We start from the raw sequence: 55769 nt of genomic DNA on the forward strand, positions 1-55769 counted from the left end.
CAGGGCGCCGACGATGACGGGCCGGTCGATATCGTTTTCCAGGAATTGCACCAGCACTTCCTGGCCGATGCGCGGCAAAAACTGGCTGCCCATGCCGCCGCCGGCCGCGCGCTGCGCCACCCGCACCCAGCAGGTTGCGCCAGTCTCTTGCTGCCAGTGAAAGCGGATGCGCACCCGGCCCAGCTTGTCGCAGTAAATCTCATCGGCGCCGCTGGCCACGTCATTGCCGTCGGCGCCGACGACGATGGCGCTCTGGCTGCCCAGGGCCGTCGGCGTGGCGTGCTGGCGCGCCTCGCCGTCATCGTGCGCCGGACGCCACGGAATCGCCGCACTGATCATGTCGATGCAGTTGGCGTAACCGCTGGCTTGCGCCTGGGCAATCGCGGCGGCGAAATCGGGAAACCCTGCACCCCACGCTGCCACGGTTTCCTCCAGCAATTCCGGTATCGGGCCGAACAGTTCCGCCAGTCCTTGCCAAGCCGGCAGCGGCAGGTTGTTGACGCCGATGCTGGCCACGCGCAGCACGACATACTCGGGCGCGGCGCCGTCGGCTGGCTGCAACGGGCCTTGCGTCAGGCTAAAGCGCGTGCCGGCGCGCAGGGTGCGCACGGTCGAACGGGCTTGCCACAGCTGGGCGCGCGCTTCGTGCGACTGCATCTGCAAGCGGGCGTAGCGCTGCGCCTGGGCGCCATTCGCATACCAGTACTGGCCCGGTGTGTCGTAGCTTTCCAGCACCGGCGCGTTCTTGCCGCCAAGAATCATATTCGTCGGTACGCTGGCGGCGACCGCCTTTTTCGCCTTGTAATCGTAGCTGAGCACGCTACTCAGCCCCACCTGCAGGCTGCGCTGCGCGCGCAAGGCTTGCACGCTGTCACCCGGCTCGCCCACGCGCGCGCCATGAAAGCGCAAGCCGCCGCCTTGCGCGCTGCTGGCGTCCTCGGGCGTGGCGCAAGCCTGGCTGCTATCGGCAAAAACGATCAGGGTCTGACCGTCAAACCGCCAGGCCAGCCCCTCTTCCGTCAGCAGGCGACGAATAAAATCGAAATCTGACTCACGGTACTGGCAACAATAGCTGCGTTCGCCCGCTTCCTGCATGAACGACACGACCTCGTCGCTCCAGCGCCACAGTGCATGCGGCGCATACGCCTGCAAGACTTCGTCGACGATGGCCGTCACGCTCCGATCTTGCCAGACGCGGCTGTTTCGCGCCTGCGTCAGCAGCCACAGCCACGGCGTGATGCGCAGCCGGTAGCGCGCCAGTCCGCCATTGCTGCCCAGCATGGCGGCGGCGCTGATGTAGCCGGAAAAGGACGTGCGCGTGCCGTCGGCCAGGCTGACATGCAGGCTGGCAGGCTGGCCCAGCAGGGACGCCAGCGCGACATGGGCGCTGGTGGACAGGGCGATGATGTCGCGCGCGCCGACTTCCTGCAGCCGATCATCGCTGGCAAAGGCCTCGACCAGCAGGCCGCTGTCCTGGTCATCCTTGCCGATGGACAATGCATACAGGCGTGTCGCGCCGTTGAAGGCGGCCAATGCGCTAACGATATCTTGTGTCAAAAGGATGCTCTTCATCTGAATGGTGGCATCGCATATTGCTTATAAAAACAATGTGCAAAATAAACAAGTTCAGGCAATTATGCGCGAGTTCTTAAAAAAGCAAGATTCAATTGAACAAGTAATGCACAGACAAGACAATAGTGGGTCCCACCTGCGATGGATTCGGTACAATACTTCGGCAAGCCCCTTCACTCTTTCCCGTGCAGCCATGAACCAACTCGAACAACTGAAGCAATTTACTACCGTGGTGGCCGACACCGGCGACTTCCAATCGATCCAGGCCTACACGCCGCGCGACGCGACGACCAATCCTTCGCTGATCCTGAAGGCCGTGCAGAAGGATGAATACAAGCCGCTGCTGGAAAAGGCCGTGCGCGACCATCCGAACGCCTCGACCGCCGAGATCATCGACCGCCTGCTGATCGCGTTTGGCGTGGAAATCCTGCAAACCATCCCCGGCCGCGTCTCCACCGAAGTCGATGCGCGCCTGTCGTTCGACACGGAAGGTACTGTCGCCAAGGGCCGCGACCTGATCGCCCTGTATTCGAACGCCGGCATTGCCCGCGAACGCGTGCTGATCAAGATCGCCTCCACCTGGGAAGGCATCCGCGCCGCCGCCATCCTGGAAAAGGAAGGCATCCGCTGCAACATGACCCTGCTGTTCTCGCTGGCCCAGGCCATCGCCTGCGCCGAAGCGGGCGCGCAGCTGATTTCGCCCTTCGTCGGCCGCATCTACGACTGGTACAAGAAATCGACGGGCATCGACTACGTGGGCGCGGAAGACCCGGGCGTGCAATCGGTTCGCCGCATCTACAATTACTACCGCAAGTTCGGCTACAAGACCGAGGTGATGGGCGCGAGCTTCCGCAATACCTCGCAAATCCTCGAACTGGCCGGCTGCGACCTGCTCACCATCAGCCCCGACCTGCTGCAAAAGCTGGCCGACAGCGATGCGCCGGTGGAGCGCAAGCTGAGCGCCGAAGCGGCGCCATCGACCAACATCGTGCAAATGTCGCTGAACGAGGAAGCCTTCCGCTTCATGATGAATGAAGACGCGATGGCGACGGAAAAACTGGCCGAAGGCATCCGCGCCTTCTGCGTCGATTCCGGCAAGCTGAAGCAGATGATCGCGGCGCTGCGTTAATCGCCGGCTCTCCCCGCAGAAAAGCGGCGTCCGTGCAGTGCACGGCGCCGCTTTTTGCATGGCAGCGCCCTCGGGCGCAATGGCGCTACAATAAACGACCGCCACCAGCCACCCACGCATGTTGCTTAATTCGTCCGCCATCACCATCCGCCTGGGCCGCCGCGCCCGCGCCCGCATTGCCGACAACGGCTTGCGCGCGCTCGACGTCGCCATCGTGCCAGCCGCCGCGGGCGGACCGAAAGGCTTGATCCTGCACCAGCTCGACTGCTGGCTGTTCGGCGATTTTCTGGCGCAGGCGCCGCGTCCGCGCCACTTCGTCGGCGCCTCGATCGGCGCCTGGCGCATGGCCGCCGCCGTGTTCCCCGACCCGGTCGCCGCGCAGCGCCGCCTGGTGCGCGCATACGTGGGCCAGCGCTATCCCGACAAGCCCGGGGCGGCGCACGTCAGCCGCACCTGCCGCGCCCTGCTCGACGCCGTGCTCGATGGTCAGGATGCGCAGCTGCTGCAGCATGCGCAGCACAGCCTGTCGGTACTGGCCGTGCGCGGCATCGGCGCGCTGGCGCAGCCGGGCAAGTGGCGCGACCGGCGCGGCTTCCTGCTGGCCGCCGCCGGCAATGCTGTGGCGCGCGCGCGTCTGGCCGCTTCGCTCGAACGCGCGGTATTCCATGCCGGGCCGGATGGCGCCAGCTGGCTGCGTTCGCGCTTCGACGCCTTTCATTCGCATTTCGTGCCGCTGGCGCAAGACAACCTGCGCGACGCCTTGCTGGCCTCCGGTTCCATCCCGCTGGTGCTCGATGCGGTGACGGACATCGCCGGCGCGCCACCCGGGCGCTACTGGGACGGCGGCCTGGTCGACTACCATCTGCACCTGCCCTACCAGCGCGAACCGGACCTGGTGCTGTACCCGCATTTTGCCGACCATATCGTGCCGGGCTGGCTGGACAAGGCCATGCCCTGGCGCCGCGCGCGCAGCGGCGATAGCGCATTCGACAACATGATCCTCGTCTCGCCCTCGCCCGCCTTCGTGGCCAGCCTGCCGAACGGCAAACTGCCGGACCGGCGCGACTTCCCCCATTACGGGCAAGACCACGCGGCGCGCATGCGCGACTGGCGCCGCGCCATCGCGGAAAGCGAGCGCATGGCGGCCGCCTTCGCCCGCTGGGCCGAGCAGCCGGACCTGCGCCAGGCGCTCGACCTGTAGCACGGGCGAGACTGCAACAGGCGCAAAAACAAGCGCGCTTTTCCCTCGCCTATTGGTCACTTATCAGTGCATACTATGTCGCACAGGCAACTTAAATCCCCTCTGCGACAGGAGTTACGACCATGCACGCCCTCTCCCACCTCCGTATCGGCACGCGCCTCGCTGCAGGCTTCGCGCTGGTGCTGCTGCTGTCCGTGATCTCTACCTCGTACGCGCTGTACAGCGCCAGCGTGAATGCCGAAGCGACGCGGCAAATGATGGAAAAGCCGCTGGCCAAGGAACGCCTCGTATCGGACTGGTACGTGTTGATTTACTCGGCCATCGCGCGCACTTCGATGATCGCCAGGAGCACGGATGAAACCCTGTCGAGCGTGTTTGCCGACACCATCGCCGACAGCACCAAGCAGGGCGGCGAACTGCTGAAGCAAATCGAAACCCTGCTCGTCAGCGACGAGGAAAAGGCCATCTTCAAGGCGTCCATTGCCGAGCGCGTCAAATATCAGGATGCCAAGACCCTGGTGATGAATGCGCGCAAGAGCGGCAACGCGGCGCAGGCGGAAAGCACTTACCGCGACAGCTTCGCGCCTGCCGCCACCAAGTACCAGAACAACGTCAAGGCCCTGCTGTCGCAGCAGCGCCAGGCCATCGACGCCACGGCGCATGCGATCGAGGCGGCCAATGGACGCAGCTTTACGCTGCTGCTGACCTTGTGCGCGCTGGTGGTGGCGCTGGGCAGCGTCTGCGCCTGGCTGATCACGCGTTCGATCACGCAGCCGTTGAAGGCCGCCGTGAAAGTGGCTGAAACAGTCGCCAACGGCGACTTGCGCACGCATTTCGGCACGCCTGCCAGCGATGAAATCGGCGACCTGATGCGCGCGCTGCACGGCATGAACGAGGCGCTGCGCAAGGTGGTGTCGGAAGTACAGACGGGCACCAATGCGATTGCCACGGCATCGGGCGAAATCGCCGCCGGCAACCAGGATCTGTCGGCGCGCACGGAACAGCAGGCCAGTTCGCTGGAAGAGACGGCATCTTCGATGGAAGAATTGACCAGCACCGTGAAGCAGAATGCGGACAATGCGCGCCAGGCCAACCAGATGGCGGTCGCCGCGTCCGGCGTGGCCGAACGGGGCGGCAGCATCGTCAGCCAGGTGGTCGACACCATGGGCGCCATCGATACGGCGTCGACGAAAATCGTCGACATCATCGGCGTCATCGACGGCATCGCCTTCCAGACGAATATCCTGGCCCTGAACGCGGCCGTCGAAGCGGCCAGGGCCGGCGAGCAGGGGCGCGGCTTTGCCGTCGTCGCCACGGAAGTGCGCAGCCTGGCGCAACGTTCTGCCGCCGCGGCGCGCGAAATCAAGACCCTGATCGGCGACTCGGTGGAGCAGGTCAACAACGGCACGCGGCTGGTGCAGCAGGCCGGCAGCACCATGGGCGAAGTGGTCGACAGCGTGCGCCGCGTCACCGACATCATGGCCGAGATCACGGCCGCCAGCGCCGAGCAAAGCATGGGCATCGACCAGGTCAACCAGGCCATCGCGCAGATGGACCAGGTGACGCAGCAAAATGCGGCCCTGGTGGAAGAAGCGGCGGCGGCGGCCGAAAGCATGCAGGACCAGGCGGCGCGCCTGGCGCAGGTGGCGGCGGGCTTCCAGCTCGAACACATGGTCGCCGCGCCACCGGTACGCGCCGCGCGGCCGGCGGCTGCCCAGTTGGCCAAGCCGGCAGCCAGGAGCGCCACCGCCCGGCAGCCAGGCATCGCTGCCCGGAGCGCGCCTCCTGCGCGCAAACCCCAGGCGCACGTGGCTGGCGAGCAGGATTGGGAAGAGTTCTAAGGCTGGCGGCGCCGTCGGCTGAAAGGGTTTGACAGCGCCATGGCGCGCGAGGATACTTGCTTCAGGTGGCATGGCGCTCCACCGGCAGCAATACGTGTTGCGCCTGATATCGTTCTGCGGGAGCACGAACATGAAATGTATCAGCGGCATCAGCCAACACCTGCGCCGGGGCTTCCTGCCCCCTTTGCTGCTGTGCGCAGCCCTTGCCGGCTGCGCCACGGCGCCCACCACTGCGCCGCCACCCGACCTTTTCAACGATGCCAGCTTTGCCGCGCCGACCGTACCGGTCGACCCGCGGCAGGCGTTTGCCATGAGCGAGGCCATGCGCCACTACGTGCGTGTCGATATCGCGCGCGAGGCGCGCAGCAAGAATCCCCGCCGCGCCCTCGCCGATGCCCTGCGCAACAGGGCCGGGTTGCAGCTGGAATATGATGCCGCCATGACGCGCACGGCGGCGCAGGCGTTCGACGCGCGCAGCGGCAATTGCCTGTCGCTGGTGCTGATGACGGCCGCTCTGGCCAAGGAAATGGGACTCGACGTCCACTACCAGGCGGTCCTGGGAGAAGAAAGCTGGAGCCGCAGCGGCGGCATGTATTTCGTTGCCGGCCACGTCAATCTCGCACTGGAACGCCGTGCTGCCAGCAATACGGTCGGCTATGACGCCGATGCCATCCTGCTCATCGACTTCCTGCCTGGCGAAGACCTCGCCGGCCAGCGCACGCTGCAAATCAGCGAGGCGACCATCCTCGCCATGTACCTCAACAATCGCGCCGCCGAAACCATGGCCAGCGGCGAGCTCGATCAAGCCTACTGGTATGCCCGCGCCGCCATCCGGCAAGACCCCACGTTTGCGGGCGCCTTCAATACCCTGGGCATCATCCAGCTGCGCCACGGCGACATTGAGCCGGCCCGGCGCACGCTCGCTTACGCACTGGAACGCTCGCCATCGAATACCGTGCTGCTGTCCAACCTGGCGCAGGCACTCGACGGCCTGGGACGCGCGGACGAAGCGCAGCTGCTGCGGCGCAAATTGCTGGCCCTGCAGCCAGAGCCCCCCTTCCACTTCTTCAACCTGGGCCAGCGCGCCATGGAAACCGCCGACTACCAGGAAGCGGCACGCCTGTTCAAGCGCGAAATCGCGCGCGACCCCTACTACCATGAATTCCATTTCTGGCTGGCGCAGGCGTATGCCCGCATGGGCCAGCTGGCGCAGGCGGGCAGGCAGCTGGAACTGGCGATGGACAACAGCACCACGCGCAGCGAACACGGGCTGTACGCGGCCAAGCTGCAACGGCTGCGCGGCGCCACCGCGCACTAGGCAGCGTCAGTCTTCCAGGAACATCTGCTGCAGGTCATTCAGGAAGCACAATCCCCGTTCCGTCGGGCGGATGACCTGATGGTCGCGGTACAGCAAGCCTTTCGCTTCGGCCGCATTCAGCGGCTGCTCGATGGCGTTGAGGGCCACGCCTGTGCGCTCGGCGAACAGGTTCGGCGAAAAGCCCTGCGTCAGACGCAAGGTATTGAGCATGAACTCGAAGCCCATTTCCTCGCGCGCCAGTTCGCGCTCTTCCTGCACCGGGTTACCGGCCAGTACCGCGTCCATGTAGGCGCGCGGCTGCTTGTAGCGGGCCTGGCGCAGCACGCGGTGCGGGAACGAAATCTTCGAATGGGCGCCCGCGCCGATACCGATATAGTCGCCAAATTCCCAGTAGTTGCGGTTGTGCCTGGCCTGGCGGCCCGGCTGCGCATACGCCGACACTTCGTAGCGGCCGTAGCCGGCCTGCGCGGCGCGCGCGGCGACCATGTCGGCGATGTCGGCGCTCTCGTCGTCGTCCGGCAGCACGGGCGGATACTTGGCGAACAGGGTGTTCGGTTCGAGCGTCAGGTGGTACAGCGACAGGTGCGGCGGCGCGAACGACAGCGCCGTGTCCAGGTCCTGCCGCGCCTCGTCCAGCGTCTGCGTGGGCAGCGCGTACATCAGGTCGAGATTGAAATTGTCGAAATTGGCGTGCGCAATCTCCACCGCGCGGCGCGCTTCATTATCGTCGTGGATGCGCCCCAGCGCCTGCAGGTGGCGGCCATTGAAGCTCTGGATGCCGATCGACAGGCGGTTGATGCCGCTGGCCCGGTAAGACTTGAATTTTTCCGCTTCAAAGGTACCCGGGTTGGCTTCCATGGTGATTTCGCAATCGGGCTCCAGCGGCAGCAGGGTGCGCACGTCCGACATCAGCCGGTCCAGGCCCGCCGCCGACATCAGGCTGGGCGTGCCGCCGCCGATGAAAATCGTGTGGATCTTGCGGCCCCAGATCAGCGGCAGCGCCATTTCCAGGTCCAGCCGCAGGGCCGCCAGGTATTCGGCTTCCGGCAAGTCGCCGCGCACCTCGTGCGAGTTGAAGTCGCAATACGGGCATTTTTTCACGCACCACGGAAAATGGATGTACAGCGACAGCGGCGGCAGAGCCGTCAGGTTCAGCGCGCCGGGCTGCAGGTACTTCAGCGCTGCCCCGGCCGCGCCGGAAATGCCTTCCTGCGGCGCGGGCTTGGCTGCCCCCTTGGCGGCAGATTTGGCAACGGCGCCCACCAGTTTGATCGGGATCATCGCAGCTTTTCCACCAGCGCGCGCAGGGCCTGGCCACGGTGCGACAGCGCGTTCTTTTCATCGGAAGTCAGTTCGGCCGCGCACTTGCCCAGCGCGGGAATGAAGAAATGCGGGTCGTAGCCGAAGCCGCCGTTGCCGCGCGGCAAGGCGATCATCTCGCCGTTCCAGCGGCCGTCGGCGATCACGGGCTGCGGGTCGTCCGCATTGCGCACGTACACCAGCACGCAGTAATAGTACGCGGACTTGTCGGCATGCGCCTCCAGGTCGGCGATCAGTTTGGCGCTGTTGGCCGCGTCCGATTTCGGCTCGCCCGCATAGCGGGCCGAATACACGCCCGGCGCGCCGCCGAGCGCATTGACGCACACACCGGAATCGTCGGCCAGCGCCGGCAGCCCCGTCAGGCGCGACGCGTGGCGCGCCTTTTGCAGGGCGTTTTCAACGAAGGTGTGGAATGGTTCGTCGCATTCCGGCACATCGTATTCGCCCTGGGCGTGGACGGAAAAACCGATGGTCGAGAGCAGCTCGTTGAATTCCTTGAGCTTGCCGGCGTTGTTGGAGGCGAGGATGAGGCGTTGGGTCATGTCAGTAGTCCGGTTGAAGTGCCGACATTGTAAACCTTTTGCGCCCCCCTCACCTCGCCCCGCCGCTGCCGCGGAAAGCGGCAAATGTGGGTTTTTTGCCCGGCACGGCGGGCAATCACATGTAAATCTGTGTAAAGATTACATGCCGAGCGCTTGCTTTTGCAGGGCGATCAGGTCGGCGATGCCGCCCTGCGCCAGATCCAGCAGGCGGTTCATGCCGGCGCGGTCGAAGGCGGCGCCTTCGGCCGTGCCCTGCACTTCGATGAAGTGACCCGCCTCAGTCATCACCACGTTCATGTCCGTGTCGCAGCCGGAGTCTTCCACGTAGTCGAGGTCCAGCACCGGCATGCCCTGGTAGACGCCCACCGAGATGGCGGCGACGAAGCTTTTCACGGGAATGGCGGCAATCGCGCCGCGCGCCTGCAGCTGGGAAAACGCGTCATACGCGGCCACCATGGCGCCCGTGATCGAGGCCGTGCGCGTGCCGCCGTCGGCCTGGATCACGTCGCAATCGAGGTGCAAGGTGCGTTCGCCGAACGCCTGCAAATCGAAGGCGGCGCGCAGCGAGCGGCCGATCAGGCGCTGGATTTCCTGCGTGCGGCCCGACTGCTTGCCGCGCGCCGCCTCGCGGTCCATGCGCGTGTGCGTCGAGCGGGGCAGCATGCCGTACTCTGCCGTCAACCAGCCCTGGCCCTTGCCTTTCAGGAAACCCGGCACCTTGTCTTCGATGCTGGCGGTGCAGATGACCTTGGTGTCGCCGCACTCGATCAGCACCGAGCCTTCGGCATGCTTGGTGTACTGGCGGGTGATGCGGATGGCGCGCAGCGCGTCGACGGCGCGGCCGCTCGGGCGGGATTCGAATGTCATGGGGATGTCCTGTGTGATTGGGGTTGCGGCAGCGATTTTACCACCGCGCGCCCGTCCATTTGCAGTCATGCAACAGCGCAGGGCGCAATGGCGGGCGGTGCACACATGATCCCTACAATCCTGCCCCGCCAAACACAATTTTCTTTACAATGCCGTAAAACGCACACTATTCAGCAATTTTCAGGCCATCGGGCACTTCGGTCCTGTTTTGCGGCGCGGGCGGTATTGCCTGTGCTGGCTGATTAAGTGTATAAGTGACTGTATACAAGACCAAATCGGGGAATCCTTTGAGCATTTCAAGCATGACAGGCTACGCGGTTGCCACCAGCGAAGGTGCTGCAGGCACACTGACAATTGAAATCAAGAGCGTCAACTCGCGCTTTCTCGACCTGCAATTCCGGATCAACGACGATCTGCGGGCGCTGGAGCCCGACTTGCGCGCCGCCGTCATGTCCGCCATCACGCGCGGAAAAGTCGAGGTACGCCTGAGCTTTGGCCGCAAGGCCGCCACCGCCGGCACGCAGGCGCTGAACGTGCCCCTGCTGGCCGAACTGGCGCGCCTGCAAAACGAAGTGGGCCAGCATTTCGTCTCCGCCCCCGTCATGACGGTGGCCGAACTGCTGCGCTGGCCTGGCGTCATCGAAGAAGCGCAAGTAGGACAGGAGTCCCTGCAGGCCGACGTGGGCGCACTGACCAAGCGCACCGTGGCCGCCTTCGTCGACAGCCGCAAGCGCGAAGGCGCGGCGCTCGAAGCGGTGCTGGTGTCGCGCATCGAAGCGATGGAAGCCATCGTCAAGCGCATCACCCCCCTGATTCCGCAAGTGGTGGCGGCCTTCCAGCAAAAAGCCATCGAGCGCATGCAGGATGCGCTGGGCCTGGCCAGCCAGGGCTCGAATTCGGCCCTGTCGCGCCAGGACGCCATGGAACGCATCCGCCAGGAAGTGATCCTGTACGGCATCCGCATCGACGTGTCCGAAGAACTGGCGCGCCTGTCGGCCCATCTGGGCGAAACGCGCCACATCCTCACCAAGGGCGGCCAAGTGGGCAAGCGCCTCGACTTCATGATGCAGGAACTCAATCGCGAAGCCAACACGCTGGGCGCCAAGGCGTCCGTCAAGGAACTGGCCGACGCCTCGATGGACCTGAAGCTGCTGATCGAGCAGATGCGCGAACAGGTGCAGAACCTGGAATAAGCGCTCCCGCCTCAGACCAGGCGCGCTCCGGCGCGCCCCTTGTCGCTGGCGGCGATGACGACGCAGGCGACAAACAGGACGATGCTGTATTCCACGCCGCCTGCGCCATGCTCGCCCACGAACCACCCCTTGGCCGCATGCACGATGGCGATGCCGCCGACGCAGATCACCATCAGCCCGGCCGCCGCCCAGCGCGTGTAGATGCCGATGATGAGCAAACTGCCGCATACGATCTCGACGACGGTAATCGCCCACACCACGGCCAGGCCGTAGATGAATCCCTTGTCTTCCAGGAAACCGGCAAAACGCGGAATGGTGCCATTGGCGATGCGCGTGATGGCGTGCGCCATGAACATCACGGCGATGGCCACCCGCAGCAGCAGCATGGCCTGGGAAGAACTGAGGAACGGGAAATTTTTCATGCGCACATCCTGTCGCTTAAATAGTTATTAAGAAAAAACCATTCCAAATTAAATAACTATTTCCTCAAGATAACAAGCAAAATATGCGCAAGCCTGGCAGCCTCGCGCATCGCGGGGCTGGCTCGCCGCCTTGCCTCTTGGTAAAATACCGAATTGGGCGGCGCCCATGCAAGCGCAAACGCCGCCATCACACGCATATGGAAAGATCCGCATGAGCCACCCTACCGCCTTCTCCGGCAGCCTGTTCGTGGTCGCCGCGCCATCGGGCGCCGGCAAATCGACACTGGTCAATGCATTGCTGGCGCAAGAGCCCGGCATCAAGCTATCGATCTCGACCACCACCCGCGCACCCCGTCCGGGCGAGCAGCATGGCCGCGAGTATTACTTCACGACCGCGGAAGACTTTGTCGCGCGCGCCGACCAGGGCGAATTCCTGGAATGGGCGGAAGTGCATGGCAATTACTACGGCACCTCGCGCATCATGGTGGAACAGCAAATGCTGGCCGGCACCGATATCCTGCTGGAAATCGACTGGCAGGGCGCGCGCCAGGTGCGCAAGCAATTCCCCCGCGCAGCCGGCATTTTCATCCTGCCGCCATCGATCGATGCGCTGGAAGAACGCTTGAACAAGCGCGGCCAGGACGAGCCGCACGTGATCACGCGCCGCCTGCTGGCGGCCGGCGGCGAAATCGCACACGCTCCCGAGTTCGAGTATGTTATTATCAATGAAGAGTTTACGGTCGCTTTGTCCGAACTGAGCGCGATCGTGAGAGCGGCCCGTTGCCGGTTTGCGCAACAAGCGGCCCGCAACGCATCGCTATTCGCCCAGCTGGGCCTGCACGCAGAATAATCGTTTCTGCACGCCAGTTCACACAGCACCACGCACACAATTTAGGAGTTACTATGGCCCGTATCACAATCGAAGATTGCCTGAAGCAGATCCCTAACCGTTTCCAGCTGACCCTGGCTGCAACCTACCGCGCACGTCAGTTGCTGCAAGGCCACACCCCCAAGGTCGAAGCCAAGGACAAGCCTACCGTCGTCGCACTGCGTGAAATTGCTGCCGGTAAAGTCGGCATCGAAATGCTGAAAAAGGTCCCGATGTAATTGGGAACCCGCGTGCCGGAACAGTGCTGACCCCTGGTTCTACCGTATCCTTTATTCACACTGTGAAGTAACGCGACGTTTTATGAGTCTGACCCCAGCCGACACGACTTCCGCAGCACTGCCGCCCCTGGCCCCGCGCCAGGCGGCAAAATCGCAGGGCGCTTCCGCGCCCGGTGCCGGCACGTCCGCAGGCGGCGCCCCCGCAGCGCCCGCCCTGGGCGTGGCCTCCGTCAGCCACCTGGCCGACAAGCTGGCCGAATACCTGTCCCCCGCCGACCTGAAAAAAGTCAAGGAAGCCTACCGCTTCTCCGACGAAATGCACCTGGGCCAGATGCGCCGCTCGGGCGAGCCGTATATCTCGCATCCGATCGCCGTCGCCGAAATCTGTGCCGACTGGAAACTCGACGCGCAAGCCATCATGGCCGCCCTGCTGCACGACGTCATGGAAGACCAGGACGTCAAGAAGGAAGAATTGATCGAGCGCTTCGGCGCACCGGTGGCGCACCTGGTCGACGGCCTGTCGAAGCTGGAAAAGATCGAATTCCAGAGCCAGATCGAAGCGCAGGCGGAAAATTTCCGCAAGATGCTGCTGGCCATGGCGTCCGACGTGCGCGTGATCCTGATCAAACTGGCCGACCGCCTGCACAATATGCGCACGCTGGATTTCATGACGGCGGCAAAAAAGCGCCGCATCGCCAGCGAGACCATGGAAGTGTACGTGCCGATCGCGCACCGCCTCGGCCTGAACAATATCTACCACGAGCTGCAAGACCTGTCGTTCTCGCACCTGTACCCGATGCGCTACCGCACCCTGGCGAAAGCCGTCAAGGCGGCGCGCGGCAACCGGCGCGAAGTGGTCAACAAGATCATGGAAGCGGTGAAAAGCACCTTGTCCATGGCAGAGCTCGAAGCCGAAGTCACGGGCCGCGAAAAGACCCTGTACGACATCTATAAAAAAATGCGCAGCAAGCACTTGTCGTTCTCGCAAGTTCTGGACGTGTACGGCTTCCGCGTGGTGGTGGGCAGCTTTGCCGACTGTTACGTAACCCTGGGCACCCTGCACAGCCTGTACAAGCCCATGCCGGGCAAGTTCAAGGATTACATTGCGATCCGCAAGCTGAACGGCTATCAGTCGCTGCACACGACCGTCATCGGCCCGTACGGCACGCCCGTGGAATTCCAGATCCGCACGCAGGACATGCACCGCACGGCCGAATCGGGCGTGGCGGCGCACTGGCTGTACAAGAGCGGCGAATCGAATCCGTCCGACCTGCAGCAGCGCACGCATGCCTGGCTGCAATCCCTGCTCGACATCCAGCAGCAGACGGGCGACTCGGCCGAATTCCTCGAACACGTCAAGGTCGACCTGTTCCCCGATTCCGTCTACGTGTTTACGCCGAAATCGAAGATCATCGCCCTGCCGCGCGGCGCCACGGCCATCGACTTCGCCTATTCGATCCACACGGGCATCGGCGATCAGACCGTGGCCGTGAAAATCAACAACGAAACCTCGCCGCTGCGCACCGAGCTGCACAATGGCGACATCGTGGAAATCATCACCGATTCCTCGTCGCGCCCCAGCCCGACGTGGCTGTCGTTCGTGCGCACCGGCAAGGCCCGCTCGGCCATCCGCCACCATTTGCGCACGATCAACCTGCCTGAATCGATCGCCCTGGGCCAGCAACTGCTGTCGCAGGCGCTGCAAACGCTGAACATCGACGCCGAACTGCCGGCGCCGCTGGTGGAACGCCTGCTCAACGAATCGAGCGCCAATTCCATGGACGAACTGTACGCGGACATCGGCATCGGCAAGCGCATGGCCACCCTGGTGGCGCGCCACATCTTCGGCCTGATCGGCGGCGAAGCGGCCAGCATGCCCGTGGAACACAATAGCGGCAGCGAACTCGATCCCGTCACCATCTGCGGCAGCGAAGGCGTCTCCGTGCAACTGGCGCCATGCTGTTTGCCGATTCCCGGCGACCAGATCATCGGCCAGCTACGCCGCGACCAGGGCTTGCTGGTGCACACCAGCGACTGCTCGCAAGCCAAGCGCCAGCGCGCCAAGGAACCGGACCGCTGGATCGCCGTGCGCTGGGGCACGGAACTGAACCGCCGCTTCGATTGCCGCATCAAGGTCTTGATCAACAGCGAACGGGGCATCCTGGCCCGCGTCGCCGCCGAAATCGGCGAATCCGACGCCAACATCATCTATGTAGGCATGGACGAAGACAAGGACAACGTCCTCGACCAGTTGTGCTTCACCGTGCAAGTGAAAGACCGCGTCCACCTGGCCGCCCTGCTGCGCAATGTGCGCCGGGTCGCCGGGGTCAACCGAATACTCCGGGAGCGCAATTAAAAAAACGGCTGGCCAGATTCTCTGCCCAGCCGTTTTTTCATGCCGCGAGCATCAGCTCAAGTTTCCCCCGGCGCCGGATACGTCACTTCCAGCAATTCCAGCTCCTGCTCGCCCTGCGGCGTGTTGAGGGTGATCAAATCGCCTTCGCGCGCCTTGGTGATGGTGCGGGCCATGGGCGAGATCCAGCTGATCTTGCCGTTCAGGGGGTCGAATTCATCGATGCCGACGATGGTGATGGTGTGCGTTTCGCCGTCGCTGGTGCGGTAAGTTACCGTGGCGCCGAAGAATACCTGGTCGTTGCCGTAGTGCACGCTAGGGTCGACGATGGCGGCCAGGTCCATGCGTTTCGTCAGAAAACGAATGCGGCGGTCGATTTCGCGCAGCCGGCGCTTGCCGTAGATATAGTCGCCATTTTCCGAGCGGTCGCCATTCGACGCCGCCCAATGGACGATGCGCACCACTTCCGGACGGTCGACGTCGATCAGCTGCAGCAACTCTTCCTTGATGCGCTGGTAGCCGGCCGGCGTGATGTAGTTCTTGGCGCCGGCGGGAATGGCCAGCGCCAGCGCGGCCGCTTCTTCATCGTCGTCGTTGTCGGATTCTTTTACAAAGGCTTTATTCATCTGTCTATTGTAGCCCCGTCAAGGACTGCCGGGCACACCGATTTATCGTATCATCGAGGCCATGGCAGCCATACCGGGGCGCCACACGGAGACGGATGAAAAAATTCTACAGAGTCAGGCGCTGGCTGTTCGCGCCGCTGGTCTACCTGGCCGCCATCTGCCTGCTGATCGAGGAATGGCTGTGGGCGACGGGTGCGCGCATCATGCAGGTCATCGCGCAATTTCCACCCCTGCATGCACTCGAAGCGTGGATCAAGCGCCTGCCGCCGTACTGGGCGCTGGCCATCTTCGTGCTGCCGGCCGTGCTGCTGTTCCCCGTCAAGCTGCTGGCCCTGCTGGCGATCGCGCGCGGCCATGCGTTTTCCGGCATCGGCGTGATCGTCATCGCCAAGCTGGGCGGCGCGGCCGCCGTCGCGCGCCTGTATTCGCTGACGCGCCCTACCCTGCTCAGCTTGCCGTGGTTCGCCCGCTGGCACGGTTTATTTATGGAAACCAAGGACCGCTGGATCGCCCGCCTGCGCGCCACGCGCCCATGGCGCCGCGTCAGCCGCCTGTCGGCCGCGCTGGGCCGCGCCCGCCGCGCCTGGTGGCAACGCTTGCGCAAGGGCACGCCCGGACGCCATAATTCCCGCCCAGCAAGAGTGCTGCGCCGCTTCGCCGCCTTCTGGCGCGCCCGCCGCTGATGAAGAAAGGCAACTCCATGCACGACACGCCCCGGCTGGCCCCCGCCCTGCGCGCGGCGGCGCCGGAAATCTACCTGTACGACGCGGCCAGCTTGCAATTGCTGGACGCCAACGATGCCGCCTGCGACAACCTGCAATATGCTCGCAAGCAATTGCTAGCGATGACGCCGTTCGCGCTGGCGCCACAGCTCGAGGCGCAGCAGCTGGCCACCGTGCTGGCCGCCCTGGACGACAGCATCGGCGCGCAAGCCCGGCTGCACGTGCAGCAACGGCGCCGCGATGGCAGCCTGTATTCGCTCAGCCTGCACCTGTCGCGCGCCCAGCGCCAGGGGCGCGCCCTGCTGCTGGCCGAGGGCGAAGACTTGCGCACGCCGCAGGCGACGGCCGCCGCGCTGGCGCAGGTGCAGTCGCGCTTCAACGCCATCGTCTCGAATACGCCGGGCCTCGTGTACCAATTCTGCCTGCATGCGGATGGGCGCGCCGCCTTCCCTTACCTGAGCGATGGTTGCCAGGCCCTGCTGGGGCTGGGGCCGGCACAGCTGCACGCGCGCCCGGAACTGTTCTACCAGTTGATCCTGGCCGACGACCGCGCCTCGTATCTCGAGTCGATGCAAGCCTCAAAAAACGCCTTGTGGAGCTGGAACTGGGAAGGCCGCATCTGGATCGATGCCTGGAAGGACGTCAAATGGATCAACCTGCGCTCCACGCCGCGCGCGCTGGCCGACGGCACGGTGCAGTGGGAAGGCATCATGACGAATATCACGGAAAGCCGGCTGGAACAGATCGAAGTGCGCCAGTCGCGCGCCCGCCTGGCCGAGCTGACGGCGCATATCGACAAGGTCAAGGAACACGAACGCACGCGCCTGGCGCGCGAATTGCACGATGACCTGGGCGGCAATTTGACGGCGATCAAGATGGCGCTGGCCATGCTGGCGCGCCGCCTGCCGCCGGACGACGCGTTGCTGCAGGAAAAGGCCGACTATGTCGATGCCCTGGTCGACCGCAGCATCGACGCCGTGCACCGCATTTCGCTGGACTTGCGCCCCTCCATGCTGGATCTGGGCCTGGTCGCCGCGCTGGACTGGCAAGTCAAGGAATTCGCGCGCCAGGCCGGCATCGAGTGCCAGTTCATTTCCAACCGCCAGCACATCGAACTGGAGCTGGACCAGGCAACCAGCCTGTTCCGTATCGCCCAGGAGGCGCTGACGAATATCGCCAAGCATGCGCAGGCGAGCAAGGTCAGCGTGCGCCTGGCCCGGCAGCGCCAGCATATCAGCCTGACCATCGCCGACAATGGCGTCGGCATGCGCCTGTCCGACCGCGCCAAGCCGCAGTCGTTCGGCATCCGCGGCATGGCCGAACGGGCCAGCGCGCTGGGCGGCACCCTGAGCCTGATGGACGGGCCGGGCGGCGGCACCATCCTGAGCATAAAAATCCGGCTGACCACGCCGCGAGAGGCGATAATAGCGGCTGCAGCCAGCGCACCAGCGCAAAGCGGCATGCCCTAAGTCCACAGGGAAGCCGCCGGTGCAGGGATTCAGATAGGAAACAACGCAGTCATGAAAGAAAAAGCCACCATCCGGGTATTCATCGCCGACGATCACGCGATCGTGCGCGAGGGCTTGAAGCAAATCCTCGCCGATACGCGCGACATCATCGTCGCCGGCGAAGCCGAAAATGGCCACGACGCCATCAAACTGTTCCGCGGCTCGAAATGCCAGGTGTTGCTGCTCGACATCTCCCTGCCCGACCGCAGCGGCATCGAAGTGCTCAAGCAGATCAAGAAAGAAAAGCCGGAACTGGCCGTGCTGATGCTCTCCATGCACCGCGAGGACCAGTACGCCATCCGTTCGCTCAAGGCGGGCGCGGCCGGCTATCTGACGAAACAGAGCGCGCCGCGCGAGCTGGTCACGGCCATCCGCCAGGTGGCGCAAGGCTTGAAATACATCAGCGCCTCGCTGGCGCAGGAACTGGCCAACACGGTGGGCGAAGACCACGAAACGGCCTTGCACGACACCCTGTCGGACCGCGAATACCAGACGCTGGTCATGATTGCTTCGGGCAAGGCGGTGGGCGCCATCGCCGAAGAGCTCAAATTGTCCGTGAAAACCGTCAGCGAGTACCGCGCCCGCCTGCTGGTCAAGATGAAACTCAAGAACAGCGCCGAACTGACGCATTACGCCATCCGCAACCAGCTCGTGGATTGACGGCAAAGCGGCATGCACGCTGGCATCGGGCGAATTGACAGGACTTCTCCTTGCTTCTCGCACAATAAGTTCTTTGCCAACTCGCATATCATGAGGATAATGAGAAATATCTGAAAAGGCTGTGCCTACATGTCCAGTAAATTGCCATCTTCACCAGCAGGTGCTCCCGCTGGCACCACGAATACCGCCGCCGCTGCGGCGATGAACCCGGCCGATATCGCCCGCGAAGCGTTTCGCCGCCTGGCCACGCGCCGCATCGCCCCCACGCCGAGCGCCTACCGCGACATCTACAATGAAATCGCCGGCATCAGCGAACCGGCCGATACGCCTGCCGCCCCGGGCGTCGTGCTGGCCGCCAGCGCACCCACGGAGAGCGGCGCGGAAAACGTCCTGACGCAATTCGCCGCCAAGATGAGCGAATCGGCGGGCGAACTGGGTGACTTTGGCAAGCGTTTCCAGCGGGCACTGAAAGCGCGCGACTGGGACAGCTATGCGCGCACCCTGGCGCAGCTGGCCGAGAAACAGGTCAAGAAAGGCGGCGGCATCGAATTGCCGCCCCTGCCGGACGGCGAACAGACGCGCACCCTGCGCGAATTGCTCAGCCGCACCCTCGGTTTTGCCGTCGCCACCTTGCTGACGGGCACGCCCGCACTGGTGGAAGAGGCGGAGTCCTTGGGCGCGGCCATCAAGCAGGCGCACACGGAAGAGGCGCTGAACGAAGCGGCCCTGCGCCTGAAGCAGCTGTGCTACCAGATCGAACTGAAAAGCGGCGACACGGCCGAGCAGCAGGAATTGCTGTTGCGCCTGTTCAAGTTACTACTCGACAACGTCAGCCAGTTGCTCGACGACGACAGCTGGCTGCGCGGCCAGGTCGATGCCGTGCAAAACCTGATCGCCGGTCCGCTCGACCAGCGCGCACTGGAAGACGCCACGCGCAGCCTGAAGGAAGTCATCTACAAACAAAGCCAGCTCAAACATAGTTTGTCCGACGTCAAGCTGACGGTCAAAAACATGATGATGACCTTCATCGACCGCCTGGGGCAAGTGGCGGCCAGCACGGGCGACTTCCATGAAAAGATCGGCGGCTATTCGGAAAAGATCAGCCAGGCGGAAAATATCAGCGAATTGAACAGCGTTCTCGACGAAGTCTTGCGCGAAACGCGCATGGTGCAGAACGAGGCCTTGCGCGCACGCGACAAGATGGTGCTGGCGCGCCAGGAAGTGCAGGACGCGGAACAGCGCATCCATACGCTGGAGGCCAAGCTGCAGCATATGAGCGAACTGGTGCGGGAAGACCAGCTGACGGGCAGCCTGAACCGCCGTGGCCTGGACGACGTGTTCGAGCGCGAGACGGCCCGCTCCGACCGGCGCGGCACGCCGCTGTGCATCGCCATGCTGGACCTGGACGACTTCAAGCGCCTGAACGACACCTATGGCCACCTGGCCGGCGATGCCGCCTTGAAACACCTGGTCAAGATCGTTAAGGAAACCCTGCGCTCGATGGACGTCATCGCCCGCTTCGGCGGCGAGGAATTCCTCATCCTGCTGCCGGAAACGACGGTCGAGGCGGCTTCGTCGACGATGACGCGGTTGCAGCGCGAGCTGACCCGGCATTTCTTCCTGCACGACAACGAAAAAGTCTTGATCACCTTTTCCGCCGGCGTGGCCCTGCGCCTGCCCAACGAAGACCAGGCCGAACTCGTCAAGCGCGCCGACCGCGCCATGTACCAGGCCAAGCAGACGGGCAAGAATCGCGTGGTGGTGGCCGACTGAGTCCGGCCCGCTGCATGCCATGCCGTCCCGCCGCCCGGCCGGACGGCATTTTTCATTTCAAAACAACAACATTTTCTCCTGTTCCCGCGCTTCGCCAGTATCCCTGCGATATAAAAATAAAACTATTTTTACCCTCAAGTTTCTTTAAAACCTGTCGTCTAGCGCGCGGCTGGCGGCAAACTGAAGGGCTAAAAATTAAAATTTAAAGCACTTTTCGCCATAAATTTTCCCGCAGAGCAACCGTTACCCTAAACAACAGCGGCTTGATTGTCCCGGAACAGCGGGGCAGGCCAAAGTGACTAGCACATAGCGCAATGTAGTACCTGTTTGGAGAATTATCATGGCTGCAGTAATTAATACCAACATCTCGTCCCTGAATTCGCAACGCAACCTGTCGACCTCGCAGTCGGCCCTGAGCACCTCGCTGCAACGCCTGTCCTCCGGCTTCCGCATCAACAGCGCCAAAGATGATGCTGCTGGTCTGGCGATTTCCGACCGCATGACGTCGCAAATCCGCGGCATGACCCAAGCCACCCGCAATGCCAACGACGGCGTCTCGCTGGCTCAGACGGCTGAAGGCGCGTTGGCAAGCTCGGGCGACATCCTGCAACGTATCCGCGAACTGGCCGTACAATCGTCGAACTCGACCAACTCGTCGAGCGACCGCCAGGCGCTGCAAACCGAGGTAGGCCAGCTGGGTTCGGAATTGAACCGTATCGCCCAAACCACCTCGTTCAACGGCCAGGCATTGCTGGACGGCACCATGGGTACGGCCAACTTCCAGGTCGGCGCCGATGCCAATCAGCTGATTTCCGCCAGCGGCGCGAACTTCCTGACCAATACCTACGGCAACAACCGTATCGCCAACGATGCATCGGCTGTCAAAAAAGATGCACTGGGTAATGCAGCCGCCGGCAAGCTGACGATTGCCGGCTCCATCGGCACCGCCACCGTCGACACGACGGCGGCAGCAGCCGGCGTCAAAGGCAGCACGGCCAAGTCCGTCGCCGCCGACATCAACAGCCAAACGGCGAAAACCGGCGTGACCGCCTCGGCACAAACGGACGTGAACCTGAACCTGGGCGCCGAATCGTATTCGTTTGCCATCACGTCGGACAACCCAAGCACGGCGCCTGTCACCGTGTCGTTCGCCGTCAGCGGCACGGCTTCGACCGCAGCCGACTATGCGGCAGGCATCAACGCCATCAATGCCCAAACGGCCAAGACCGGCGTGACCGCCCAGTACGACAGCGTCAACAAGGGCATGAAGCTGACCAATGCATCGGGCGAGAATATCGGCCTGACGCAAGGCACGACGGCCAACGTCAAGTTCGATGTCGATGGCTACAAGGCTGACGGCAAAGTACAAGCAGCGGTGCAGTCGATCATCACCGCAGCCGACGCCGCCACGGTCAACGGCCGCGTGACCTTCGACTCGCAAAACAGCTTCTCCGTGACGGAAACGACCACCACCGGTCTGGCGATCGGCCAGGCAACGGCGCAAGGTTCGACCCTGAACTCCGTGTCGACCCTGGACGTGACGAACTTTGACAATGCGCAGCTGGCAATTAAAATTGCCGACGCAGCACTGGCAACGGTCAACAGCCAACGCGCCCAGTACGGCGCTTTGCAGTCGCGCTTCTCGTCGGCAATTTCCAACCTGCAATCGACCACGGAAAACCTGTCCGCATCGCGCAGCCGCATCGTCGATACCGACTTTGCATCGGAAACGGCCAACATGACCCGCGGCCAGATCCTGCAACAAGCTGGTACGGCCATGCTGGCGCAAGCGAACTCGCTGCCGAACGGCGTCCTGAGCCTGCTGCGCGGCTAATCTCCGATTAGTCAGGCAACAGCGTAGGACTCTGATTCCCCTGCCGGATTTTTTCGGCAGGGGAATTTTCACTAGGAGAGCACCATGACTATCGACACGATAGCGGCCGCCTCCGCGGCCAGGATAGACAAGAGTTACGTCGCGACGGACACGCCGGCGGCGCGCCCGGCAGCGCCACGCACGGCTACGGAAAACGACACGGTTGCACCACAGCAAGCCAGCAAGGAACCCAGCCGCGAGCAGTTGAACAAGGCGGTATCGGAGCTGAACCAGTCGTCGCAGATAAAAACGCAAGGCATTGAATTTTCCATCGACGAAGACAGCCAGCGTACGGTCGTCAAGGTCATCGACCAGGAAACCAAGGAAGTGCTGCGCCAGATTCCCACCCGGGAAGCGCTGGAATTGGCCAAGACCTTTGACTCGGCCAAAGGTTCACTGATCAGTCAAAGCGCATAAGATGACCTCGCCCACGGACATGCAGCAGCGTGGCAGTATGCATCGGCATGACCACGGGGCCCGATAGCCTGGCTATCCGGCCCCGTTTTTTATTGCGGCAAAAGCAACATTCTCCGGTCTCTTCCCCGATTTTTTCCGCCCGCTGAAAACAGCGCGGTAAATCCCCCTCTCAAGTCCTGATTGATTCTGCCGATAACAGCTTATATTAGCGTTTTCCTAGGAGTATTCAGTGGCCATCTCACCTACACTTTCATCCATAGGCATCGGCGCCGGCGCCAGCGGCCTGGATGTGAATGCCCTCATCGACAAGCTGATGACGGCCGAAGCGGCACCGCTGGGTACTTTTGACAAGAAAACGGCTTCCTACCAGGCCAAGCTGAGCGCCATGGGCACCTTGAGCGGCGCCGTCAGCACCTTCCAGAGTTCGCTGTCGGCGCTCTCGAACACCAACAACTTCCGCGCCGTCAGCGCCACGCCCGCCGATCCCCTCGTACTGACGGCCAGCGCCGGCGCCAAGGCCGTGGCCGGCAACTACAACATCAATGTCACGCAACTGGCTCAGTCGCAGACCCTGATGTCGGGCGGCATGGCCAACAAGCTGTCGACCATCGGCCTGGGCAGCAAGACGACAATTTCCTTCCAGCTCGGTTCGGTCGCCGGCGGCACCTTCGGCTTGAAGGGCGCCGCCCTTGGCGCCACCACGGCGCAGAGCGGCATCAGCAACGGCTCCCTGATCCTCAATGGCACCGCCATCCCCACCGACGCCAGCACCAAGAGCGCGCGCGCCCTGGCCGACGCCATCAACGCCAAGAGCAGCACCACGGGCGTGACCGCCACGGCCCAGCCGACTGAAAGCAGCGCGACCATGTTCAGCGGCTTCGGCAATATCGAAACGGGCGCGGACGGCACGTATTCGCTGTCGGTGGGCGGCATCGAGATCGTCACCCAGGGGAACGGCGTCGCCGCGGGCGCCGGCATCACGGGGGCCTCGCTCGACACGACGCTCGAAGGCCCGAATGCCGTCTCGAACGCGCTGGCCGCGGCCAACATCACCGTCACCGGCAAGGCCGCCGACGGCACGCTGAAATTTACGCGCGCCGACGGTTCCAACCTGAATATCGAGGAAGTGGTGACGGGCTCGGTCAAGGGCGGCATCGGCCATGCCTCGAACTCGGTCAATGACGGCTCGAACGTGACGCTGACCAGCACCATCAACCTGGCCTCGGGCAATGCCAGCCCCATCACCATCGCCGGCAGCAATCCGGCCGCGGCCGGACTGACGGCAGGCTCCGGTGGCGCCTACATGAACACCAACTTTACCCAGGATGGCACGCAGGCGACGGGCACGGTGGTAATCGACGCCACCAACAACACCCTGCAAGGCATCCGCGACGCCATCAACAACGCGGGCCTGGGCGTCACCGCCAGCATCGTTTCGGACGGCACGGACAAGCCCTACCACCTGGTCTTGAGCTCCTCGAAAACGGGTGCCAATTCGGCCATGAAAATCTCGCTGAGCGGCAGCGACGGCCTGCCGCCGGACAGCGCCCTGAACGACTTGCTGTCGTACGATGCGGGCGGCACGCAGAACCTGAAACAGAACAGCGCCGCGCAAAACACGAACTTCAGCGTCAACGGCATCGCCATCACCAGCGCGTCGAACAGCGTCGATACGGCCATCGAAGGCGTGACCCTGGGCATAGCCAAGGTGGGCAGCACCAGCTTGTCGGTGCAAAAAGACACCTCCACCGTCAAGACCAGCATCAATGCCTTCGTCAAGGCGTATAACGACCTGAATACGGCGATGGCCAAGATGACGGCCTATGATCCGGAAACCAAGAAGGGCGGCGTGCTGCTGGGCGACTCGACCGCGCAATCGATCCAGAGCCAGCTGCGCAGGCAGCTCGGTGCGCCCATTACCGGCTTGAACAGCAACCTGAGCACCTTGAGCCAGGTTGGCATTTCCTTCCAGAAAGATGGCAGCCTGACACTGGACTCAAGCAAGCTCGACAAGGCTATCAGCGCGAACTTCACCGACATCGCCGGCCTGTTCTCGGCACTCGGCAAGGCCAGCGACAGCAACGTGGCCTTTACCAGCTCGACCGCCGCAACCAAACCCGGCAGCTATGAATTGACGATCACCACGATGGCCAGCCAGGGTGCGCTCACCTCGGCCGCCGTATTGCCGGCCAGCACGACAATTGCCAGCGATACCACCTGGAGCATCACGCTCAACGATACCGAGCCCAGCGCTGCCAAGAACACGGCCCAGGTCGTCATTCCTGCCGGCACCTACACCCCTGCGCAGATGGCCTCGATGATCCAGTCCTCGATCAACGGCGTGAAGTCCTTTGCCGACAACGGCGCCACCGTGTCGGCCTCCATCGATGGAGCGGGCAAACTGGTGCTGGCATCGGCCCGCTATGGCTCCGTCTCGAATATCGCCGTCAGCACCGGCACGGGCACGGCGCCGACCGCCCTGTTCGGCGCCGCCACGCCCGTCAAGGGCACGGACGTGGCCGGCACCCTGGGCGGACAACCGGTGATCGGCTCGGGCCAGACCCTGACGGGCGCCGCCGGTTCGCCGGCCGAGGGCCTGAAGATTGAAGTCACGGGCGGCACCACCGGTGCGCGCGGCACCGTCAGCTTTTCGCAAGGCTATGCGTATCAGCTCAACAACCTGGCCACCTCCTTCCTCGGCACGGACGGCATGATCACCAACCGTTCCAAGGGTCTCAACGAAACGATCAAGAACATCGCGACGCAGCGCGACAAGTTCAGTGACAAACTGAACGACATCGAAGCGCGCTACCGCGCCCAGTATTCGCGCCTGGATGTATCCCTGAATAAATTGCAAGGCATGCAATCCTATTTGACCCAGCAGCTGGCCGCCATCGCCGCCAACCGTTAAGCGCTATCATCAGGAGAATATATGTTTGGAACCCAACAACGCGGCGTCAACGCCTATGCCAAGGTCGGCCTGGAAACGGGCATAGGCTCGGCCTCGCCGCACAAGCTGATCGTGATGCTGTACGACGGCGCCCTGGTGGCCGTGCTCAGCGCGCAGATGCACATGAAATCGGGCAATATTCCAGAAAAAGGCAAGTCCATCTCGAAAGCCATCCAGATCATCGACAATGGCTTGCGCGCCAGCCTGAACAAGGAAGCGGGCGGCCAGATCGCCGAAGGCCTCGACGCCCTGTATGAATACATGAGCGCGCGCCTGCTGACGGCCAACCTGAACAACGACGTCACCCTGCTGGAAGAAGTACAGCGCCTGCTCACCGACCTGCGCGAAACCTGGAACGCCATTGGTTCCACGCCCGCCGCCATCCCCGGCGCCGATCTGAAACGTATGCCCAGCCTTGCGAGCGCCTGACCCATGATGACGAATCAAGAAGTCCTGACCACCTACGAAGCCATGCAGACCCTGACGGGCCAGATGGTGACCGCCGCCACCAACGCCGATTGGGACGCACTGGAAGTGCTGGAACAGCGCATCAGCGCGCATGTGGCAGCGTTGAAGGCGAATGAAGCAAAAGTCGTGCTGGAGACCTCCGGCCGCCAGCGCAAGGTCGCCCTGATCAAGCAGATCCTGGAAGACGACCGCAAGATCCGCGACCTGACCATGCCGTGGATGGCACAATTGTCCAAGCTGATCAACAGCACCGGCACGGAGCGGCGCCTGGCCAACGCCTACGGCGCGTAAGCGCGCGCGGGGGCGCCATGTTGCCGAAGATGGATGCCATCGGCATGACGCCCCTGACCCCGGTCAAGGTTACGCGGGCGGCCGATGCCGTCGCCGACCCGCGCCAGGCCGAGTTCCAGCGCTCGCTGCAAGGACTGATCGGCAAATCCCTGCAGGGTCAGGTACTGGCCCGCATGGGCGATGGCAGCTATCTGGTACGTGTGGCCGGCACGCCGGCACGCATGCAACTGCCCGCCGGCGCCCAGCCGGGCACGGAAATCCCGCTGACCTTGATCGGCATCAATCCCCGCCCTTCTTTTCAAATCGGCAATAATCGTGACCAGGCCGCCAGCCCCCAGCTGACGTATGCGGACGCGGAAGCCGAGCCCGAGGCTGCCGACCTGCGCGGCCCCCAGGCCGGCGCCGCCCAGGCCGGCACGCGCGCCAGCAGCACGGCCGCCACCCTGCTCAGCCGCGCACCCCTGACACCCGCCAATCTGCTGCCCGCCCTGGCAGGCGACACGCCCGCGCCCGAGCTGAGCACCACCGCGCGCGCCATCAGCACTGTGCTGAGCCAGGCGGAAAGCGTGCCCGGTGCGCCCCTGGCCCTGGTCGGCAAGACGCCGCTGATGGCCACGCCGGGCGCCAATCCCGCCCAGGTAGCCCAGAACCTGCGCGACGCCGTCGGCAGCAGCGGCCTGTTCTATGAATCGCATGTGGCCGAATGGGCTGAAGGCAAGCGTCCGCTCGCGTCGCTGCTGCTGGAGCCGCAAATGCAGAAGGCCCAGCCAGGAGAAACGCTCAGGACGGGCACCGACCTGGCCTCGGCACAACTGATCAATTTGCAGCTGCACACCCACGAACAGGCGCGCGTGCAGTGGCAGGGCGAAGCCTGGCCCGGCCAGAAGATGCAGTGGGATATCAGCCGCGATGCGCCGGAAAGCCAGCAGCACGAGGGGCGCGACGGCGACGAGGAAGCGACGGCCTGGCGCAGCAATGTGCGCTTCCAGTTTCCCCTGCTGGGCGACTTGGCCGCGCACGTGGTCTTGCAGGGCGGCCGGGTGGCCATCCAGATGCAGGCCGGCAGCGAAGGCAGCGCCGCCACCCTGCGCCAGCATGCGGCACGGCTGGAAGCGGCGCTGGAAGCGGCTGGCTGGCCCTTGGCGTCGCTGACGATCGCCGGCAAGCAGGACGCTGCCGTGCCGGTGGAAGCCGATGATGCTTGACGATACCAGGCGCAAGGTGCCGCAGACGGCCGTCGCGCTCGCCTACCAGAGCGGCACGCCGGCGCCCAAGGTGGTGGCCAAGGGCAGCGGCCTGATCGCGGACCAGATCATCAGCACGGCGCGCGAACACGGCGTCTTCGTGCATGAATCGAAGGAATTGGTGGCCTTGCTGATGGATGTCGACCTGGACCGCCAGATTCCGCCGGGCCTGTATCGGGCGATTGCGGAACTGCTGGCCTGGTTATATCATATTGAATCTGCGAATGGCGGGCCGATCCCGCCGCCGCCCGACACCAGCGTCAACCTCACCGATACATAGACAGGCATCAATGCAAGCACATATTATGGATTCCGGCCTCGAAAACTGGCATGATTTTGAAGTGGAATCGCGGCGGGAAATCATCGCCTTGCTGCGCAGCATCAGCGAAAAGAACCAGCTGATCCGCATGCTGATCCACGGTGAATCCGATGTGTGCGTCACTTCCATCCTGGATGTCGATGCCGACCGCAATACCGTCATCCTCGACCGTTCCGTGAACGCCGACCAGAACCGGCGCATGGTGGCCGCCACGGGCATTTCGTTTGAAACCTCGCTCGACAAGATCCGCATCCTGTTTGCCAGCGCCCTCGTGGAAGAGTGCAGCTACGGCGGCACGCCCGCCCTGAAAATTGCCATTCCAGAAACATTGATCCGCTTGCAGCGGCGCGAGTACTACCGCATGACGACGCCCGTGAGCAATCCCGTGCGCGTGGCGATTCCCCTGCCGCCCTCGCTGGGCGGCGCCGACACCCTGTTCCCGCTGGCCGACATCAGCTGCGGCGGCATCGCCATCCTCGACAATAAACTGATGCTGGGCGAAACCATCGGCAGGGACTACCCAGGCTGCCGCATCGACTTGCCCGACGTCGGCATCGTCACCGCGACTTTGCAAATTCGCAATTCGCTGGACATGACCTTGCTGAACAACAAGCTGAACCGCCGCCTCGGCTGCCAGTTCGTCGACCTGCCGCGCAGCATGCTGGCGCACGTGCAGCGCTATATCACGCGCCTTGAACGAGAGCGCAATGCCAGGATGGCAGGGTTGGGCTGATCATAGATAACCCAAAACGAAGACTGGGGTCGGACGGGGACGCCGAGTCCTTAAGGTCCGACCCCGGCCCTTGCGCTTGGGGTTATCATAAGTTACACCTGCATATTCATGATCTCGTGATACGCCGATACGAGCTTGTTGCGCACCTGCACCGTCGCCTGGAATTCGATGCTCGACTTTTGCATCGATACCATCACGTCCGACAGACTGACCTTTTCGTCACCCATGGTAAAGCGCTGGCCCAGCGCCGACGAGGCCTTTTGCGCGCCGCTCACGGAATCGAGCGCGCTCTTGAAGGCATCGGCAAAATTCACCTTCGCTGCCGGCATTTCGGTCTGGATCGCCGGTATTTTCGCCTCCGGCCGCGTGGCCGCCGACTTCAGTTGCGCGATCATCGCCTCGATCCTGCTGCTATCGATACCGCCTGTTTTCACTTTGCCTCCCGATTCTGGTCTGCTGCATAACTGTTCCTTGCCTGTTGCACCCAGAGAACAAAACCCTGGCTTGCAAGGCAACGACGGGTACAATAACTTCCGTCACATGTTGCCAGGGTTCCACAATACCAGCGCCAACGCCAGCCGCTCGGCCGAGCAGGCGGCAAAAGCGCCTTCTATTTGGACGATTGAAGCGCGTGACAGTGGCGGATAATTCTGCATATCGCCCCCTCCTCCTGAGGAAGCGGCCCCCACGCACCACCCAATACCCGTAAATAACACGCGCCCTGGAAGGCAATCATGGCTGTAGCCGAAGAAATCGATGTGAACCGCATACCGCCGGAACCGGCGCCTGCCCGCTCGCCCGTGGAATCCGTGCAAGCCTTCGCCAAGACGCCGATGGGCAAGAATTTCCTGCGCGGCCTGGGCGTGGCGGCACTGGTCGCCATCGGCGTGGCCCTCTACATGTGGAACCAGCCGCCCGAATACAAGGTCCTGTTCTCCAACTACACGGACCGCGACGGCGGCGCCATCACCGCGTCGCTGGACCAGCTGGGCATCAAGCACAAGTTTTCCGAAGGCGGCGGCGCCATTCTCGTGCCGACCGAGCAAGTCCACGACGCCCGCCTGAAGCTGGCCGCGCAAGGCTTGCCGAAAGGCGGCAACGTGGGCTTCGAGCTGATGGAAAACCAGAAGCTGGGCGTGTCGCAATTCCTGGAACAGGTCAATTTCCAGCGCGCACTGGAAGGCGAACTGGCGAAATCGATCGAATCGGTGTCCGCCGTCGACACGGCGCGCGTCCACCTGGCCCTGCCCAAACCGTCCGTCTTCGTGCGCGACCAGCAAAAACCCACGGCTTCCGTGCTGCTGAACCTGCATCCGGGCCGCGGCCTCGACCAATTGCAGGTCAGCGCCATCGTGCACCTGGTGGCGTCCAGCGTGCCGGAGTTGCTGCCGATCAATGTCACCGTGGTCGACCAGGCCGGCACCTTGCTGTCGAACCAGGAAAAGGACAAGGACCGCGCCAACGGCATCAAGAGCCTGGACCCGAACCAGCTGAAGTACGTGCAGCAATTGCAGCAAAGCGTGATCAAGCAGGTCGAATCGATCTTGCTGCCCATCGTCGGCGAAGGCAATGTGCGCGCCGAAGCGACGGCCGATGTTGATTTTTCGCAAAGCGAGCAGGCGGCCGAAACCTACAAGCCGAACTCGCCGCCGGAAGCGTCCACCATCCGCAGCCAGCAGACGAGCGAATCGACGGGCGCCGGCAATGCCAACCCGTCCGGCGTGCCGGGCGCGCTGTCGAACCAGCCGCCTGGCGTGGCCACGGCGCCGCTGACGGCCGAGGCACCGGGCGCTCCGGCCGGCGCGCCGACGGCGCCCACGCAAAAGGAATCGACGACGAATTATGAAGTCGACAAGACCGTGCGCTACGAGCAGAAATCCATGGGCGGCCTGCGCCGCCTGTCGGTGGCCGTCGTCGTCAACTACCGCCGCAGCATCGGCAAGGATGGCAAGGTCACGGTCACGCCGATTTCGCCTGCCGAAATGGTGCAGATCAATAACCTGGTCAAGGAAGCGATGGGCTACAACAAGGAGCGCGGCGACAGCTTCAGCGTGGCCAACTCGCCGTTCGACGGCATCGACCGCGCGCCGGAAGGCAAGCTGGAGTGGTGGCGCGACCCGGCCAACTTGCCGCTGGCCAAGGAACTGGCGAAATTCCTCATCACGGCCCTGATCCTGCTGTATATCTTCATCAAGATCGTGCGCCCGATGCTGCGCCCCGTGATGCGCAAGATCGACGATTTCGGCGCGCCGCCGCCCGTGATCGAGCCGGAACTGCCGAAGACGGACGAAGAAAACGAAGTCCTGCTCAGCGAAGCCGAGCTGGAAGAACTGGAAGAAGACACGGCCCGCGGCTACCGCGAAAACCTGGCCATGGCCAGGAAACTGGCGCAGGAAGACCCGCGCGTGGTGGCCAACGTAATCAAAGCATGGATAGGCAATAATGACTGAGACAACGGGACTGCAAAAAGCATCGATCCTGATGCTGGCACTGGGCGAGAGCGAAGCGGCCGAGGTCATGAAATTCCTCGGCCCGCGCGAAGTGCTGAAACTGGGCGCCGCCATGGCCACCATGAAGGGCATCGCGCACGAACAGGTGGTCGAGGTGCTCGACGACTTCCGCGCGCAGACGGAACTCAATTCCACCGTCGGCCTCGATTCGGACGAATACATCCGCCAGGTGCTGACCAAGGCGCTGGGCGACGACAAGGCGTCCGTGCTGCTGTCGCGCATCCTGGGCGGCAAGGACGCGTCCGGCATCGAATCGCTGAAATGGATGGATTCGCAATCCGTGTCCGAGCTGATCCGCAACGAACACCCGCAGATCATCGCCACCATCCTGGTCCACCTGGAACGCGACCAGGCGTGCGAAATCCTCGGCCATTTCACGGACCGCCTGCGCAACGACGTGGTGCTGCGCATCGCCACCCTGGACGGCGTGCAGCCGGCCGCCTTGCGCGAACTCAACGATGTGTTGACGAAACTGCTGTCCGGTAACGAAAACATCAAGAAATCGTCGCTGGGCGGCGTGCGCGCGGCGGCCGAGATCCTGAACTTCATGAGCGGCGAGCAAGAAGGCTCCGTCATGGACAATATCAAGAACTACGACAATGACATGGCGCAAAAGATCATGGACGAAATGTTCGTGTTCGACAACGTCATCGATATCGACGACCGCGGCATCCAGCTGCTGCTGCGCGAAGTGCAGTCGGAAATGCTGATCATCGCCCTGAAAGGCGCTTCGCAGGAGCTGCGCGACAAGATCTTCAAGAACATGTCGCAGCGCGCCGGCGAGATGATGCGCGAGGACCTGGAATCGAAAGGCCCCGTGCGCCTGTCGGAAGTGGAATCGCAGCAGAAGCAGATCCTGCAGATCGTGCGCCGCCTGGCGGACGAAGGGCAGATCGTATTAGGCGGAAAAGGCGAGGATTCGTTTGTCTAATCTGATTCCCAAAGAGCAGCAAACCGCCTACCAGCGCTGGGAAATGACCTCGTTTGGCGACGAGCGCCCCAGCGTGGTGGCGGCGCGCAAGCTGCTCGAACCGGATCCCGAACCGGAAATCGACCCGTTTGCCGAGCTGCACGAGGAGGAGCTGGCCCCGCCGCTCGAATACCCGACACAGGAAGAACTCGACGCCATCCGCGAGGAAGCGCGCGCCACGGCCTTCGACGAGGGCCGCGCGGCCGGCTATGCGGAAGGCCACGCGGCCGGGCATGCCGATGGCCATGCGCAATCGTATGCGGAAGGCAAGGCTGCCTCCGCCGTGGAACTGGCGCACCTGCAAACCATCGCCGTCGACTTCGGCACGGCCGTGCAGCAGGCCGACGAGCTGATCGCCAACGACGTCATGGAGCTGGCCCTGCAACTGGCCAAGGGCATGCTTAAGACGGCCTTGCCCGTGCGCCCCGAACTGATGCTGCCGATGGTGCGCGAAGCCATCGAATACTTGCCCGTACTGCAACAACCTGCCTTGCTGATGCTCAACCCCGAAGACGCGCAAGTGGTACGCGACGGCATCGGCGATGAACTCGACAAGGGTGGCTGGCGCGTCATCGAAGACCCGTCCGTGGAACGCGGCGGTTGCAAGATCGACACGGCCAGCAACCAGATCGATGCGCAGGCGTCCACACGCTGGCAGCGCCTGACGCATGCGCTGGGCAAGGACCTGGACTGGCTGGCGCCGTGAGCGAGCCCGTCAAAGGCCCCACCGCCCATGCGGCGCGCTGGCGCGCCTACCTGAGCGACTGTACGGCCGTGGTCGGCTTTGTGGAGCCGATGCAGATTTCGGGCCGGGTCACGCGCGTGGCCGGCCTGGTGATGGAAGCGGTGGGCCTGCGCCTGGCCGTCGGCGCCGCCTGCACCGTGCCGCTGCCGAATGGCGGCCGGGTCGAGGCGGAAGTCGTGGGTTTTGAAGGCGACCGCCTGTTCCTCATGCCGCAAAGCGACGTCGAGGGCATCGTGCCCGGCACGCGCGTATTTTCCGTCGAACCGGCCATCCCCCGCCCCGGCAGCGTGGCACACCCGCGCCGCCGCCCCAGCGACCGCGCGCGCCACCTGCCCGTGGGGCCGCAACTGCTGGGCCGCGTGCTCGACGGCGCGGGCCGGCCGCTCGACCAGCTGGGCCCGCTGCACACGACCGACAGCGCGCCCATCAACGTGCGCCCCGCCAACCCCCTTGGCCGCGCGCCCATCGTCGATACGCTCGACGTGGGCGTGCGCTCGATCAATGCCATGCTGACCGTGGGCCGTGGCCAGCGCATGGGCCTGTTCGCCGGTTCCGGCGTCGGTAAAAGCGTGCTGCTGGGCATGATGGCCCGCTACACGGAGGCGGACGTGATCGTCGTCGGCCTGATCGGCGAACGGGGCCGCGAAGTCAAGGAATTCATCGAGCAAATCCTGGGGCCGGAAGGCCTGGCCCGTTCCGTCGTCGTGGCCGCGCCGGCCGACACGCCGCCGCTGATGCGCCTGCAAGGGGCCGCGTATGCGACGGCGATCGCCGAACATTTCCGCGACCAGGGGCAAAACGTGCTCTTGATCATGGATTCGCTGACCCGCTACGCCATGGCGCAGCGCGAAATCGCCCTGGCCATCGGCGAGCCGCCCGCCACCAAGGGCTATCCGCCATCCGTCTTCGCCAAGCTGCCCGTGCTGGTGGAGCGGGCCGGCAATGGCGAGGAAGGCGGCGGCTCGATCACCGCCTTCTACACCGTGCTGACCGAGGGCGACGACCAGCAAGACCCGATCGCCGACTCGGCGCGCGCCATCCTGGATGGGCATATCGTGCTGAACCGCCGCCTGGCCGAAGCGGGCCATTATCCCGCCATCGACATCGAGCAATCGATTTCGCGCGCCGCCCACTCGATCACCACGCACGAACACCAGCAGCAGGCGCGCAAGCTGAAACAGCTGTATTCGCGCTACGAGCGCAGCCGCGACCTGATCAGCGTGGGCGCCTACAGCGCCGGCACCGACCCCGTGCTGGACCAGGCCATCGCCCTGCACGATAAGATCGAAGCGTTTTTGCAGCAGCAAATCACGGAGCGGGTCAGCATGGACGAGAGCTTGGGGCAACTTACCGCTCTATTTGACTGATTAGGGCTTGCACAGCGGGAATATAATCAGCCATGGCTTCTCCTTCCCAACTTGCAACCCTGATCGACCTCGCCCAGCGCGAAACGGATGATTGCGCCAAGCGCCTGGGCGCGGCCCTGAAAGCGCTCGACGATTGCCGCCAGAAGCTCGACATGCTGTCCGGCTACCGCGACGACTATGCCAAGCGCTTCGAGACGAGCATGAGCAGCGGCATCACGCCCATGGCCTACCGCAACTTCCAGGCCTTCATGGTCAAGCTCGACAGCGCCATCCTGGGCCAGCAGCAAGTGGTCGAGCATGCGCAAGCGCGCAGCGAGAATGAAAAGATGCGTTGGCAGCTGGCCGAACGCAAGCGCATGTCGTACACCACCCTGAACAACCGGGCGCAGGAACAGGCGCTGAAGCTGGAAAACAAGCGCGACCAGAAAGCAATGGATGAGCACGCGGCGCGACAAGCCTATTACAAACGCTAAGCAACACTGAGGCAGCATCATGCAAACCCAGCCAACCCCGATTTCCCAGATCGTCTCGCCGAACGCCACGCCGGGCGCCGCCAACCGCAGCCAGCCGTCCACCGGCGGCACGGCGGGCGACTTCCAGCGCACCCTGAACCGCCAGATCGAACAGCGGCAGGCCAGCCGCGCCATGGAGCAAGCGCAAGCACCCGCACCGGCGGCCCGCCCAGCCAGCCCTGCCGCCACGCCGCCCCCCGCGCCCCAGGCGCCCGCCAGCGAAGCGAAGCCGGCGCAAGCGGGCACCGAACCGGCGGCCGGCAGCGAGCAGCCGCCCGCCCCGGTTGCCGAGGCGGCCAAGCCAGCCAATGGCGATGCTTCCAGCACCGCGGCTGAGGCCAGCGTGCCCGCCGAAACCGCGCCGCCAGCCGATCCGGCCGCCGACATGCTGGCCCTGGTAGGCAGCATCCAGCTGGCCATCCAGCCGCCGGCAGCCAAGGCCGTGCCGGAACAGCCCGCGCGCGCCGGCATCAAGGTCGATGCCAAGGGCCTGGCCACGGGGCCATTGCTGGCAGCCGGCCAGGGCAGCGGCAAGGCTGCCGCCGCCACGCCAGCGGACAGCGGCGACTTTGCCGCCAGCCTGGGCCAGGCCCAGGGCAAGGCAGTTGCCGGCAGCAGCCAGCCAGGCGCCAGCTTGCCAAGCGGCAAGGCCGAGGCGGGAAAACTGGCCATCGATGCCCAGTTGGCCGCCACCGCCAAGGCCGGCGCCGCCGTGGCCGAACCGATTCTCAAGGAAACTCCTGCCGACCTGAGCCGCCTGGCGGCCCAGTTGCAGCCGGGCGCGCTGCAGCAGGCTGCCGCCGCCGTGGCCGTGCCGGCCGACAAGCTGACGGGCCGGGTCGGCACGCCGGCCTGGGACCAGCAGCTGGGGCAGAAAGTCGTGTGGATGGCGGCCGGTGGCGACCAGAGCGCCACCCTGACCCTGAATCCGCCCGACCTGGGCCCGGTGCAAGTGGTCCTGACCGTCACCAATGACCAGGCCGATGCCGCCTTCATGTCGGCCCAGCCCGAAGTACGCCAGGCGCTGGAAGCGGCCATGCCGCGCCTGCGCGAAATGATGAGTGAAGCGGGCATCGCCTTCGGCAGCGCCACCGTCTCGGCCGGCACGCCGGAACAGCAAAACCAGGGCGAGCGTGCCGCCTCTGGCGAGCGCCGCGGCAATGGCCAGGGCGGCGGCGTAGCGGGTGGCGAAATCGCCATCGCGCCAGCGGCGGGCACACGCGGCCGGCCCAGCCTGAGTGCCGTGGATACCTTTGCCTGAGGACAATTCGTCGTCCGCCAGCCGCTGGCGCGCCCCAAGGCGTAACTTTTCGTCTAAAAACAGCGAGTTGAGGGCGCTTCCGCCCTCTTTTCACTGCATCCTTCTGCGCAGAATTTGCCGATAATGACATAATGGCGTCGTGATCCACTTCCATGCACTCGAGTACCATTGAAAGCAAATCCAAAAATGAAAGCAGATCCGAAAGCAGATGCAGGCCTGGCCCCGGCCGGCGCCTCGAAAAAGAAGCTTCTGATCATCGTGCTGGCCTCGGTGCTGGTGGCTGGCGGCGTCGGTGGCGGTGCCGCCTGGTATTTCCTGCATGGCAAGGCCGATAAGGAAGAAGCGGCGCCCAGCAAGAAGAAACATGCCGCTTCCAAGGCAGGTCCGCCCGTTTTCGTGCCCATCGATGCCTTCACCGTCAACTTGCAGCCGGAAAATGGCGAGCAATACCTGCAAATCGCGTTTACCTTGCAGGCCAGCAGCCCGGAAGAAATGGACTTGATCAAGGTCAACATGCCGAAAGTGCGCAGCCGCTTGTTGCTGCTGCTGTCGGGCAAGAAAGCATCCGAACTCAATACCGTGGAAGGCAAGCAGCAACTGGCGGCCGAAATCATCAATCAGGTGAACCAGCCGTTCGAGGACAAAGGGCCGGAGCAGGACGTGACGGACGTATTATTTACCGCATTCATCATTCAATAAGCAGCCATGGCCGATAATTTCCTCTCCCAGGAAGAAGTCGATGCCCTTCTGAAGGGCGTCAACGGAGACCAGGACGACGCGCAGGCGCCGGAAGATGTCACGGGAGTTCGTACCTACAACCTGGCAACCCAGGAGCGCATCGTGCGCGGCCGGATGCCAACGTTGGAAATTATCAACGAGCGTTTCGCCCGCCTGCTGCGCGTGGGCCTGTTCAACTTCCTGCGCCGCAGCGCGGAAGTGTCGGTGGGCTCCGTGCGCGTGTCGAAATACAGCGAGTTCATCCGTAACCTGGTGGTGCCCACCAATCTGAACCTGGTGCACATGAAGCCGCTGCGCGGCACGGCCCTGATGGTCTTCGATCCGGGCCTCGTCTTCTTGTTGGTCGACAATCTGTTCGGCGGCGACGGACGTTTTCATACGCGCGTCGAGGGCCGCGACTTTACGCAGACGGAGCAGCGCATCATCCTGCGCATCCTCGACATCGTCTTCGAAGCCTATACCAAGTCGTGGGAGCCGGTCTTCCCCGTCGAGTTCGAATATATCCGTTCAGAAATGAACACGCAGTTCGCCAACATCGCCACGCCGAACGAAGTGGTGGTGGCGTCCACGTTTACGGTGGAACTGGGCTCCGTTTCCGGGCAAATCCACTTCTGCATGCCGTATTCGATGATCGAGCCGATCCGCGACTCGCTGACCTCGAGCCTGCAGGGCGAAGCGCTGGAAGTGGACAAGCGCTGGATCCGCCTGATGACGCAGCAGATCCAGATCGCCGAAGTCGAGCTGGTGGCGTCGCTGGGCACGGCGCGCGTGTCGTTCGACGAGATTCTGAACATGAAGGTGGGCGACATCATCCCGCTGAATATTCCCGAACTGATCGCCGCCACCGTCGACGGCGTGCCCGTGATGGATTGCACGTATGGCGTGTTGAACGGACAATATGCGCTGAAGGTTGAAAAGTTATTGGCCAATTCCGATAACATGAGTAATCACTAAATAAATATCCGGGTCGCGCTGCGGCCCGCATCTGTACAACAGGAGAAACACATGTCTGACAACCAAGACGACCAAAGCGCGGAAGACGATTGGGGCGCGGCCATTGCCGAGCAGGCCAAGGCGGAAGCGGAAGCGCTGCAGAACCAGGCCGCCAATACGGCCAGCGCGGCCAGCGCCGCCGTGTTCAAGGACTTTTCCAAGCAGGCTTCAAAGTCGGAAACGCACAACGATATCGATTTCATCCTCGATATCCCCGTGCAGCTGACGGTCGAACTGGGCCGCACCAAGATCGCCATCAAGAACCTGCTGCAGCTGGCACAGGGTTCCGTGGTCGAGCTCGACGGCCTGGCCGGCGAACCGATGGACGTGCTGGTCAACGGCTGCCTGATCGCCCAGGGCGAAGTGGTGGTGGTGAATGACAAGTTCGGCATCCGCCTGACCGACATCATCACGCCTTCCGAACGCATCCGAAAACTCAATAAATGAAGCCTGGCCTGTTGATTTCCACCGTGCTGCCGCTCCTGGCGGCATGCAGCATTGCCCACGCGGAACCGGCAGCCGCGTCGGCGCCGGCGGCCAGCGCCGCCAGCGCCAGCGCGCCGGGCGAGGTTGCTGTTGAGAAAGCTGCGGCTGTGCCCGCCGCTGCCGAGACGGCCCCCGCGCCTGCCGCCGCCCTGCCCGCCATGCCGCCCGGCGCCCCGATGACGATGGCGCCGACAAGCTCGGCCGGCAGCCTGCTGCAAACCATCCTGGCGCTCGTCTTCGTGCTGGCCCTGCTGATCGGCCTGGCCTGGTTCATGAAGCGCTATGGCCCGAAAGTGATGGGCGGCAACAGCAAGATGCGCGTCGTCAGCTCGCTCAACCTGGGCGGACGCGAACGCATCGTCCTCGTCGAAGTGGCCGACCAGTGGATCGTCGTCGGCGCCTCGCCCGGCAGGATCAATGCGCTGGCCACCATGCCGCGCCAGGAAGGCGAGTTGCCGCAACTGGCCACGGCGCAAAACGGCCCCGCGGCCGCCAATTTTTCCGAATGGCTGAAACAGACCATCGAAAAACGCAATGGGAAATAAGCAGGCAATGAAGCACGTGACGCGGACGCAAGCGCAGGTATTGAGCAATATCAAGACTCCCCTGACCTGGCTGCTGGCGGCAGCCGCCCTGGCCTTGCCGCTGTGGGCACTGGCCCAGCCGGGCATCCCCGCCTTCAGCAGCACGCCGGCGCCGGGCGGCGGCCAGAATTACTCGTTGCCGGTGCAGACGCTCATCCTGATGACGTCGCTCACCTTCCTGCCGGCGGCCTTGCTGATGATGACCTGCTTTACGCGCATCATCATCGTGCTGTCGCTGCTGCGCCAGGCCATCGGCACGCAATCGGCGCCGCCGAACCAGGTGCTGGTGGGCCTGGCCCTGTTTTTGACCCTGTTCGTCATGGGCCCCGTGTTCGACAAGATCTATACGGATGCGTATCAACCGTATCAGGAAAACAAGATCACCATGCAGCAGGCGATGGACAAGGGCGTCGATCCCCTGAAAACCTTCATGCTCAAGCAGACGCGCCAGGCCGACCTGGCCCTGTTCGCCAAGATGTCGCGCTCGCCGGCCCTGCAAGGCCCGGAAGACGTGCCGCTGCGCATCCTCGTGCCCGCCTTCGTCACCAGCGAGCTGAAAACGGCGTTCCAGATCGGCTTTGCCATCTTCATCCCGTTCCTGATCATCGACATGGTGGTCGCCAGCGTGCTGATGTCGATGGGTATGATGATGATGTCGCCGGCGACCATCTCGCTGCCGTTCAAGCTGATGCTGTTCGTGCTCGTCGATGGCTGGCAGTTGCTGCTGGGCTCGCTGTCACAGAGTTTTTACTAGGGGAAATAAATGACACCCGAAAGCGTCATGACCCTGGGCCGCCATGCGATGGAAATCACCCTGATGGTGGCCGCGCCCATGCTGCTGGTCGCCCTCATCATCGGCTTGATCGTGAGTATTTTCCAGGCGGCCACGCAGATCAACGAGGCGACCCTGTCCTTCATCCCCAAGCTGGTCGGCATTTTCGTCGCCCTCGTCGTGGCCGGCCCGTGGATGCTGTCTGTCATGCTCGACTATATGCGCCAGGTATTTACCGGCATTCCGAACCTGGTCGGCTAGGCATGGGGCCGCGGCATACGCCATGCTGACCCTGTCGAGCATCGAACTGAACACGTGGATCGCAGCACTGCTGTGGCCGCTTAGCCGCATCCTCGGCCTGATCGCGGCCGCCCCCCTGTTCGGCAACGCGTCCGTGCCGGCCACCGTCAAGGTGACCCTGGGCGCGCTGCTGGCCATGATCATCGCCCCCACCGTGCCGGCATTGCCTGCCGTCAACCCGATGTCCTTGCCCGGCTTGCTGATCCTCACGCAAGAGATGCTGGTGGGCCTGGCCATGGGCTTTTCCATCCGCATCGTGTTTTCCGCCATCGAAATGGCCGGCGAGATCAGCAGCCTGACCATGGGCCTGGGCTTCGCCTCGTTCTTCGACCCGCAAACCAAGGGCAGGTCGTCCGCCATCAGCCAGTTCCTCGTCATGCTGGCCACGTTGATGTTTCTCACAGTCAATGGCCATCTGGTCTTGCTGGCGGCGCTGGCGGAAAGCTTCATCAGCCTGCCGATTTCATCGAGTCCCATCAGCGGCGGCGGTTTCCAGCAACTGGCCGCCTGGGGCGGGGAAATCTTCCGTTCCGGCCTGCAGATTTCGCTGCCCATCATCGCCGCCTTGCTGCTGACCAACGTGGCGCTGGGCATCTTGACGCGCGCTGCGCCGCAGCTGAACATTTTCGGGATCGGCTTCCCCGTCACCCTGGGCGTGGGCTTGCTGGTGATCAGCATGGTCTTGCCCTACCTGGCCACGCCGTTCCAGAACATGTTCCTGCGCGGCATAGAAACGGCGCGGCTGCTGCCGCGCGGCTTTGCCACGCGCGACCGGCCGCCGCCGCCCGCGCCGCCGAATCCCCTGCGCCCTGCGTCACCGGCCAAACCGCTGCCGCCCGCGCCCTGATCAGGGCTGCCAGCCCAGCGCGTGGCGCAGCAGCAAGGCGGACAGCACGAACATGGTGACGCCGATCAAGCCATCGAGCACTTGCCAGGCGCGGGGCCGCGCAAACCATGGCGCCAGCCAGCGCGCGCCATAACCCAGACAAGCAAACCACAGCAGGCTGGCCGCGCTGGCGCCAGCAATAAACCAGCCGCGCAACGCGCCCGGTTGCTGCGCGCCAATACTTCCCACCAGCAATACCGTATCCAGATACACATGCGGGTTGAGCAAGGTAAACGCGGCCGCCTGGGCCAGCACGGCAACCAGTCCCAGTCCGCCCCCGCCCTCGGCGGCGCGCAACTGTTGCGGCCGGCGGGCGCGCCGCAGGGCTTGCCAACCGTAGACGGCCAGGAACACGGCACCGCCCAGCGCCAGCGCGCTGGCCAGCAAGGGGCGCTGTCCCAGCGCATGGGCCATGCCCAGCACCCCGGCGCCGATCAGCGCCGCATCGGCCAGGGCGCAAAACAGCACGATGGCGCCCACATGTTCGCGGCGCAAGCCTTGCCGCAAGACAAAGGCATTTTGCGAGCCGATGGCGACGATGAGTCCCAGGCCCAGGGTCAAGCCCTGGAGAAAGATGGAAAAAGTGGGTGGGGTAGCGGCGATCGAGAGTGTCATGCACGCATCTTGCCTGCCCGATAAAATGAAGGCAAACTACCTTTTCTGTTGCCAATTAAGGAAAACTTCATCCATGCTCGACTATGCATCGCTCAGCGCCCTGGCCGCAGTGATCCGCGAAGGCAGTTTCGAGCGCGCGGCGCGCGCCTTGCACGTGACGCCATCGGCCATTTCGCAGCGCATCCGCCTGCTGGAAGAGCGCGTCGGCTGCGCGCTGGTGATACGCGACCAGCCCTGCCGCGCCACGGACACGGGCCGGCGCCTGTGCCGGCACGTGGACCAGGTGCAGCTGCTGGAACAGGATTTGCAGGGCGCCTTGCCGGCGCTGGCGCAGACAGCACTGGGCGTGCCGCGCGCCAGCGTGCCCGTCGCCGTGAATGCGGACAGCCTGGCCACCTGGCTGGCGCCCGCCATCGCCGCCTTTGCGGCCGCCCACCCGGTGCTGCTGCAAGTGGCCGTGGACGACCAGGACCACACGGCCGAATGGCTGCGCAGCGGCGCCGTGCTGGCCGCCGTCAGCGCCACGGCCCGGCCCGCATCGGGCTGCAACAGCCGCCCGCTGGGCGCCATGCGCTACCTGGCGGCCGCCAGTCCCGCCTTCCTGCAGCGGTATTTTGCCCAGGGCGTCGGTGCCGCCAGCCTGGCCTTGGCGCCCAGCCTCGTCTTCAATGCCAAGGACGAGCTGCAATCGCGTTGGGTGCGGCGCCTGTGCCACCGGCACGTGGAGCTGCCGCGCCATGCCCTGCCTTCTTCGCATGCCTTCGTCACGGCCGCCCTGGCTGGAATGGGCTGGGGCTTGCACCCGCAGGCGCTGATCCAGCCCCATCTTGATACGGGCGCGCTGCTCGAGCTGCTGCCGGATACGCCCCTGGATGTGCAGCTGCACTGGCACACGGCACGCGCCGCCTCCAGCCTGCTCGACGGCTTGAGCGCGGCCATCCTGGCCGCCGCCCGCACGGCCCTGCTGCCGCCCTGAGGGCCAGCGTCAGGACTGGTCGCTGCCGGGCGCCACGCGCCAGCGCAGCAGGTCGGCATTCAAACGCAGCTGCTGATGCTTGACCAGGTAGCGCACGCCGACCAGCGCCGCCGCCAGGCCCGACAGCGCGGCGATGCCCAGCGCCCAGCGCGGGCCGAAGGTGTCGGCCACCCAGCCCACGACGGGCGCGCCCAGCGGCGTGCCGCCGGCCGAGATCGCCAGCACGATGGCCATCACCCGGCCCCGCATGGCGGGCGCCGTCGACAGTTGCACGCTGCTGTTGACGCTGGTGGTAAAGGTTTGCGCAGCAATACCGATGACCACCAGCATCATGCCGAACAGCCAGTAATTGGGCATCACGGCGGCCAGCGCGCAGGCCAGGCCGAACAGCGCCGCCGCTCCCAGCAGCAAGGCCAGCGTCGGCTGGCCCCGCCCCGCCGCCAGCAGGGCACCGGCCACGGAGCCGCACGCCATGATGGAGCTGAGCACGCCATACTGGCCGGCGCCCGCATGGAAGGCCGTCACCGACATGGTCGACAGGAAAATCGGGAAGTTCAGGCCGAAAGTGCCGATCAGGAACAGCATCAGCAAAATAGCCATCAGGTCGGGCCGCTGGCGCACATAGCGGAAACCCTCGCCCAGGCTGGCCCGGCTGGCCTTGACGCGCGGCGCGCGGCGCAGCAATTCCACGCGCAGCAGCAACAGCGAACCGATCACGGCGGCAAAACTGACGGCGTTGATGATGAAGACCCAGCCGCTGCCGACGCTGCTGATGAGTAATCCGGCCACGGCAGGGCCCAGCATGCGCGCCGCATTGAACGAGGTGGAATTGAGGGCCACGGCGTTGGTCAAATCTTCCTCGCCGACGATGTCGGCCACGAAAGTCTGGCGCACGGGCGCATCGAAGGCCGTCACGCAGCCCAGCAGGAAAGCAAACACATACACATGCCACAGTTGTACCAGGCCGCTGATGCACAAGATCCCGAGTCCCAGCGCCAGCAAGCCCATGGCCGCCTGCGTGCACAACAACAATTTCCTGCGATCGAGCAAGTCGGCCGCCATGCCCGTCAGGGGCAGCAACAGCAGTTGCGGGCCGAATTGCAAGGCCATGACGATGCCGACGGCGCTGGCATTGTGCTGCGTCAATTCGCTCAGCACCAGCCAATCCTGCGCCGTGCGCTGCATCCACGTGCCGATATTCGACACGAGGGCGCCGCCGGCCCAGATACGGTAATTGGGATTGCGTAACGAACGGAATGTGTTGTTCATCTGGGCGTGCGGGCTCCTTGCCGGGGTCGTGGTGGAAAATTCAGCGGATCACTCCGCCAAGCGTTTGAGTAAGGCCACCGCTTTGTCCAGCTCGGTGACTTCGGCCGGCGTGAGCCGGGTTTCGATGGTGCGCGCCAGCCAGTCTTCGCGCGCGGCGCGGCTGGCCGCGATCCAGGCGCGGCAGCTGTCCGTCAGGGTCAACAGCGTTTGCCGGCCATCGAGCGGATCGGGCGAACCCGTCACCATCCGCGCTGCCGTCAAGGCTTGCACGGTGGCGGCCATCGACTGGGGCCGCATGCCTTCGGCGCGCGCCAGGCTGCTGGCCGTGGCCGGGCCGTCGCGCTCAAGACGGCTGAGTACGGATGCCTGCGACATGCTGACGTCGCCCAGGTGCGCTTCCTCGCGCAGGCGGCGGCGCAGTTTGCCGACCAGGATGCGCAATTCACCGGCCAGTTGCAGAACTTGTTCGTGGTCTTCTTGCGGGGTGGTCATGGTAGCCGTGTGGTGGATCAACGGCCCCTACTATAACAGATATACAGGTAGACTGCACAGTTTGCCTGCATATCTTGTCAAGATGGCCATCTTGCGGACGCAAAAAAGCCGGGGCAGGGAGATATCCTCCCTGCCCCGGCTTGCCGGTCAGCCCGCGATGCGGACCGCCTAGCTGATGTAATTGAACAGCGACAGGCCCGAGATCGAGGTAAAGGATTTCTGCGCCGCCTGCAGGGTGATCTGCTGCTGGCTGAACTGGGAAATCGCCTTCACCATGTCCAGGTCCTGCAAGCCCGACAGGGTGCTCGCATATTGCAGGTCGAGGTCGTCGCCGGCGCTGTCGAGCGTGTCGAGTTCCTTCAGGCGCGAACCGACTTCCGCGCGCACGGACAGCACATTGTCGTAGGCCGTGTCGAGAATATCGTGCGCCGTGTTCAGGCTGGCCGTCAGGCGCGCCTGCCCTGCGTCGCCCGAGGCCGGCTGGCCCAGCGCGCCGATCAGGTTGGTAATCGTGGTAAAGATCGATTCCTTGCCGCTAGGCTCCAGGGTAAACTTGTCCAGGTCGGCCGGCTTGCCCGCCACATTGACTTGCTGACCGTCAAAGTTGATGGCATCGCCCGATTTATAGGCCACCGGCACGGCGGGATTCGGGATGGTCTGACCCAGGGTCACGTCCGTCACGGTATAGGTCGTTTTGGCATCCGTGCCCGTGCCCGTCACCTGGAAGTCGATCGAGTACTTATGCCCCGTCAACTTGGTGGGATCGGTGACGGTGCCGCCGGAAATAATGCCGGCGCCGCCGCGCGTGAAGTTGCCCGGATCGGCGGCCGTGGTGAACTTGCCGTTGCCCGTCAAATTGTTCTCGAACACGGTCGCGCCCGAGTCGCTGGTGGCCAGGTAGCGGGCCGAACCCACTTGCAGCTCGCGCTGGCCCTGGTCGCCCACGTAGGTGGCGCCGCCCGGCGTCTGGCTGAACGGCTGCGTCGTCGACTTGTAGCCGCCGAACAGATAGCCGCCCGCGTTGTCGGATGTGTTGGCGATGCCCATCAGGTCGGTCAGACGCCCCTTCAGTTCCGTCGCCAGGCTCTGGCGGTCGATATCCTTCAAGGCCGGATTGCCCGCCTTCAGCACCAGGTCCTGCACGTCGGCGATCAGCGAGGTGGTGCTGGCCAGCGCCAGCTCTTCCTGCGACAGGAAATTCTTGGCGTTCGAGCGGTTCGTCACGAATTGCGTATTGATCGATTGCGACTGCGTCACTTCCAGCGCGCGCGCCGAGGCGATCGGGTCGTCGGCCGGCGTCAGGTTGCGGCGGTTCGCCGACAGTTGCATCTGGGTACGGTTCAACGCGCCCTGCAGATTGTTCAGCTGCGTGCTGCCCGCGTCATAGATCATTTTGGTACTGATGCGCATGATGCTGCCCTTCCTGATGGCGGCGGACGCCAGGTGCCGCCGCTTGAATTATTAACGTCCGAGGCCGATGACCACGTCGAACAGGGTGCTGGCGATCTGCATGACCTTGCCGCAAGCCTGGTAGGCTTGCTGGTAGCGCAGCAGGTTGGCCGCCTCTTCATCGAGGTTGACGCCGGAAACGGCCTGCTGCTGCGTGCTGGTCTGCTGCAGCAAGGCCAGACTGGCCAGGCCGCTGACCTGCACTTCGCGCGTCTTGTTGCCGACATAGCTGACGGTTTCCGCGTACGAACCCTGGAACGTGGCCTTGCCGCCGTCGAGAATGTTTTTCGTCTGCAAGCCCGCCAGCAAGGAAGCATTGCGGTTGTCGCCCACGCCGCCCGTGTTCGGCGCGATGGTGAATTTATCGCCCTGCGCCGGCACCCCCGTCATGTTGACGTTGATGCCGCCAAAGCTGAAGCTGTCGCCTTCCGTGTAGGGGATGTTCGCCGTGCCGGCCGGATACGTGGTGGTCGCGCCGTTCAAGCCTTTCACCGTCACGGCCTGGCCCGCGGGGAAGCCCGTCAAAGAGGTGGTCGCCTTGTCATAGGTCAAGGTGACTGGCCCCGTCAAGGCGTTGCCCGGCGTTAAATAGGCTTTGTCCACGCTACCGGCACCGAGCTTGCCGCTGCCCGTGTTGCTGACGGGCGCGGCCGTGGTGATCGGCGCGCCGGCAGCCAGCTTGTTGCGGTCGGTAATCGCCACGGCCAGGTCGGCAGCGCCGTGGGCCGTCGGCCTGACCATGAAGTTGTCGCCTTCGGCAGCCGTGCCCGAGATCGAGAAATCCACGCCGTCGATGGTTTGCGGCACCGTTTGCGGATACGGGTTGATGGTCGTTTTCGCGCCGTCGCTCTGGCGCGTCACCACATAGTTCGTGCCGTCGTACTTCACGGCATAATCGCTGGCCGTCAGCTTGGTCGGATCGCTGACCTTGGCCGACAGCGCGGTCGTGCTGGTCGCGTTGTTGCGGTAGTCGGCGCCAATGACGGGATCGGGCAGCTTGAAGAAGTCGCCCCCCAGGTCGCCATTCAAGTCCTGGCCCAGCTTGTGCTGTTCATTGAAGCTGGACGCGAGCGCGATGGCCACCTTGCCCAGCGAATTCTGGATGCGGTCCAGGCTGCCGCTGCGGAATTCCAGCAAGCCGCCCAGCGCGCCGCCGCTCAAGGAACTTTCCGACAGCTTGGTGACGCTGGTGCCCGTCACATAGCCCACGTCCAGGCGGTGCGGGTCCGTCGGCGACGGCGTGACGGCCAGCTCGAAGTTCTTGTCGCCCACCACCAGCGGCTGGCCCGAGCCGATCGACACGGTAATCGAGTTGCCTGCGCCAGGCTGAACCGTTGCCTTGACGTATTTGTTCAGCTCCGTGATCAACTGGTCGCGCTGGTCCAGCAAATCGTTGGGCTGATTGCTTTCATTCACGGTCAGGTTGGTAATCGAGGTATTCAGGTCCGCGATCTGCTTAGCGTAGGAGTTGATCACCTTCACGTTCGAGGTGATCTGCGAATTGACGCCTTCGCCGATTTCCGTCAGGCGCGCGCTGAGGCCCTGGAAGCGCGCCGTCAGCGAATTGGCGCTCGACAGCAATGCCTGGCGCGACGAGACGGACGAGGGGTTCGAGCTGAAATCCTGCACGCCCTTGAAGAAATCGGCCATCGCCGGCGACAGCCCGGCCGTGGGATCGGCCAGCATATTGTCGATCTGCGTGATCTGCGTGTAATACGCGTCGAGCGAACTGGTGGCCGACTGCGCGGCATTCACCTGGGCCGCCATGAAACCGTCGTACTGGCGCTTGACTTGCGATACCTCAGTACCATTGCCAACGAAGCCATAGCCGGCATTGTTGAACTGCGCCGTCTGCTGCAGCACCACCTGGCGGTTGTAACCGTCCACGTTGGCATTGGTGATGTTATGCCCGGTCGTCGACAGGCCCACCTGCGCTGCAAGCAAACCGCTCTTACCGATGCTGAGTAGATTCGAAGTCATGGTGTCTTATTGGTTACTGTCATGAGTATTAACGGCATCCGCGGACAAAACTTGAAGCGCCCGCGCTGCCTCAGGGTCAGGCGGGGGATTAGCCGACCAGCGAATGCTTGATGATTTTTGTCAGTTTGGCAGCGTAATTCGGGTCCGTCGCATAGCCGGCCTTTTGCAAGCCCTGGGCAAAGGTGCTGGCGTCGCCCGCGCTGGCCAGCACTTTTTCATAGCGTTTGTTGTTGGTAATCAACTGTGCATAATCCTTGAAGCTGTCCGCGTAGCTGTCGTAGGCGCGGAATTTCTCCACCTTGCGCTGCGCCTTGCCATTCACATATTCCGTCGTGACGGCTTCCGTGACCTTGCCCTTCCAGTCGGCGCTGGCCTTGATGCCGAACAGGTTGTGGCTGCTGCTGCCGTCGCGGCTGATGATTTCGCGCTTGCCCCAGCCCGTTTCCAGCGCCGCCTGGCCCAGCATGAATTTGGCCGGGATGCCGGTGGCGCGGCTGGCCTCTTCCGCATGCACGCCCAGCTTTTCCTGGAAGGCGCGCACATGCGGCGCCTGCGTGGCGTTGGCCTTGTCGCTGAGGGTCTTGCCGGCGCCGGCGGCGCTGCCCGCGCCTTCCGTGAGGGCGCCCTGCTGCTGGCGGAACGCGGCCAGCGCCTGCGCCATGCTGGAAGACCGGGGCGACGGCGCTTCGGCGCCGTCGGCGGCCAGCGCCTGGTTCGACGACGACAGCTGGCGGATCAGCACGTCCGCCAGGCCCGTGCCCCGCTTGGCCAGGTTCTGGCTCGTCTGCTGGTCCAGCATCGAGGTGTACATCTTGCTTTGCTGGCTATCCATGATGCCGTCCTGCGGCGTGGCTTCGCGCATGCTTTTCATCATCATGTTGATGAACATGGCTTCGAATTGCGTGGCCGCCTCTTTCAGGGCGGCGGGGTCCTTCGCCTTGGCGGACTGGCGTAAGCCATCCATGCCCTTGACGTCATAGGCGGCGGTATTGCTGAGGTCGGTTTGGCTGATCATGGCGTGTCCATCAGATAATTTCGAGTTCGGCGCGCAGCGAACCGGCCGCCTTCATCGCCTGCAAGATGGCCAGCAAGTCTTGCGGCGAGGCGCCGATGGCGTTCAATGCCTTGACCACGTCGGACAGCGAAGCGCCGCCCTTGACCAGCATGACCTTGCCCGGTTCCTTCTTGATATCAATCTGCGCCGTCTGCGTGACCACCGTGCGTCCGCCCGACAGCGGCGCCGGCTGGCTCACCTGCGGCTCGACATTGATGGTGACGGACAGGTTGCCGTGCGAAATGGCGCACGTTTCCAGGGTCACGGACTGGTTCATGACGACGGAACCGGTGCGCGCATTCATGATGACCTTGGCCGCCAGGCGGGCCGGATTGACTTCGATGCTTTCCAGCTGGCCCAGGAAGGACACGCGCTGGTCGCTGCCGCTCGGCGACTGCACCTGGATTACGCGGCCGTCCAGCGCGGCGGCCGTGCCGGCGCCGTAGCGGCTGTTGATGGCGTCGACCACGCGGCTGGCGGTGGCGAAATCGGTGGCGTTCAATTCCAGGCGAATGGTGTTGTTGGCGCCCAGCGCCGAAGGCACGGTGCGCTCGACGGTGGCGCCGCCCGAGATGCGGCCCACGCTCAGGTGATTGATGACGACGGAGCTGCCGGCCGCCTGCGCGCCCACGCCGCCCACCAGCACGTTGCCCTGCGCCATGCCATACACCTGGCCATCGGCGCCCTTCAGCGGCGTCATTAATAAAGTGCCGCCGCGCAAGCTTTTCGCATTGCCCATCGACGACACGGTCACGTCGAGCAACTGGCCCGGCTGGGCAAACGCGGGCAAGGCCGTCGTCACCATCACGGCGGCCACGTTTTTCAGCTGCAAACTGGTGCCTTGCGGCAAGTTGATACCCTGCTGCTGCAGCATCGCCGCCACGCTCTGAATGGTAAACGGCGTCTGCGTGGTCTGGTCGCCGCTGCCGTCGAGGCCGACGACGAGGCCATAGCCCATCAGCTGATTCTGGCGCACGCCGGCGATGCTGGCCAGATCCTTGATGCGCTCGGCCTGCGCCACGGGCGCCAGCAGGGAAATGGCCAGGCCGCAGATGGCGGCAATGCGGGGGAAAGTCAAGGTGGCCATGATCAGAATGGCAGCAGGCTGAGGAAGAAGCGCGAGGCCATCGAGGCCATTTCGGCGCGGTCGATCTGGCTGTTGGTGCGGTATTCGACGCGCGCTTCGGCCACCTGGGTCGATGGCACGACGTTGCCGGCGCCGATGGTGTCCGGATTGACCATGCCCGAGAAGCGGATGAATTCCGTGCCCTTGTTCATGGCGATCTGTTTCTCGCCGGCGACGATGAGATTTCCGTTTGGCAATACCTCGATCACCGTCACGCCGATCGTGCCGCTAAACGTGTTGCTGGCGGACTGGTTGTCGCCATCGGCAAATTTCGTCGCGCCATTCGCCGCCACGGTGCCGCCCAGGCGGCCCTGCAGCATGCCCGGCGTGCTGAAGCCCACGCTGCCCGACTTATTGCCGGAACTGGCGCCCGCCTTGACGGCATTCGTGCGCTCGGTGATGGCGATCGTCATGGTGTCGCCCACGTGGCGCGCGCGGCGGTCTTCGAAGGCGGGCCGGTAGGTCGACGGCTGGTAGATGGAACCGTTGTTGACGACCACCGGTTCGGGCATCGGCGCGCGCGTGGAGGTCGGGTATTGCACGATGGACGTGGGCGTGATGGCGCAGCCGGACAGCAGGACTGCGGACAACAGGGCGATGATGGGGTATTGCATGGCGAACCTCCGCTGCCATCCGGCGGCGGATGGCATGACGACTATGAAAATTAAAGTTGCGACAATTTCTGCAGCATTTGATCGGATGTGGTGATGGCCTTGCTGTTGATCTCGTAGGCGCGCTGCGTCTGGATCATGTTGACCATTTCCTCGGCCACGTTGACGTTCGAGGTCTCGATATAACCCTGCATCAGCACGCCGGCGCCGTTGGTGCCCGGGCTGTTGGTCTGCGCCACGCCGGAAGCGCCCGTTTCCATGTACAGGTTTTCGCCCTTCGATTCCAGGCCGGCCGGGTTGACGAAAGTGGTCAGCTGCAGCGAGCCGATTTGCGATGGCGCAACAGTGTCGGGCAAGGTGACGGAGACGGTGCCGTCGCGCGCCACGGTCAGGCTCAGCGCATTCGTCGGCACGGTGATGGCAGGCTGGATGACGAAGCCTTCCGAGGTGACCAGCTGGCCGTTGGCGTCCGTCTGGAACGAGCCGTCGCGCGTGTAGGCGGTGGCGCCGTCCGGCATCAGCACCTGGAAAAAGCCCGTGCCGTTGACCATCACGTCGCGCGAATTGCCCGATGCCTGGGGATTGCCCTGGGTATGGATGCGTTCGGTAGCCACGGTGCGCACGCCCGTGCCGATCTGCAAGCCCGATGGCAGCTGGGTTTGCTGCGACGATTGCGCGCCCGGCTGGCGCACATTTTGATACAGCAAGTCTTCAAACACGGCGCGCGACTTCTTGAAGCCCGTGGTGCTGACGTTGGCCAGGTTATTGGCGATCACGTCCATCTGCGTCTGCTGCGCTTCCAGGCCGGTCTTGGCTATCCAAAGTGAACGAATCATGATTTTTCTCCAATAACAGCGCTGGTCAGCCCTGTAGACTATTTCTATGTGACCATTATGCGTTGACCCCTATCAATTCAAAGCGAGGATCTGGGTGGCTTTCGCCGCGTTATTCTCGGCATTCTTCAACAGGCTCATTTGCGTTTCGAACTGGCGCGCCAGGGCGATCATGCTGACCATGGAGTCGACGGGGCTGACATTGCTGCCTTCCAGCGCACCGGTAGTCAGCTTGACGGCCTGGTCGGCCTGCGCCACCGTGCCATCCTTCAGGCGGAACAGGCCGTCGTCACCGCGCACCAGTTGCTGCTCGGGCGGGTTGACCAGCTTGATGCGTCCCAGCACTGTCGACGGGCCCGGCGGCACGTCGGTGGAAATCGTGCCCACCGTGCCGTCGCTGGCGATGGCCACCGTCACGCCGGGCGGAATCGCCATGGGACCCGTATCGCCCTGCACCATCAGGCCCGACTGCGTCTGCAGCATGCCGTTTTCATTGAGCTTCAGGGCGCCGTTGCGCGTGTAGGCTTCGGAACCGTCGGCCGACTGCACCGCGATCCAGCCGCCGTTTTCCACGGCCACGTCGAGCGCGCGGCCCGTGTGCTGCATCGGGCCTTGCGTGAAATCGGAACCGACCGTCGAATCGACGACGAAGGTGCGCGTCGGCATCATGCCATCGGCCACCACGGGCACGGCGCGGAACGAGTCGAGCTGGGCACGGAAACCCGTGCTGGTGGCGTTCGCCAGGTTGTTCGCCGTGGTCGCCTGCTTGTCCAGGATATGCTTGGCGCCCGAGCCGGCGGTGTAGATGAGACGGTCCATGTTTTATTTCTCCTGTTGCCTGAAACCCAAGGTAGAAACCGGGGTCGGACCCTGAGGGTCCGACCCCAGCCTTTCGCCGTTAGGGGTTCAATCCGTTAACGCAAGTTCACCAGAGTCTGTAAAACAGAATCCTGCGTCTTGATGGTCTGCGCATTCGCCTGGTAGGCGCGCTGGGCCGTGATCATGTTGACCAGTTCCGCCGTCAGGTCGACGTTCGACACTTCCACGGCCGAGGCGCGCAAGTTGCCCAGGGTACCCGTCTTCGGCTCGCCCGTGATGGGCTTGCCCGAGGCCGAGCTTTCCACCCAGGCGTTGTTACCCAGCGGCTCCAGGCCGTTCGGGTTGGTAAAGTTGCTCAACACCACCTGCCCCAGGGCGCGCGTTTTGCCATTGTTGTACTGGCCCTGGATGACGCCGTCGTCGCCCACGATGAACTGGCTCAGCTGGCCCGCCTTGTAGCCGTCCGCTTCCGTTTTCTTTTCCGCCGTGGCGGTGCCCAGCTGGGTCGATTTGCTGAAATCGACCTGGACCGACAGGGTCGGATTGGCACCCGTGGCCGGGAAGATCGGCAGGTTGACAGTGACGGGCAAGGTTTGCGGCGGCGTCAGGGCCAGCATGGCGGCCCGGTCCAGGCTGCCGACCGTATTGAAGACCAGCGAACCGGTCTTGACGGCGGGCACCGTGGTCACGGCGCGGATGGCGGCGTCGATCTGGTCGGGCGTGCGGCTCGAGTTGATGCCATTCGGCACGGCACTGCCGTAGGTGGCGGCGATGGCGGCCAGTTGCGCCGGCGTGGCGCCCGCGGCGGCGGCGGCGGCCGACACGGCGGCGCCGACCGCATTGCCATAGGCGACGGCGGCCGTCGTCACATTGGCCGGCACCAGCGGCACGGCCGTGGCGGCGGCCTGGTAGGCGGCGCGCGCGGCCAGCGAGGCAGGGTCCGTCTGCAGGGCGGCCGCGACCTTCATGCTGGTCACTTCCGTGCCGTCAACGGCCGAGTATACGTCCCAGGTGTTGGTGCCCGTCTTGACGTAGAAATTCGACATGATGTGGGAATTGCCCAGCGAATCGAAGACTTCGACGGGGAATTGCTTGCTGTACGTGGTGTCATCCGTGAGCTTGAACGGCACCGTGGTCGGCATGGCCGTATTCGAATTGAGGTTGACTTGCGTGTCGACCTTGGTCGTTGCCTGGGGTTTCATGTCCGACTGGTCGATCTGCAGGGGCACGACGGCGCCGGCGACGATCTTGCCGTTGGCGTCGGCCGCATAGCCGGTCAGCTGCGCCAGCTGGGCGTTGACGATGAAACCGCTCTTGTCGACCTGGAACTGGCCATTGCGCGAGTACTGGACGGCGCCGTTGACGCTGGTACGGAAGAAGCCGCCGCCATTGATGGCGATGTCGAGGGGATTCGACGACGATTCCAGGTTGCCCTGGTTAAATTGCTGGGCGATTTGCGAGACCGACACGCCGATCCCCGCCTGGTTGCCGCCCACGCCATACAGCGAGTTGGCATAAATGTCAGCGAACTGGGCCTGCGACTGCTTGAAACCGACGGTGGACGAGTTGGCGATGTTGTTACCGATGACGTCCAGCGATTTGGCGGCGCCATTCAAGCCGCTCAGGCCTTGTTGGAAAGACATTGTGTTCTCCTGGTAGAAATTAGGGGGTGAGGGTCACGCTAAGGGGAAGCGGCTTACAGAATCTGTTTCACGTCGGCCATGGTGATGCTGCCCACGCCCGGGACATTCAATTTCACGCCCTTCGCGCCCGTCGACACGCTGGCGACCGAACCGAACATCAGCGCCGTTGCATCCTTGAGCTTGGTGCCGCCGCGCGTGGCTTCCACCGCGAAGGTATACGCGCCGTCGGCCAGCACGACCGGCTTGCCGTCCTTGTCGAGGTCGGCGGTGGAGCCGTTCCAGCCCAGCGGCAAGGTACCGGCAGGCTGCGCGCCCAGGTCGATGGAATGGACTTCCTTGCCATCCTTGTAGATGATGACCTTGACCTTGTCGGCGGCCGTGGCAAGGTCCACGCCCAGCAGCGCGGCGCTCTTGCTCAGGTTGATATCCTTGCCTGCCGTCAACACGCCGTGGCCGATGATATTGGCCGCCTGCATGGATTCGGCTTGCTGGTAGCTGGCTTTCAAGCTTTCCACGGTGGTATTGAGCTTGTTGACGCCCGTCACCGTGGACAGCTGGGCCAGCTGGCTGGTCAATTGCGCATTGTCCAGCGGATTCATCGGATCCTGATTTTTCAGCTGGGTGACCAGCAGGGTGAGGAATTTGTTCGTTTCCGCTTCGACACTGCCTGCCGCGGCCGTCGTCTTCTTCGGATTCATCGTCGCCATCAGGTCGGTGGTGACGGAGGTCGTGGTATCGATGGTTGCCATAATGATCAGTCAGCCTTACTGGCCGAGGGTAAGGGTTTTCAGGAGCAGCGACTTGGCCGCGTTCATGGTTTCCACGTTGGTCTGGTACGAGCGCGAAGCGGACAGCATGTTGACCATCTCGTCGACCGTATTCACGTTGGGCATGGTGACGTAGCCCTTCTCGTCGGCCAGCGGGTTCTTCGGGTCGTACACCAGCTTCATCGGCGACGGGTCCTCGATCACCTTCTGCACCTTGACGGCCGTGGCGCCGTTGGCCATGGGCACGGCTTCGAACACCACCTGCTTGGCGCGGTAGGCTTCGCCCGTGGCGCTGGTGGCGCTGTCGGCATTGGCCAGGTTGCTGGCCACCGTGTTCAGGCGCTGCGCCTGGGCGCTCATGGCCGAACCGGAAACATTGAAGATATTAAATAGCGACATGATTATTGTCCTCCCTGGATGGCCGTCAGCATGCCCTTGATCTGCGAGTTAAGGAACGTGACGGCCGCCTCGTAGCGGATGGCATTGTCGGCAAAGGCGTTGCGTTCCAGGTCCATGTCGACCGTATTGCCATCGACGGCACCCTGGGCCGGCGCGCGGTACAGCAGCGGCGTGCCGTCGGCCAGGGTCTCGACCTTGCCGCCCGTGCTGCCGCCCACGGCGGCGGCCACGCCCTTGCCGGGCATATGCTGCGGCGCCGTGCCCTTCAGGGCCGGCGGCACGCCATCCTTGCGCGCCATCGCCCCCTTCAGGGCGGCGGCGAAATCGACGTCGCGCGCCTTGTAGTTGGGCGTGTCGGCATTGGCGATATTCGAGGCGAGCAATTCCTGGCGCGTCGAGCGCAGGCTCAGCGCCGTCTCGTTGAAGCGCATGTAATCGTCGAGTTTCCCTATCATGTCAGGCTCCGGAAAGATCTGCCACTGGCGCCCGAGATGGCGGAAGGATGGCGGTATAGTGATGACAGGAAACATAGTACGGCGCCCGCCCGCAAGGCCATCGCCGGATCAGACCATACTTTTACCCCTTAATCGGCGCTTCGAACGGGGCCGCGCGCACTATCATGGCACTATTCCAGAGGCCTATCACCATGAAAACACCGCTCGCTTTCCTCTTCGCTCTTGCCGCCCTGACGCCGTTGGCGCAGGCGCAGAACGCCGGCCGGCAAACGCCGGAAGCGCTGCGCAACAGCGTGGAACAATTCCTGCAAGTGCAAAGCAATGGATTGCCGGGCAAGGTGACGATCACCGTCGGCGCCGTCGATCCGCGCCTGAACCTGGCCGCCTGCCCCGCGCCGCAAGCGTTCATGGCGCCGGGCGCCCGCGCCTGGGGCAAGACCACCGTGGGCGTGCGCTGCACGGCCCCGTCCAGCTGGACCATCTATCTGCAAGCGAACGTGGCCGTCGTGGGCGACTACGTGGCCAGCGCCGTGCCGCTGGCGCAAGGGCAAGCCATCGACGCCAGCCAGCTGGTGACGATGCAGGGCGACCTGGCCGCATTGCCGGCAGGCATCGCCACCGACATGGCCCAGGTGGTGGGCGCCAGCACGAATATTTCCTTGCCGCCAGGCACGCCGATGCGCCTCGATACCCTGCGCCGCAAGCCAG

General features: G+C 63.9%; 57 protein-coding genes (1 of these 57 running past the window's edge). 36 read left to right on the plus strand and 21 right to left on the minus strand.

Annotation, left to right across the window (positions count from 1 at the left end; all coding sequences use genetic code 11):
• On the minus strand, positions 1 to 1572 hold a 1572-nt coding region (locus IGS61_RS11085), incomplete at its 3' end, for a type VI secretion system Vgr family protein (RefSeq protein WP_230539648.1).
• 193 nt (positions 1573 to 1765) lie between these two features.
• Here IGS61_RS11085 and tal point away from each other — a divergent pair.
• The 4 genes from tal (at position 1766) to IGS61_RS11105 (ending at position 7061) form a co-directional block, all read left to right on the plus strand.
• Positions 1766 to 2701, plus strand: coding sequence for a transaldolase (gene tal / locus IGS61_RS11090; protein WP_099666887.1), 936 nt, complete (start codon positions 1766 to 1768; stop codon positions 2699 to 2701).
• Positions 2702 to 2819: 118 nt separating this feature from the next.
• Entirely contained in the window at positions 2820 to 3902 is a 1083-nt protein-coding gene (locus tag IGS61_RS11095) for a patatin-like phospholipase family protein (protein ID WP_230539649.1), read from the plus strand.
• Positions 3903 to 4024: 122 nt separating this feature from the next.
• A complete protein-coding gene (locus tag IGS61_RS11100; RefSeq protein WP_230539650.1) occupies positions 4025 to 5743 on the plus strand; it encodes a methyl-accepting chemotaxis protein in 1719 nt (572 codons plus the stop codon).
• A gap of 130 nt (positions 5744 to 5873) precedes the next feature.
• Complete coding sequence (locus tag IGS61_RS11105) at positions 5874 to 7061, plus strand: tetratricopeptide repeat protein (RefSeq protein WP_230539651.1); 1188 nt, start codon at positions 5874 to 5876, stop codon at positions 7059 to 7061.
• A 6-nt stretch (positions 7062 to 7067) separates the two neighbouring features.
• Here IGS61_RS11105 and hemW read toward each other — a convergent pair whose 3' ends face one another.
• The 3 genes from hemW to rph form a co-directional block, all read right to left on the minus strand.
• Complete coding sequence (gene hemW / locus IGS61_RS11110; protein ID WP_230539652.1) at positions 7068 to 8342, minus strand: radical SAM family heme chaperone HemW; 1275 nt, start codon at positions 8340 to 8342, stop codon at positions 7068 to 7070.
• Positions 8339 to 8923 (minus strand): RdgB/HAM1 family non-canonical purine NTP pyrophosphatase, encoded by a 585-nt coding sequence (rdgB, locus tag IGS61_RS11115; protein ID WP_230539653.1) that lies wholly within the window; start codon positions 8921 to 8923, stop codon positions 8339 to 8341. The genes hemW and rdgB overlap by 4 nt, the downstream gene beginning before the upstream one ends.
• A gap of 138 nt (positions 8924 to 9061) precedes the next feature.
• Complete coding sequence (rph, locus tag IGS61_RS11120) at positions 9062 to 9790, minus strand: ribonuclease PH (RefSeq protein ID WP_046685905.1); 729 nt, start codon at positions 9788 to 9790, stop codon at positions 9062 to 9064.
• Between the two features lie 302 nt (positions 9791 to 10092).
• Between rph and IGS61_RS11125 the strand changes: the two genes are divergently transcribed.
• Positions 10093 to 10983 carry a YicC/YloC family endoribonuclease gene (locus IGS61_RS11125; RefSeq protein WP_219114751.1) on the plus strand — a complete coding sequence of 297 codons (891 nt, stop codon included), beginning with the start codon at positions 10093 to 10095 and terminating at the stop codon, positions 10981 to 10983.
• 11 nt (positions 10984 to 10994) lie between these two features.
• On the opposite strand, the gene IGS61_RS11130 is transcribed toward IGS61_RS11125, so the two are convergent.
• Positions 10995 to 11405, minus strand: a complete 411-nt coding sequence (locus IGS61_RS11130; protein ID WP_230539654.1) for a DoxX family protein — start codon at positions 11403 to 11405, stop codon at positions 10995 to 10997.
• Between the two features lie 211 nt (positions 11406 to 11616).
• Between IGS61_RS11130 and gmk the strand changes: the two genes are divergently transcribed.
• The 3 genes from gmk (at position 11617) to IGS61_RS11145 (ending at position 14868) form a co-directional block, all read left to right on the plus strand.
• The gene (gmk, locus tag IGS61_RS11135; protein ID WP_077407781.1) at positions 11617 to 12255 is read left to right on the plus strand and encodes a guanylate kinase; all 639 of its coding nucleotides are present in this window, start codon (positions 11617 to 11619) and stop codon (positions 12253 to 12255) included.
• A gap of 53 nt (positions 12256 to 12308) precedes the next feature.
• The gene (gene rpoZ, locus IGS61_RS11140; RefSeq protein ID WP_010400723.1) at positions 12309 to 12512 is read left to right on the plus strand and encodes a DNA-directed RNA polymerase subunit omega; all 204 of its coding nucleotides are present in this window, start codon (positions 12309 to 12311) and stop codon (positions 12510 to 12512) included.
• 82 nt (positions 12513 to 12594) lie between these two features.
• The gene (locus IGS61_RS11145) at positions 12595 to 14868 is read left to right on the plus strand and encodes a RelA/SpoT family protein (protein WP_230539655.1); all 2274 of its coding nucleotides are present in this window, start codon (positions 12595 to 12597) and stop codon (positions 14866 to 14868) included.
• Between the two features lie 56 nt (positions 14869 to 14924).
• Here the strand turns inward: IGS61_RS11145 and greB are convergent, their stop codons facing one another.
• Positions 14925 to 15491 (minus strand): transcription elongation factor GreB, encoded by a 567-nt coding sequence (gene greB, locus IGS61_RS11150; protein WP_230539656.1) that lies wholly within the window; start codon positions 15489 to 15491, stop codon positions 14925 to 14927.
• 95 nt (positions 15492 to 15586) lie between these two features.
• Here greB and IGS61_RS11155 point away from each other — a divergent pair, with 95 nt between their 5' ends.
• The 12 genes from IGS61_RS11155 to IGS61_RS11210 all read left to right on the plus strand — a co-directional run bounded on the left by IGS61_RS11155 (position 15587) and on the right by IGS61_RS11210 (position 28449).
• Positions 15587 to 16174 carry a hypothetical protein gene (locus IGS61_RS11155; RefSeq protein ID WP_230539657.1) on the plus strand — a complete coding sequence of 196 codons (588 nt, stop codon included), beginning with the start codon at positions 15587 to 15589 and terminating at the stop codon, positions 16172 to 16174.
• A gap of 17 nt (positions 16175 to 16191) precedes the next feature.
• Positions 16192 to 17682, plus strand: coding sequence for a sensor histidine kinase (locus tag IGS61_RS11160; RefSeq protein ID WP_230539658.1), 1491 nt, complete (start codon positions 16192 to 16194; stop codon positions 17680 to 17682).
• A gap of 51 nt (positions 17683 to 17733) precedes the next feature.
• Positions 17734 to 18381, plus strand: coding sequence for a response regulator (locus IGS61_RS11165; protein ID WP_152284694.1), 648 nt, complete (start codon positions 17734 to 17736; stop codon positions 18379 to 18381).
• A 201-nt stretch (positions 18382 to 18582) separates the two neighbouring features.
• A complete protein-coding gene (locus tag IGS61_RS11170) occupies positions 18583 to 20154 on the plus strand; it encodes a diguanylate cyclase (protein WP_230539975.1) in 1572 nt (523 codons plus the stop codon).
• A gap of 340 nt (positions 20155 to 20494) precedes the next feature.
• On the plus strand, positions 20495 to 21988 hold the full coding sequence (locus IGS61_RS11175) for a flagellin N-terminal helical domain-containing protein (protein WP_230539659.1): 1494 nt from the start codon (positions 20495 to 20497) through the stop codon (positions 21986 to 21988).
• 84 nt (positions 21989 to 22072) lie between these two features.
• A complete protein-coding gene (locus tag IGS61_RS11180) occupies positions 22073 to 22444 on the plus strand; it encodes a flagellar protein FlaG (protein ID WP_230539660.1) in 372 nt (123 codons plus the stop codon).
• Positions 22445 to 22673: 229 nt separating this feature from the next.
• Entirely contained in the window at positions 22674 to 25355 is a 2682-nt protein-coding gene (gene fliD / locus IGS61_RS11185) for a flagellar filament capping protein FliD (RefSeq protein WP_230539661.1), read from the plus strand.
• 21 nt (positions 25356 to 25376) lie between these two features.
• The gene (gene fliS / locus IGS61_RS11190) at positions 25377 to 25823 is read left to right on the plus strand and encodes a flagellar export chaperone FliS (protein ID WP_230539662.1); all 447 of its coding nucleotides are present in this window, start codon (positions 25377 to 25379) and stop codon (positions 25821 to 25823) included.
• A 3-nt stretch (positions 25824 to 25826) separates the two neighbouring features.
• The gene (locus IGS61_RS11195) at positions 25827 to 26153 is read left to right on the plus strand and encodes a flagellar protein FliT (RefSeq protein ID WP_230539663.1); all 327 of its coding nucleotides are present in this window, start codon (positions 25827 to 25829) and stop codon (positions 26151 to 26153) included.
• A gap of 17 nt (positions 26154 to 26170) precedes the next feature.
• On the plus strand, positions 26171 to 27358 hold the full coding sequence (locus tag IGS61_RS11200) for a flagellar hook-length control protein FliK (RefSeq protein WP_230539664.1): 1188 nt from the start codon (positions 26171 to 26173) through the stop codon (positions 27356 to 27358).
• Positions 27351 to 27677 (plus strand): EscU/YscU/HrcU family type III secretion system export apparatus switch protein, encoded by a 327-nt coding sequence (locus IGS61_RS11205; protein ID WP_034787205.1) that lies wholly within the window; start codon positions 27351 to 27353, stop codon positions 27675 to 27677. The genes IGS61_RS11200 and IGS61_RS11205 overlap by 8 nt, the downstream gene beginning before the upstream one ends.
• Positions 27678 to 27702: 25 nt before the next feature.
• Positions 27703 to 28449, plus strand: coding sequence for a flagellar brake protein (locus tag IGS61_RS11210; RefSeq protein WP_230539665.1), 747 nt, complete (start codon positions 27703 to 27705; stop codon positions 28447 to 28449).
• Positions 28450 to 28541: 92 nt separating this feature from the next.
• On the opposite strand, the gene fliE is transcribed toward IGS61_RS11210, so the two are convergent.
• Positions 28542 to 28844 carry a flagellar hook-basal body complex protein FliE gene (fliE, locus tag IGS61_RS11215; protein WP_230539976.1) on the minus strand — a complete coding sequence of 101 codons (303 nt, stop codon included), beginning with the start codon at positions 28842 to 28844 and terminating at the stop codon, positions 28542 to 28544.
• Here fliE and IGS61_RS11220 point away from each other — a divergent pair.
• From IGS61_RS11220 to fliR, 14 genes are all read left to right on the plus strand, one after another.
• Positions 28741 to 29097, plus strand: coding sequence for a hypothetical protein (locus IGS61_RS11220; protein WP_230539990.1), 357 nt, complete (start codon positions 28741 to 28743; stop codon positions 29095 to 29097). The genes fliE and IGS61_RS11220 overlap by 104 nt on opposite strands.
• Before the next feature lie 86 nt (positions 29098 to 29183).
• Positions 29184 to 30899 (plus strand): flagellar basal-body MS-ring/collar protein FliF, encoded by a 1716-nt coding sequence (gene fliF, locus IGS61_RS11225; RefSeq protein ID WP_230539666.1) that lies wholly within the window; start codon positions 29184 to 29186, stop codon positions 30897 to 30899.
• On the plus strand, positions 30892 to 31890 hold the full coding sequence (fliG, locus tag IGS61_RS11230; RefSeq protein WP_034787109.1) for a flagellar motor switch protein FliG: 999 nt from the start codon (positions 30892 to 30894) through the stop codon (positions 31888 to 31890). The genes fliF and fliG overlap by 8 nt, the downstream gene beginning before the upstream one ends.
• 43 nt (positions 31891 to 31933) lie before the next feature.
• On the plus strand, positions 31934 to 32635 hold the full coding sequence (locus tag IGS61_RS11235) for a flagellar assembly protein FliH (protein ID WP_230539977.1): 702 nt from the start codon (positions 31934 to 31936) through the stop codon (positions 32633 to 32635).
• Between the two features lie 89 nt (positions 32636 to 32724).
• The gene (gene fliI / locus IGS61_RS11240; RefSeq protein ID WP_230539978.1) at positions 32725 to 34041 is read left to right on the plus strand and encodes a flagellar protein export ATPase FliI; all 1317 of its coding nucleotides are present in this window, start codon (positions 32725 to 32727) and stop codon (positions 34039 to 34041) included.
• A gap of 32 nt (positions 34042 to 34073) precedes the next feature.
• Complete coding sequence (fliJ, locus tag IGS61_RS11245) at positions 34074 to 34514, plus strand: flagellar export protein FliJ (protein ID WP_230539667.1); 441 nt, start codon at positions 34074 to 34076, stop codon at positions 34512 to 34514.
• A gap of 19 nt (positions 34515 to 34533) precedes the next feature.
• Positions 34534 to 35814: a flagellar hook-length control protein FliK gene (locus IGS61_RS11250; RefSeq protein ID WP_230539668.1), complete on the plus strand. Its 1281-nt coding sequence runs from the start codon at positions 34534 to 34536 to the stop codon at positions 35812 to 35814.
• Positions 35815 to 36000: 186 nt separating this feature from the next.
• Entirely contained in the window at positions 36001 to 36513 is a 513-nt protein-coding gene (gene fliL / locus IGS61_RS11255) for a flagellar basal body-associated protein FliL (protein WP_230539669.1), read from the plus strand.
• 6 nt (positions 36514 to 36519) lie between these two features.
• Complete coding sequence (fliM, locus tag IGS61_RS11260; RefSeq protein ID WP_230539670.1) at positions 36520 to 37506, plus strand: flagellar motor switch protein FliM; 987 nt, start codon at positions 36520 to 36522, stop codon at positions 37504 to 37506.
• Positions 37507 to 37557: 51 nt separating this feature from the next.
• Positions 37558 to 37992: a flagellar motor switch protein FliN gene (gene fliN / locus IGS61_RS11265; protein ID WP_034754038.1), complete on the plus strand. Its 435-nt coding sequence runs from the start codon at positions 37558 to 37560 to the stop codon at positions 37990 to 37992.
• On the plus strand, positions 37989 to 38576 hold the full coding sequence (gene fliO, locus IGS61_RS11270) for a flagellar biosynthetic protein FliO (protein WP_230539671.1): 588 nt from the start codon (positions 37989 to 37991) through the stop codon (positions 38574 to 38576). The genes fliN and fliO overlap by 4 nt, the downstream gene beginning before the upstream one ends.
• A gap of 7 nt (positions 38577 to 38583) precedes the next feature.
• Positions 38584 to 39369: a flagellar type III secretion system pore protein FliP gene (gene fliP / locus IGS61_RS11275; protein WP_230539672.1), complete on the plus strand. Its 786-nt coding sequence runs from the start codon at positions 38584 to 38586 to the stop codon at positions 39367 to 39369.
• Between the two features lie 9 nt (positions 39370 to 39378).
• The gene (fliQ, locus tag IGS61_RS11280; RefSeq protein WP_035821365.1) at positions 39379 to 39648 is read left to right on the plus strand and encodes a flagellar biosynthesis protein FliQ; all 270 of its coding nucleotides are present in this window, start codon (positions 39379 to 39381) and stop codon (positions 39646 to 39648) included.
• Between the two features lie 22 nt (positions 39649 to 39670).
• Positions 39671 to 40534 carry a flagellar biosynthetic protein FliR gene (gene fliR / locus IGS61_RS11285; RefSeq protein ID WP_230539673.1) on the plus strand — a complete coding sequence of 288 codons (864 nt, stop codon included), beginning with the start codon at positions 39671 to 39673 and terminating at the stop codon, positions 40532 to 40534.
• Here fliR and IGS61_RS11290 read toward each other — a convergent pair whose 3' ends face one another.
• Entirely contained in the window at positions 40535 to 41188 is a 654-nt protein-coding gene (locus tag IGS61_RS11290) for a LysE/ArgO family amino acid transporter (RefSeq protein ID WP_230539674.1), read from the minus strand. It abuts the gene before it with no gap.
• 73 nt (positions 41189 to 41261) lie between these two features.
• Between IGS61_RS11290 and IGS61_RS11295 the strand changes: the two genes are divergently transcribed.
• Positions 41262 to 42164 carry a LysR family transcriptional regulator ArgP gene (locus tag IGS61_RS11295; RefSeq protein ID WP_230539675.1) on the plus strand — a complete coding sequence of 301 codons (903 nt, stop codon included), beginning with the start codon at positions 41262 to 41264 and terminating at the stop codon, positions 42162 to 42164.
• A 9-nt stretch (positions 42165 to 42173) separates the two neighbouring features.
• Here the strand turns inward: IGS61_RS11295 and IGS61_RS11300 are convergent, their stop codons facing one another.
• The 13 genes from IGS61_RS11300 to flgB all read right to left on the minus strand — a co-directional run bounded on the left by IGS61_RS11300 (position 42174) and on the right by flgB (position 55061).
• Positions 42174 to 43433, minus strand: coding sequence for an MFS transporter (locus IGS61_RS11300; protein ID WP_230539676.1), 1260 nt, complete (start codon positions 43431 to 43433; stop codon positions 42174 to 42176).
• Between the two features lie 48 nt (positions 43434 to 43481).
• Positions 43482 to 43925 (minus strand): MarR family winged helix-turn-helix transcriptional regulator, encoded by a 444-nt coding sequence (locus IGS61_RS11305; RefSeq protein ID WP_230539677.1) that lies wholly within the window; start codon positions 43923 to 43925, stop codon positions 43482 to 43484.
• 168 nt (positions 43926 to 44093) lie between these two features.
• Positions 44094 to 45335 (minus strand): flagellar hook-associated protein FlgL, encoded by a 1242-nt coding sequence (flgL, locus tag IGS61_RS11310; protein WP_230539678.1) that lies wholly within the window; start codon positions 45333 to 45335, stop codon positions 44094 to 44096.
• A 51-nt stretch (positions 45336 to 45386) separates the two neighbouring features.
• On the minus strand, positions 45387 to 47354 hold the full coding sequence (gene flgK / locus IGS61_RS11315; RefSeq protein ID WP_230539679.1) for a flagellar hook-associated protein FlgK: 1968 nt from the start codon (positions 47352 to 47354) through the stop codon (positions 45387 to 45389).
• An 88-nt stretch (positions 47355 to 47442) separates the two neighbouring features.
• Positions 47443 to 48369 (minus strand): flagellar assembly peptidoglycan hydrolase FlgJ, encoded by a 927-nt coding sequence (flgJ, locus tag IGS61_RS11320; protein ID WP_230539680.1) that lies wholly within the window; start codon positions 48367 to 48369, stop codon positions 47443 to 47445.
• Positions 48370 to 48379: 10 nt separating this feature from the next.
• Positions 48380 to 49495 (minus strand): flagellar basal body P-ring protein FlgI, encoded by a 1116-nt coding sequence (locus tag IGS61_RS11325; RefSeq protein WP_230539681.1) that lies wholly within the window; start codon positions 49493 to 49495, stop codon positions 48380 to 48382.
• A gap of 2 nt (positions 49496 to 49497) precedes the next feature.
• The gene (locus tag IGS61_RS11330; RefSeq protein ID WP_230539682.1) at positions 49498 to 50148 is read right to left on the minus strand and encodes a flagellar basal body L-ring protein FlgH; all 651 of its coding nucleotides are present in this window, start codon (positions 50146 to 50148) and stop codon (positions 49498 to 49500) included.
• A gap of 50 nt (positions 50149 to 50198) precedes the next feature.
• Positions 50199 to 50981, minus strand: a complete 783-nt coding sequence (gene flgG / locus IGS61_RS11335) for a flagellar basal-body rod protein FlgG (protein WP_230539683.1) — start codon at positions 50979 to 50981, stop codon at positions 50199 to 50201.
• A 72-nt stretch (positions 50982 to 51053) separates the two neighbouring features.
• The gene (locus IGS61_RS11340; RefSeq protein ID WP_035821385.1) at positions 51054 to 51797 is read right to left on the minus strand and encodes a flagellar basal body rod protein FlgF; all 744 of its coding nucleotides are present in this window, start codon (positions 51795 to 51797) and stop codon (positions 51054 to 51056) included.
• A 95-nt stretch (positions 51798 to 51892) separates the two neighbouring features.
• The gene (locus tag IGS61_RS11345; RefSeq protein ID WP_230539684.1) at positions 51893 to 53440 is read right to left on the minus strand and encodes a flagellar hook protein FlgE; all 1548 of its coding nucleotides are present in this window, start codon (positions 53438 to 53440) and stop codon (positions 51893 to 51895) included.
• A gap of 53 nt (positions 53441 to 53493) precedes the next feature.
• A complete protein-coding gene (locus IGS61_RS11350; protein ID WP_230539685.1) occupies positions 53494 to 54189 on the minus strand; it encodes a flagellar hook assembly protein FlgD in 696 nt (231 codons plus the stop codon).
• Between the two features lie 15 nt (positions 54190 to 54204).
• Positions 54205 to 54606, minus strand: a complete 402-nt coding sequence (gene flgC, locus IGS61_RS11355) for a flagellar basal body rod protein FlgC (protein WP_071075845.1) — start codon at positions 54604 to 54606, stop codon at positions 54205 to 54207.
• Between the two features lie 2 nt (positions 54607 to 54608).
• Positions 54609 to 55061, minus strand: coding sequence for a flagellar basal body rod protein FlgB (gene flgB / locus IGS61_RS11360; RefSeq protein ID WP_086148193.1), 453 nt, complete (start codon positions 55059 to 55061; stop codon positions 54609 to 54611).
• Between the two features lie 191 nt (positions 55062 to 55252).
• On the opposite strand from flgB, the gene flgA reads away from it, so the two are divergent.
• Positions 55253 to 55769 carry the 5' portion of a flagellar basal body P-ring formation chaperone FlgA gene (gene flgA, locus IGS61_RS11365; protein ID WP_230539686.1) on the plus strand. 179 nt of this gene lie beyond the right edge of the window, so the window shows 517 of its 696 coding nt (coding positions 1-517); it begins with the start codon at positions 55253 to 55255; its stop codon lies beyond the right edge, outside the window.

Source organism: Janthinobacterium sp. FW305-129 (assembly GCF_020858115.1).
Taxonomy (GTDB): domain Bacteria; phylum Pseudomonadota; class Gammaproteobacteria; order Burkholderiales; family Burkholderiaceae_D; genus Janthinobacterium.

What these genes read in the sequence shown, in the direction of transcription:
- tal (WP_099666887.1), top strand. Translation starts at nt 1,766, where the DNA reads ATGAACCAACTCGAACAACTGAAGCAATTTACTACCGTGGTGGCCGAC.
- IGS61_RS11095 (WP_230539649.1), top strand. Translation starts at nt 2,820, where the DNA reads ATGTTGCTTAATTCGTCCGCCATCACCATCCGCCTGGGCCGCCGCGCC.
- IGS61_RS11100 (WP_230539650.1), top strand. Translation starts at nt 4,025, where the DNA reads ATGCACGCCCTCTCCCACCTCCGTATCGGCACGCGCCTCGCTGCAGGC.
- IGS61_RS11105 (WP_230539651.1), top strand. Translation starts at nt 5,874, where the DNA reads ATGAAATGTATCAGCGGCATCAGCCAACACCTGCGCCGGGGCTTCCTG.
- hemW (WP_230539652.1), bottom strand. Translation starts at nt 8,342, where the DNA reads ATGATCCCGATCAAACTGGTGGGCGCCGTTGCCAAATCTGCCGCCAAG.
- rdgB (WP_230539653.1), bottom strand. Translation starts at nt 8,923, where the DNA reads ATGACCCAACGCCTCATCCTCGCCTCCAACAACGCCGGCAAGCTCAAG.
- rph (WP_046685905.1), bottom strand. Translation starts at nt 9,790, where the DNA reads ATGACATTCGAATCCCGCCCGAGCGGCCGCGCCGTCGACGCGCTGCGC.
- IGS61_RS11125 (WP_219114751.1), top strand. Translation starts at nt 10,093, where the DNA reads ATGACAGGCTACGCGGTTGCCACCAGCGAAGGTGCTGCAGGCACACTG.
- IGS61_RS11130 (WP_230539654.1), bottom strand. Translation starts at nt 11,405, where the DNA reads ATGAAAAATTTCCCGTTCCTCAGTTCTTCCCAGGCCATGCTGCTGCTG.
- gmk (WP_077407781.1), top strand. Translation starts at nt 11,617, where the DNA reads ATGAGCCACCCTACCGCCTTCTCCGGCAGCCTGTTCGTGGTCGCCGCG.
- rpoZ (WP_010400723.1), top strand. Translation starts at nt 12,309, where the DNA reads ATGGCCCGTATCACAATCGAAGATTGCCTGAAGCAGATCCCTAACCGT.
- IGS61_RS11145 (WP_230539655.1), top strand. Translation starts at nt 12,595, where the DNA reads ATGAGTCTGACCCCAGCCGACACGACTTCCGCAGCACTGCCGCCCCTG.
- greB (WP_230539656.1), bottom strand. Translation starts at nt 15,491, where the DNA reads ATGAATAAAGCCTTTGTAAAAGAATCCGACAACGACGACGATGAAGAA.
- IGS61_RS11155 (WP_230539657.1), top strand. Translation starts at nt 15,587, where the DNA reads ATGAAAAAATTCTACAGAGTCAGGCGCTGGCTGTTCGCGCCGCTGGTC.
- IGS61_RS11160 (WP_230539658.1), top strand. Translation starts at nt 16,192, where the DNA reads ATGCACGACACGCCCCGGCTGGCCCCCGCCCTGCGCGCGGCGGCGCCG.
- IGS61_RS11165 (WP_152284694.1), top strand. Translation starts at nt 17,734, where the DNA reads ATGAAAGAAAAAGCCACCATCCGGGTATTCATCGCCGACGATCACGCG.
- IGS61_RS11170 (WP_230539975.1), top strand. Translation starts at nt 18,583, where the DNA reads ATGAACCCGGCCGATATCGCCCGCGAAGCGTTTCGCCGCCTGGCCACG.
- IGS61_RS11175 (WP_230539659.1), top strand. Translation starts at nt 20,495, where the DNA reads ATGGCTGCAGTAATTAATACCAACATCTCGTCCCTGAATTCGCAACGC.
- IGS61_RS11180 (WP_230539660.1), top strand. Translation starts at nt 22,073, where the DNA reads ATGACTATCGACACGATAGCGGCCGCCTCCGCGGCCAGGATAGACAAG.
- fliS (WP_230539662.1), top strand. Translation starts at nt 25,377, where the DNA reads ATGTTTGGAACCCAACAACGCGGCGTCAACGCCTATGCCAAGGTCGGC.
- IGS61_RS11195 (WP_230539663.1), top strand. Translation starts at nt 25,827, where the DNA reads ATGATGACGAATCAAGAAGTCCTGACCACCTACGAAGCCATGCAGACC.
- IGS61_RS11200 (WP_230539664.1), top strand. Translation starts at nt 26,171, where the DNA reads ATGTTGCCGAAGATGGATGCCATCGGCATGACGCCCCTGACCCCGGTC.
- IGS61_RS11205 (WP_034787205.1), top strand. Translation starts at nt 27,351, where the DNA reads ATGCTTGACGATACCAGGCGCAAGGTGCCGCAGACGGCCGTCGCGCTC.
- IGS61_RS11210 (WP_230539665.1), top strand. Translation starts at nt 27,703, where the DNA reads ATGGATTCCGGCCTCGAAAACTGGCATGATTTTGAAGTGGAATCGCGG.
- fliE (WP_230539976.1), bottom strand. Translation starts at nt 28,844, where the DNA reads ATGATCGCGCAACTGAAGTCGGCGGCCACGCGGCCGGAGGCGAAAATA.
- fliF (WP_230539666.1), top strand. Translation starts at nt 29,184, where the DNA reads ATGGCTGTAGCCGAAGAAATCGATGTGAACCGCATACCGCCGGAACCG.
- fliG (WP_034787109.1), top strand. Translation starts at nt 30,892, where the DNA reads ATGACTGAGACAACGGGACTGCAAAAAGCATCGATCCTGATGCTGGCA.
- IGS61_RS11235 (WP_230539977.1), top strand. Translation starts at nt 31,934, where the DNA reads ATGACCTCGTTTGGCGACGAGCGCCCCAGCGTGGTGGCGGCGCGCAAG.
- fliI (WP_230539978.1), top strand. Translation starts at nt 32,725, where the DNA reads ATGCAGATTTCGGGCCGGGTCACGCGCGTGGCCGGCCTGGTGATGGAA.
- fliJ (WP_230539667.1), top strand. Translation starts at nt 34,074, where the DNA reads ATGGCTTCTCCTTCCCAACTTGCAACCCTGATCGACCTCGCCCAGCGC.
- IGS61_RS11250 (WP_230539668.1), top strand. Translation starts at nt 34,534, where the DNA reads ATGCAAACCCAGCCAACCCCGATTTCCCAGATCGTCTCGCCGAACGCC.
- fliL (WP_230539669.1), top strand. Translation starts at nt 36,001, where the DNA reads ATGAAAGCAGATCCGAAAGCAGATGCAGGCCTGGCCCCGGCCGGCGCC.
- fliM (WP_230539670.1), top strand. Translation starts at nt 36,520, where the DNA reads ATGGCCGATAATTTCCTCTCCCAGGAAGAAGTCGATGCCCTTCTGAAG.
- fliN (WP_034754038.1), top strand. Translation starts at nt 37,558, where the DNA reads ATGTCTGACAACCAAGACGACCAAAGCGCGGAAGACGATTGGGGCGCG.
- fliO (WP_230539671.1), top strand. Translation starts at nt 37,989, where the DNA reads ATGAAGCCTGGCCTGTTGATTTCCACCGTGCTGCCGCTCCTGGCGGCA.
- fliP (WP_230539672.1), top strand. Translation starts at nt 38,584, where the DNA reads ATGAAGCACGTGACGCGGACGCAAGCGCAGGTATTGAGCAATATCAAG.
- fliQ (WP_035821365.1), top strand. Translation starts at nt 39,379, where the DNA reads ATGACACCCGAAAGCGTCATGACCCTGGGCCGCCATGCGATGGAAATC.
- fliR (WP_230539673.1), top strand. Translation starts at nt 39,671, where the DNA reads ATGCTGACCCTGTCGAGCATCGAACTGAACACGTGGATCGCAGCACTG.
- IGS61_RS11290 (WP_230539674.1), bottom strand. Translation starts at nt 41,188, where the DNA reads ATGACACTCTCGATCGCCGCTACCCCACCCACTTTTTCCATCTTTCTC.
- IGS61_RS11295 (WP_230539675.1), top strand. Translation starts at nt 41,262, where the DNA reads ATGCTCGACTATGCATCGCTCAGCGCCCTGGCCGCAGTGATCCGCGAA.
- IGS61_RS11300 (WP_230539676.1), bottom strand. Translation starts at nt 43,433, where the DNA reads ATGAACAACACATTCCGTTCGTTACGCAATCCCAATTACCGTATCTGG.
- IGS61_RS11305 (WP_230539677.1), bottom strand. Translation starts at nt 43,925, where the DNA reads ATGACCACCCCGCAAGAAGACCACGAACAAGTTCTGCAACTGGCCGGT.
- flgL (WP_230539678.1), bottom strand. Translation starts at nt 45,335, where the DNA reads ATGCGCATCAGTACCAAAATGATCTATGACGCGGGCAGCACGCAGCTG.
- flgK (WP_230539679.1), bottom strand. Translation starts at nt 47,354, where the DNA reads ATGACTTCGAATCTACTCAGCATCGGTAAGAGCGGTTTGCTTGCAGCG.
- flgJ (WP_230539680.1), bottom strand. Translation starts at nt 48,369, where the DNA reads ATGATCAGCCAAACCGACCTCAGCAATACCGCCGCCTATGACGTCAAG.
- IGS61_RS11325 (WP_230539681.1), bottom strand. Translation starts at nt 49,495, where the DNA reads ATGGCCACCTTGACTTTCCCCCGCATTGCCGCCATCTGCGGCCTGGCC.
- IGS61_RS11330 (WP_230539682.1), bottom strand. Translation starts at nt 50,148, where the DNA reads ATGCAATACCCCATCATCGCCCTGTTGTCCGCAGTCCTGCTGTCCGGC.
- flgG (WP_230539683.1), bottom strand. Translation starts at nt 50,981, where the DNA reads ATGATTCGTTCACTTTGGATAGCCAAGACCGGCCTGGAAGCGCAGCAG.
- IGS61_RS11340 (WP_035821385.1), bottom strand. Translation starts at nt 51,797, where the DNA reads ATGGACCGTCTCATCTACACCGCCGGCTCGGGCGCCAAGCATATCCTG.
- IGS61_RS11345 (WP_230539684.1), bottom strand. Translation starts at nt 53,440, where the DNA reads ATGTCTTTCCAACAAGGCCTGAGCGGCTTGAATGGCGCCGCCAAATCG.
- IGS61_RS11350 (WP_230539685.1), bottom strand. Translation starts at nt 54,189, where the DNA reads ATGGCAACCATCGATACCACGACCTCCGTCACCACCGACCTGATGGCG.
- flgC (WP_071075845.1), bottom strand. Translation starts at nt 54,606, where the DNA reads ATGTCGCTATTTAATATCTTCAATGTTTCCGGTTCGGCCATGAGCGCC.
- flgB (WP_086148193.1), bottom strand. Translation starts at nt 55,061, where the DNA reads ATGATAGGGAAACTCGACGATTACATGCGCTTCAACGAGACGGCGCTG.